We start from the raw sequence: 53,019 nt of genomic DNA on the forward strand, positions 1-53,019 counted from the left end.
GCCGGCGCCCTTGCCGATCAGCGTGTCGTCGAAGTACCACTCGATCTCGTCGCCCATTTCCTCGACGACGTTCTGCACGACTTGGCCGACCGTGGCCGTACCGGCACCGGGACGCTGATACTGAACGACCTGTACGATCGACCCGTACGACAGCTGCAGAAACACGCGCTGCGGGCTGATGATGCGGATCTTGCTCCGCACATTGCCGCCCGACTGGAACATACGCGTCTTCAGCGCGACGATCTGCGCAAGGATCCACAGCGCCATCTCGCCGTTGTCGTAGGTCGACACCGTCGTGTTGCCGTAACTGTCAGGCGGGAGCGTCACGGCGGTAGCCCCGATCGTGTTCAGCAGACCCTCGCCATTTGCCGGGTTGTAGCCGTACAGCAGGCCCGTGCGCATCTGCTGGAAGATGCCCTGACGCTGTGCGAGATCCTGCGCGGCCGGCAGACCGACCGAGTACGCGGCCGCGGCGGCTGTGTCGTGGTGGTCCCACTGCGCGCGCGTGCGGATCAGATACGTGGCCGTCGAATAGTACGTGGCGGTCAGCGTCGCCGACGGCAGCATGTTCGGCGCACCCTGCGATGCCTGCGTTTCAGTGCGCAGATCGAGCGCGTTGATGTAGACGAAGAGATCTTCGCTGCCGATCTTAACGCGCGGCTTGCCGCCCGGAAGCGCATTGAACGCGCCGGAGGCCTGCGCATAGGTGACGATCAGCTCGGGCTCCGAGAAGCTCGGCGCGACCTTTGCCTGTGCAGGAAAATAGTTGGCCATGTCGGAGGCTCCTTAGATCTGAATGATAGCGGCCGGACCCTGGGTCCAGGTGAGCGCACCGGTCCCCGAGTTGTAGCTGACGATCTTGCTGTTGGTATTGACGGACAGCACCTTGCACGCGAGTGCGCCGGCGCCCGAGCTGTATGCGACCAGTTTCTGGTTCGTGAAGTCCCACGAGACCTGCTGGTTGATCGCGCCCGTATCGAGGTTGCCAGCCAGCGTCGCGTCGCACTGCACCGCGATGCGCGCGTTCGAGCCGAGGCGGTAGAACATCGCCGTCATGCCCGCCGTCAGTTGCGGCACGTTGTTGCCCGGCGTCAGGATCGCGTTGTACGACCGGTTGATGACGGTGAAGCCCGTCACGCCGGCGTTGTTCGCGGCGATCACCAGCGAGTTGCCGAGGCCGTTCTGGTTCGGCGCGGCGACGTTCTCGGTGACGGCCATGCCGCCCCATACCGGCCCCGTGACGGACGCGGCAATGATCGCGCTCGCGAGCCACATGTTCGACGACGGATCGTCCATGACAGCGCCCTGGACATAGCCTTCCGTATCGGTACGGAAAGTGCCAGTCGGCGCGCTCGTCACCATCGGGTTGAACGAAATCGACATGGCTTATGCCCCCTTGGCTTGGCGGTTGAGCTTGCAGACGACGCCCGGTGCCTTAAAGTGCTGCATCCAGGCATCGATGTCACCGGTGAAGCGGGTGATCTGGCGCCCCGCTTCGTCACGCGAGACGATCGGGATAAGGCGGCCGGCAGGAGCCGATGCCGGATTGCGCGCGGCGACCTGAGCATCGGCGTAGATCTTGTCTTCGACCACCTTGAATGCGGCGCCGTCGAGCGAGTCGAGTTTGATGCCCTTCATGTCCGGGCTGTGCGCAGCCAGCTTCGAGGCGAGGCGCTTGCGGTATTCGATGGGGCTTTCGCCATGCAACGGCGCGGTCGCACTCTGCCCGAACATCTGCATGACCGAGTCGGCGCGCATCTGGGCCGAAGCCAATGCGTCGCGATCCTCGATCGACAGCGGCTTCGTCAGCGTCGACAGCGTGCCGTCCATGCGCTGAATCTGGGCGCGCAGCTCGGCATTCTCGCGGGCGAGGCGCTGCGAGTCGGCGCGCGCGGCGGAATCCGCGCGCTCTTTCTCTTCCTCGTCCTTCTTCTCGGTCGAGTTGGCCCGTTCTTCGTCGCGGTGCTCCGCCTCACCTGCCTTGATGGCAGCGGCGAGCTCGCCCTCGGCCTTCTTTTCGAGGGCCATTTCCTTCTCGCCCTCGCGCTCGGCCGCGACTTCGGCCGAATCCGCCGTGAGGGCTTCGCCGGCATCTCATCCCCGCCCTTGTTTTCGATGGCGTCCATGCGCGAGCAGACGCTATCCATGCGCTTCATCAGCGCATCGGCCCATGCCGGGACCTGTTCTTCCATACCATCCATTTCAGGATCTCCTGTGTTGACTCCGCTGGGCTCGCCGCCTTTGTCCCACACGCCCTCTTCGCAGATTGCGAGGTGGTCGAGATAGGACGGCTTGCCTTCAATGAGGACCGATTTACCGTCGACCTCGACGGCTTCGGCTGAGCCCGCGTCGCGGAAGATCACCGCGGGACTGGTCGACGCGTGCGACGTGCACATCAGTGCCGCCGCGTCCACGTCGAATATCTTGGCGATGCCCCAAACCTCATCGCCCTTGATGTACGGGAGCACGATCGTGCCGATTGCTCGTGCGCGATATTCCTCGGTGCTGAGAATCGATTTCTCGGGATGCTCGAAGATGACCGGCAGCCGTAGCAGCGCTCCCGGAATTCCTCGGTCAAGAAGTTCTCGGGCGGCCGATACACGAACTCGTCATGCTCGGTGCGATAGCTAGTGCCGGTGCCGGTGATGCGCAGGTCGAACAGCCAGACGTTTTCGTACTGTTGCGGGCTGCTCAGTTCGCCATCGCGAATCGCCTTGGCGACGTCAAGCTCGGTTGTGCCGCTTTCGGCGGAATCCGCGCGCTTATCGGCGTTCACGAATTCCTCGCCCGACCGATTTCGGAATGCCGAGCGTGCTGTGGCCGTGGGCCGCGCTCTCCATGGCACGGTGCTGCTTCTCGCTCACAGTCGGCATTTCAGGGTTTCCGGATTCGGGTTTCTTCGAGTGCCCGCCGACCTTTCTCGGTCAGCATCTCGGGCGGCAGATCGCGCAGGTTGTTCACGTACACGCCATAGCAGCGGCAGAAAGGCTCCTCGGCCGGCTGCGTGATCTCGTCGAGGTAGCCGTCGCCCTTTGTGATCAGCCCCTGCTGAGCGCCCACGAGCCGCGCACGACGTAGAAGCGCTTGTCGCGCTCCTTGTGGTCGGGCCGATAGTCGTACCCGGCCTGCCGCCAGTGCGAGCGCCACATCATCGCGATGGCCTGCGTCTGCTCGGCGATGACCGCGTTGATCGACGATACGAGCTTGTGCCCCTGGTCGATCGAGACGCGGCGTTCCTCGTAGCGCAATTGCCGGATCGGCTTCGCAATGCTCTCGCGCACGTCGGCCTTCTCGACCGCGCGCGAAGCCGCCGGTGGGCACCGATGGATACCCAGCCGGCGAGCGCTGCAGCGATTGCTCGACCGCGCGCTCGCGGTTCAGCTTGATCAGATCGACGCTCGCGCGCACGCGCTTGTCCAGCTCGGGGCGCAGCGACGGCGCAATCCGTTCGATCGTGAAGCGCGGCACGCCGGGGTGATACCGCAGCGCACCCGTCTTCGACAGCGTGCGGTGGAACACCGCGTCCATCGCGCTCTGCATCCGGTTGCGCATCTCGGCGTCCGTCCGGCAGATCGGTCATCGCGGCGAGGCGCAGCCGGCGCAGCCATTCCTGCAGCCGGGCCGGATCGTCATAGCCGTGCTCAGTGATGTCGCGAATGGCCTCGGTCAGCACGTCGTGAAACGTGCGGTTGATTGCGGGGCGGACGCTCATCGGCTACTCGTGCGACGATTCAACGATCGGATGCGGCTCGGCAGCGGCTGCGGTGGCTCGTACGATTTCAGCGCTTCGAGATCGATCTCGAGCGGCGCGGAGAACATCAGCTTGCGCTCGTTCATCACCTCGGCCAGCCAGCCGATCGCCATCGCCTTGTTCTCCGGGTCCAGCTCGGGGAGCATCACCTCGACGCACGCGATCGCGGCCTTCGTGATCACGTCGTCGGTCTTGATTTTCTCGCTGTCCGGCTCTACCAGCAGGTTCGGCCACGTCGCCGTGAAGGCGTTCTTCCACTCCATGAACGCCGTCGCATACGGCATGTTGCCGTACAGGCTCGGGTGCTTCCGCTGCATCGACGCGTAGAACTCGGGACTCCACGCGCGGCGCATCACGATCGGGTCGAGGAAGTCGTATGCCGGCCCCATCTCGATCCGCACGCGGTCGATGAAGCGCGCGATCAGCTTCGCGTCCTCGGTGCCCTCGCCGAACCCTTCGGTCAGCGTATCCTGCGCAAGCATCACGGCCGGCATCTTCGCCGACGTCGCGATGTTCTTGATCACGTTCATGCGCGCGAACTCGGCGGCGTCGCGGATGTTCTTCAGGTCGATCGACTCGATGCTTTCCTCGAGGCCGATCGACATCACGTTGCCCGTCTTCGCGCCTTTCAGCATGCGGCGCTTCAAGCTGCCCCAGGCGAGCGCAACCTTGTCGAGCACCGCGCCCGGCGACTTCATCTTGTAGACCAGCAGCCCCGACTTCTCGATGATCGCGTTGTCCGTGATCATCGCCTGCACGTACGACTTCAGCGGGTATAGCGCGCGCTGGTAGACCGAGCGACCCACGAAGCCGAACGCGCTGTTCGTCCACTCGATGTAGATCGGCGCCTCGTTCAGCGCGATCACCGCGCGCGACGGATGGTAGTCGTGGTTCGCGACCCGCAGAAACTGCGGCTTCTGGAAGTCCGGCGCGTTCGGGTTCTGATTCAGCACCAGCGAGCCAGCCGTGTTCAGCGGGTCGAGGATGTTGAAGTACAGGTCGAGTTCGTGCAGGCGCTCGATCGGCAGCGGTTCGTCCGTCGGGACATCGCGCGCGCCGACGATCAGCGACGCAATCCCGTAGACGCGCTTGAGCGTCATGAAGCTCTTGATGATCTCGTCCGCGCCGACGCCGCCCAGCTTCTTCCATTCCTTCTTGAACGCCTGCACGAGGTCATCCTCGGGCGCGCCGGGGATCGTGATCTCACGCTCCTGCGACAGCGCTTCCTCGTAAGGCGCCTCAGCCATCTTCGCGCCCAACGGGTGATAGCTGTAGATGACCTTGCACATCTCATACGACGGCGGCGAGCCAGGCTGCAGATCGTCAGCGCCAAGCAGGCGCATGAGCTCGGCGGACATGGCCGTGCCGACGTTCAAGCTCGCCTGCGAGCTGTCGTCCGCGTCGCCGTAGTAACCGCCCATTCAATAGCCCTCAGAATCGCCGAGGCTGATCGCCACGCCGTAACAGAAAGTGTCCAAAAGGTCCTGATGGTGCGGCGTCTTCGTCCCGAGACGGAAGCCGCATACCTGCGAAATCAGGTGATTCCGCGTCTGGCCCTTGTAGTTCGTGACCTTGTCGTGCGCGTAGCGGCTGATCTTCACCTCGCCGCGGTGCACGTAGCCGCTGACCGATAGCGCGCGCCCTTCCTTGCCGAGGTCAACCAGCTTTTCCTCGATCGGATGGAACGGCAGGCTGCGCCGTCTGGCCTGCTGCAGCAGCACGATGCCGCTCGCCTTGTCTTCGATCCAGCCGCCGAGACTGCCCTGGCGGGCGCCGACCTGCGCGGCCAGTTCCTCGCACCGTTGCGCTACCGTCGGCAGCCACGATTCGAGCAACGCACCCTCGATCTGCAGCACGTCCCAATCAAGGATCGTCAGCGGCGTGCCGGTGATGATGTTGCGCGCGAAGTACGTGACGGCCGTTCCGTCGTGCTCTAGGCCGTCCTTCAGCGCCGTGTCGACCACCGCGAACACCTGATCGCAGCGCGCCGGGTAATCGACCGGCTCGCCATCAACAAGCAGCGAGTCCTCGCTGAAGAAGGCGGCGCCGTTCCAGTCGACGAAGTCGGCGAGATACTCCTGCTGGTAGACCAGCGCGGGGTATTCGTCTTTCAGCTTCGCGACCGCTTCCGGATCGAGCATTGGATTCGATGCCGTCGGCGCGTGAAACTCGCGCCAGCCGAGCGTCTTGTCGGTGCACGCCTCGTAGAAAAAGTTCTCCGGGTCGATGCCCTTCGGCGTGCCCGCCATGATGGCGTGGCCTTTCCGGTCTAGCAGCGTCGGCGCGATCGCCTGTTCCCAGATCGAGCGCAGCCCCTTCGGGACGAGCGAGCCCTCGTCGATGATCACGCGGTCATAGAAGCGCGAGCGGCCCGCGTCCTCGTCCTGCAGCGTCCAGAACTCGATGCAACCACCCGAGTTCAGCTCGATAACCTGGTCGATCTTCGACTTCGAGTAGACGACCGGCTGCACCGTGCGCAGGATGCGCTTGTACGTCGGCAGGTTCAGCTTGTACGTCGGGCCGAACCAGCCAACTTTCAGTCCGTTGTACGACCATTTCGAGGCGCAGCGCTCGAGCAGTGTCGTCTTGCCGAAGCGGCGGCCGCAACGGATCACGACGCGCCGGCTCTCGTTGAAGGCGCGGCCGATCTCGGCCTGTTTCGCGTGGAGCTCCTGCAGCTTTACTGACTGCTTCATACGTCCGGGTTCGGATCATCGAGGCCGGGGCCGCCACCTTCTCCGCCTTCGGCTGGAGGCGCATTGCGCCAGAGGTCCGATCGGCGGTTCTTCAGCCAGAAGATAATCGCTGACGTATCCGGCGGGTAATGCTCGATGTATTCCTCGCGGATCACCGTGCCCTGGTACATGAAAAGCTTCACGGCCGGATGGCTGTAGCCGGTCGCGCGCTGAAACAACTTGTCCGCAACCTCGGCGTCCGCCAGTTCCTTCCCCGCTTTTAGGGACTCAAGAAACTCGGGATGAGCGGTCTTCCAATTGTTGATTGTCTGCTCGGTCACGCCGAAGAAATCGGCGAGTTCCTTGTCGATCGCACCTAGCCGGCAAAGCTTGCGCGCCTGCTCGGCGTACTCCGACCGATACGAACTGGGGCGACCGCCAGCCTTCGCAGGCGTATCAGCCCCGCGTTTGGCTGGCTTGTCCATAGTCATCAGTTAAGGTGCCCGCGCCTGCCGTTTTCGCGGCAGCGAGGACTGCCACCGGAACGACGCATCACGGACTGCGGCGGTTATCGCCGTGATCCGACGCACACTCACCGCTTACTACGTCGGGCGGTCCAGCATTGCGCCAGAAGGGGAAAAGAAAAAGCCCGCTCGAGGCGGGCGAATCCACGCTTGGAGACGCGGAGGAGACGTTGGTGAGAGCGGCCGGTGCTGATCTCCGGTAAGGGAATGCGGTGCCTTCTTCTCCCGATATTCGTTACTTCCACCCCTCGGGATCGGCCATGTTCCGGGGTCGCCTCAGCTAGGCGCATTCGCTCTCACGGCTGGCGACGGCAACCGTATGCGCGTCTAAGGCATTCAGCCCGTACACCGGGATTCGAACCCTGTCATCGCCATGCGTGAGAGGACCGGTTACGCCGGTCAGGCGGCGACACGCTAATTTTCTCCGCCCGTCACCGCAGTTAAGGATGCGGCTCCTTCTTTCACGGCTGCCGACTGCCTGTGCAGTCCCAAGGCTGGCCAGCTTTCCCGCCGCGTGTCGCAACAGGCTTGGCTTGCAGTATCAGCGCTCAATCGGCATGCGTGAAAGCGCCCGTCTGTCCGGGCTGCCAGGCCTGGGAGAGCCGACTTGCTCATTTTAGCGAGTGAAACGAAAAAGCCCCGCGCGGCTTTCACCGGCGGGGCTTACGAATCTTGCGGGCGCGACTCTCCACGCCTCGCCACAGATAATAGTCGATCCTGATTCAGTTTACAAGCCCCTCCGCAATCAATTTCGGCCGAAGCATCTGTTTCGCCTCCACGTAGTCGGATTCCTGCGCATCGGGATAGCGCGGGTTGTGCCATACCTTCGCCCCGACTTCCATGTTCTTCATCGCCACATTGACTGCGATCCGGTGCTTGATGCCAAGCTTGTGGATCAGCGGCTCGACGCGTTCGCCGATGGTCTTGCGGATCTGGTAGTCGACGAGATCGTTCAGGTCCGAGTGATCCATGAACTGGCGGCTGATCCGAAAATCCCGGCAGGTCGAATCCGATCCGGAATACGATCGCACCTCAGTAAAACCATTCGACCATCGATACCAGTGATATAGGATTTCGTCTATCTCGTCATATTGCGGAATCGCGACGGTGGCGGCTGTTTTGAATGATTCGGTAGCGTTCATCGGGTTTCCGTTGTTTGGCTGTTGGAGATTTTTCGAAGCTCGGCGCGGTAGAACGCCTTCATCTCGATGATTTCGGGAATGGTCAGCTTCAATGGCGCGTGCGGGCCTTCCAATCGCTCGACGGCCTCAAGGCCGATCTTCTGGACGAGGCCGGCGCGATAGGCGATCAGGTTGCCGGACAGGTGAACGTTGCACGGCCCGCACTGCTTGTTCACGTTGAGCGGATCGAACCGGACGGACGGGTTGGAACCAACCGATCGATAGTGGCCGGCATCCCACTGCCCTTTCCAACTGGCCGGGCGGCCGCAGGATATGCAGGGCAAATCAGCATCGCGTGCACGAATCCATCGGTTGAATACGGCCTGCAACTCCCGCAAATGTGTGCCGCGAGTCTTCGCCTTATCGAGCGCCTCACGCAATGATTTGCGCTCTGCGCGTTGAGCTCGAGCTAGCTTCCGCGCCTTCTCCTTCTCAGTCAGGGCGACGGCGCAGGCCGTCGAACAAACCTTCTGAAGCGATCGAGCCGGCGTGAAAACGACGCCGCACTCCCGGCATTTCTTCGGCTTGAGGGTCGCGCGCATCAGCACAATTCGGCCCTCGTCTCGGATGCAGAAAGTTGCGCAGCCATCTGTGCGAACGGATTCGATTGCTTCCGGACTCGCACCGCGACAGGCTTCGGCGCGTCCATGCGCGTGCCCAGTGCCCAGATGGCTTTCGGTCGACGCGTGGTCGGGATCCAGCGAACAATGTGCAACTCGCCCCGATGCCGAGCAATCGTCTTCAGGACGGTGCTTTTGTGTGTTTCCAACACGTCGCACAATTCATAAATCGACAGTCCCCCTGACTGCTGCAGGGCGATGCGCATACGCGGCCACAGGAGATTCTCGCGCGTCTCAATGCCAATATGGCCTACAGGGCGATGCAGTTTCCATCGACCAATTGCGCGACGGATAGCATCACTGCTGACGCCAGTTGCGGTCGCAATATCGCGCAACGGAACGCCCAATTCATACATCCGAGTAACGAGCGCTTTTTCGTTGGAGCGCCAGAAATGCGGGCTCATGCGACTACCTCATTTGCATCTTCACGCCGCTCCGTATCTGGCATGTATCCGCTGACGTGCGTCGGCCCGATGACGCCGCCGACCGGCTCACGATCCGCCGGCACCCCGCGGCCGAGCGCGGACGTCTGCTCGATCAGGAATCGCTCGAGCCGCAGCAGCCAGCCGTAGGCGTTCTTGTCGGCATCGGCCCGGAAAGCCAGATCATGGCCGTTCGGGTGCCCGCGCAGCTCCTGCCGGCTCAGCCGAATCGCTTCCTCATCTCGGCCACGCAGCGCAATCGTGAGCCGGCAGATCGTCGAAAATCGCTCGCGCAGCGCCAGCGTGATCGCCGCGTTCGCGCTTGGCGGCTGCTCGTGATGGCAGAAACACCACCACTGGCCGCCGCTGCCGAGAGTGCCGAGCAGCGGGCACCCATATGCGGAGCACATGCCCCAAGCCTGTCCGGAATCGTTCATGCCGCAACCTCCCGCGCCCGCTGGCGCATTACGCTTTCGCACTTCTCGAGCAACCACGCATGGTCGCGGCCCGGCGGGCAGACAACGCCCAGCTCGGACGCCTTGCGCTCGATGCCGGCCGGCGTGCGCTTCCACGAGTTGTCCTCGCGCTTCTGCTGCGCGGGTTTCGGGTTCAGCAGGTCCGCGATGATCCCGGCGAGATAATTCGGACCGACAGGCTTCTCAAGCCCACGAGACGCCACGACCGACAAAGCCGCGTCGAGAATCTCGTTCGTCACGCGGACGTCGTCGCCCCATGCAGCGATGTTCGGGTTCACGCTGTTCGCGCCGATTACTCCACGTTGCCGCAGGTAGACCGCGATCTCGACAGCTCTCGAAACCGAAGAAGCGCTGTTCGGCGTAGGCGCGCCTACCTCCGGTTGAAGCTGTGACGACGCTTCTAGGGGGTTATATGGAGTCTGGCTTATGGCTTCTGGAGTCTGGTTAGCCGTTGCGTCACGCGTGACAGGTTGTGTGACAGGACGTGATTCATATGTCTCATTGTCACGCCCTGTCACGCGTGACAGGATCGCTTGAAGCTGTTCGGTACTCGTGTCGTACGGCGGGACGATGTCGTGCTTTCGCAGCTCGTCGAACAGCTTGCGACGACGGTCACGATGGCGCCGCTGGCGATCGCGTTCGTTCTCGCGCTTGGCGTCGCGGTCGATCTCACCCTCTGCTGCATCAGCGATCTCGCGCTCGCAACGCTGCTGGATCCACGTGCCATCGACCAGCTCAAAGAATTCGCCGAGGACAACCTTCAGTGCGGCGACTTCATCGCGAGCGCGCGCGCCAATGAGGCGTGCAGCCTGGTCGTCAGGAATGCCGGACTCGCGCGTGTAGTAGACGTCGAGCAGGCGCGTATAGACGCCATGCTCGAGCAACGACAGATGCGCCGTGTCCTTCAGGTAGTCGCCGATGTGGCGCTTGTAGAAATTCACCGCGCCTCCTACTTGCGCATGAGCCAAACGAACAGCCCAGCGAGGATCACGGAAAGCGCGATCCAGGCGCTAAGGGCATACAGGAGCGTGCTCATGCCGTCACCTCGTCTTCGATGTCGTCGGTGATGGGGAGGCCTGACACAGGGCGAAGATATGCGTCTGGGAATGCGCGCTCTGCTATCTGGTCGTCACCCCATTTCAATCGATCCCCCCGAATGACCCAGCAAACTCCCCATCCCTCCAAGTCGGCCGCGATTCGCTTGCCTTCTCGGGTGACGAAGATTTCCCCATTCACTGCGAGTCGGACTACTTCCACGATCTTGCCGACACCTTTCCCGCACCGCGTACGAGTCACGATCGCGATATCACCCGGTTTGCAGTTCATGCCCGCCCTTCCTTGACGCGCTGCTGCTGCCGCGTCTCGAGATACTTGAACGCCATGCTCTCCAGCGCCGTCAGTTCGTGCGCGTCGACGACCATGGAATCGACCGGAACGACCTGCAGGCCGGCGGCGGCCAGAAGCAGCGCCCACCGGTTCAAGTCGTCCAGCGCGCGGCTGATGGTGCTAGCCGACACGCCCATGCAATCGGCCACATGCGCCTGCGTAACACGTGCAACCGCGCGCAAGATCTCGGATTCATTGCGTGCACCGAGCATGCGTGTGTTTTCGATCTCGGACGCCGAAACTGTTTCCACGGTACTCATGCGGGCACCTCGGATTTTTCGGCGCGAAAGCGCGGCGGCGTCCGGAGATACGCCCAATCGACTGCGGTGTTGAGGGTTTCGCACTTGACCTTGCCACCTGAGAACTTCTCGATCTCGGGGCAATGTTCCGGAGCGAAATTGCCTCGGCGAATGAAGTCGTAGATGGCGCCGCGCGACAGTCCGAGATGCACGGCCAAGGCGCTTGCGCCGCCGGCAGCTTTGACAGCATCACGAAGTTCCATCTGCCGCGCCGCGGAGAGGGTTTCTCCATCCATGGCGATTTACTCCAATTTGTGAAGGGTTGCTACACATGATAGGCGAAGCAACGCTACACACGCAAGTGTTAAGTTTCACTTCACTATGAATATGGGCTCGATCATCCGTCAGAAGCGCAAAGCGCTCGGTCTGACGCTTCAGGAAGTTGGCGATGTTTTCGGCATCACGCGTAGCGCAGTTGCTTCGTGGGAGCGCGGGGATACGCGGCCGGATCAGGACAAGCTGACGGCGCTCGCGCGCCTTCTCAAAACGTCTACGACATACCTGTTGACTGGCGACCAGCAGCATGACAGGCCGGGGCTTTATCTGCCGGCGCTGTCGAAAATGCAAGACGAACAAAATGACCTCGATCTATTCGACGTCAATGTCGTAGCGGGCCCGGATATTAAGGGGAAGCTTCCATTGATTTCGTGGGTGCAGGCGGGGAACTGGACAGAGGTTGTCGACAACTTTCAGCCGGGCGATGCAGAGGATTGGATCCCGTGCCCTTTCCGGCATGGACCGAACGCGTTCGTCCTGAAAGTCGTCGGTGAAAGCAATTACGATCCGACCGGACCGAAATCGTACTCGTCTGGCGACTACATCGCCGTGGACCCGAGTCGCGAACCGATCAACCGCAGCATGGTCGTGGTGCGCGTCGATCATGAAGACCGCGCCACGTTCAAGCAGCTGCTGATCGAGGAAGACGGTACGATGCTACTGAAGGCGCTGAATCCGAGCTGGCCCAATCGAGTATTTGAGATGCCGCCGGGTTCCCGCATCGTCGGCGTCGTCATCGGCAAATGGATACCGGAATGAAGCTGATCGTCGGAATGACCGTACTTCTATGCTCGCTCGGCGCGCACGCGGCGCCGACGCTCCCGGATGACTGCAAGGCTCCGCGGATGGATGCAATGGAGCGCTCGGCGATTCCGCAGCTTCTTGATCTCGAGCCTGGCACCGCGCAGATCAGGGCCATCCATACGATCGGCGGATCCGGCGCCTATGAATATCAGCCCGGCCTTTGGCGAATCGACTGCTGGATCGATGTGACATGGTCCAATGGCACTGTTGATCGCGACTTCAAGTTCAGCGCCTGGACCGACCGATACGGCGGCTACAAAGGAGCCTACGGGCCGCCGCGCTAATCCACCTTCAACAACGAATCCCGCCCAGAGCGGGATTTTTTTCGATCAGAAAGTGTAGCGACACTTGACATGATGCGAAGTATCTCTATACTTGACGTTGTGTAGCGACGCTTCACATGCGTCAACCGCCCAGGCGGCCCGCTCTTTAACAACCGAAGGTATGCAGGAGCCTCCCTCACGGGACTAGCCCTGCCGGCCGCATCCATGGCCGAAACGTGACGCAGACGAACCGCGCTAGGCCGCTGTACTGGCTACCGGTCGACGGCTGCCGAAGGTCACGAAGGGATGAATTCCCCGCCGGGTCGACCCGGAGCTGGCTCGGCCAGGTGTAGCCGCGGCGCCGGCGGGGAAACGCAACACCACCGCCTTGATGAGCGGACATGCAACCCCGCGTATCCGCCCATCAGTGCAGTCAGTACCGCCGGTCATGTCTCCCGGCAAACCTGTTAGGAGTGCATATGCTCAATCCTCACGTAACAGAGCGTGCCGCCGAGTTCTGGACCGATCGGCAGCAACGCGAATATGACGATGCTGCCGAAGCCGAAGAAGCTGCCTTCCTGCGCGCATCGGAAGAAGTCGAGTTCGACGACGTGATCGAAGCGATTTACGACCTGCCGGAGTCCTTCCGCAACAGGGTTTTCACGGCCTACCTCGACAAATCGGACCGCAAGCATTTCGTCTACCTGCTCGAGCTGCTGTTCGACGATGCGTTCGCTGCGGCAGCCGAGGGTATTGCGAAACGCAAGGGGTACTGACATGACGACCGCGATTATTGGTTTCGCGCTCGGGATTTTTGCCGCCGCCCTTCTGATGATTGCGGCATGCGATGTGTCGCGCAACCGTCATGGGAAACACTGACCAGCCCAGATAACGACAGGATACGACGATGACAACCGACACGAATACCACCGCCCCGCGCTTTACCGTCACGCTCGCCGCGCTTCGCAAAGCTGGCGCGTGCTACGACGGCTACAACAAGCTCGTTCGCTCGCTCCAGGGGCAGCCTTTCACCGATGAGGATGAGGGCCGCGCAAGCTATATCCGCTTCCGGCATGACGCTGAAATCCCCCTGCTCGACATCCTCAAGAGCAACGGCCTCGATGACGCGCTGTGGTCGCTTCGCTGCGTATCCGGCGCTGATCGCGATATTCGGCTGTTCGCCGTCTGGTGCGCACGGCAGGTCGAGCACCTGATGGAAGATCAGCGCAGCAAGGATGCATTGAACGTTGCGGAACGCTTCGCTAATGGTGAGGCCACTGAGGAAGAGCGGGTCGCCGCATGGGCCGCCGCAGGGAACGTCGCACGGGACGCCGCATGGGACGCCGCACGGGCCGCCGCAGGGGCCGCATGGGACGCCGCATGGGTCGCCGCATGGGTCGCCGCAGGGGCCGCACGGGAGGCCGCATGGGCCGCCGCACGGGCCGTCGCAGGGGGCGCCGCACTGGACGCCGCAGGGGCCGCACAAACAGAAATGTTCAAGCGTATGTGCCTTGGCACTGCACCGTGGCAACAAGGAAAGGTTGCTGCCTGACCAACCGCGCCCGCTACGGCGGTCAATCACACCACACCGAGGGATCACATGAACAAGATCAACGACGGGGGACCGGCGTTCGGACAAGTCGTCGAACTGCGATGCGTGCGCGTCGAAATGGACGGAAGCACCGAATGGGAGCCCGAAGCAATGGTTCACGGCGGCCTGACCGTCCGCGACTACTTCGCGGCGAAGGCGTTGACCGGACTGCTTGCTGAGCCGGTCAGCGAAGGCGTTTCGCCGAGTTCGATTCATTGCACGCCGGGTTTTGACGCCGAAGGCGCGCAGCCCGGCGATCGAATAGCCGCCGCCGCATACGCGCTCGCCGACGCCATGCTGCGCGCGCGAGGTGAAGCATGAACGAGATCACCACCATGCCCGAGCTCGAAGCCTGCGGATGGTTCGTGCGCACGAAGCGCACCGACGTCGATGCGGCTGGCTGGCTCGTCGCCGACTGCTCGGCGGCAAATGACCGCGGCTCTATGCTCGCGACGCTGTTCGCCGCATCGCCCAACATGGCCGAGATCCTCGAAATCATCGCCGCCGACGCTGATGCCGGGGCGATCATGCTCACCTCCGGTGTTCGTCTTGCGATCGACGCCGCGCTGATCAAGGCCGGCCGGAAGAAGGCGCCGGAGCCGGTGCGGCACGTGACGATTGCGGGGGTGCGTGATGAGTGATCGCGAACTGCTCGAACTGGCGGCGAAGGCGGCCGGTATGGACTATCTCGTGTGGACTTCGGGACCGTCGCCAATCGTTCCTGCACCGCAGAGAATCGGCGGACGCATGGCATGGAATCCAATTCACAACGATGGTGACGCATTTCGGCTCGCGGCACAGTTGAATCTCGACATTCGATTCTCTTGGTACGACGACACAACCGCCGTGTTTGTCGGCGGAACTTGGGATGACGCGCCAGAAGCGGTGCACGCGCTATTTGAGCGAGACGTCCTCGCATCCACGCGCCGCGCCATCGTTCTCGCAGCAGCGGAAATCGCCAAGGCACGGGAGGCATGATGCGCGCCCCTCTCAACAGCCCAACACCTGTATTGCGTGGTTACAACCGATCGGTTGTATCGCGCGACTGGTTCCCGCTCGCGGTGATCGGCGCACTGTACCTGATCGCGTGCGGCGTCGCGCCGGCCTATGAACTTCTCGCAGGGATTGCACGATGAACCCGATCACCTACCTGTGCGGCGCGCTCGACCGGCTGTTCGAACGCAATCCGATCTGCGCGATGGCGCTGATGATCGTCCTCGCCTTCGTCTGCATGATCGCGATCGCGTATCTCAACCAGGACAGCGCGTCCGTCACCACTATCAACGCGAGGTATGCGTGATGGGCGAGATCGCTGAATCGATGCTCGACGGCTCGTGCTGCCAGGTGTGCGGCGAGTGGCTCGGCGAGGCCGTTGGCTATGCCGTCACCTGCGCCGCGTGCGGCGACGGCGAGCCGTTGATGTCGGACGGCCAGCAGCGCCGCGCGCGCAACCGCGAACAGTCGAATCTGCTGCTGCGCGAGAACGGCTACGAGTTCGACGAACGCAACGGCGCGGCGCACCTGATCGTGCGCACCGCGCGCGGCACGATCGATTTCTGGCCCGGCACCGGCAAATGGATCACGCGGTTCGAGATCGACGGCCTTAAGGTCGAGGATCGCGGCGTGTTCAACCTGATGAAGTTCGCGGCGCACGCGGGCGCCGCGGTCGATTCGCCGCTCGAAATCCAGTGGAAGCCGCATATGACCGCGCTCGCGCTGCTCGCGTACCGCAACGCGGGATTCATCGTGACCGGTGCGCCGGCTGATTCGCAGGGAGGTGACACATGCTGATCGAACACCTCGACATCGACGAATACCACGCGCGCGGCGAGATTTCGAAGTCGCAGCTCGACACGATCAACGTGTCGCCCGCGCACTTCTGGGCGCTGCATCGCGATCCGCAACGGCCCGCGCCGACCACGCGCGGCGGCCAGCTCGAAGGCCAGCTCGCGCACTGCGCGATCCTTGAGCCCGATGAGTTCGACAAGCGTTACGTGCTCGGCCCAACGCTGAACCGCAACACGAAGGCATGGAAGGAGTTCGTCGACGAGAACGCCGGCCGCATCGCGATCCAGCAGGACCAGTACGACACCGCGTGGCGCCAGTCGGACGCCGTGCGCGCGCTGCCGGAGATACGCGAGGCGTTGTCGCGTGGCCGCGCCGAAGTGTCGGCGTTCTGGACCGACGAGGAAACCGGCGTCGAGTGCCGATGCCGACCTGACTGGGTACACGACTGCGGCGACGCCGGCGTGATCCTGCTCGACCTCAAGACGTACAGCATCGCGAGCCCTGGTGAGTTTCGCCGGCAGGTCGCAAGAAAACGCTACGACGTGCAGGCCGCGCTCTACAGCGATGGCTATGCGAAGGCATCAGGCCGCCCCGTGCTCGGCTTCGTGTTCGTTGCTGTCGAGACGGAATACCCGTTCGCCGCGAACGCGTTAATGCTCGACGAAGAAAGCCTCGAATCTGGGCGCACGAAGTATCGCAAGAACCTGCGCACGTACGCCGAGTGCATGCGCACCAACACGTGGCCTGGGTATTCGACGGGCATTGACATCATCCGCCTGCCGCAATGGGCACTCATCACCGAGGAATAAAAACCATGGGTCAAACCACCAACATCGCCAAACTCAAGCAGACCTCCAAGATGGTCGCGCGCGATGCCGGTATCGGCAGCGTGAAGCAGTTCTTCGAGTCGCAAAAGGCAACGCTCGCCGCGGTGCTGCCGAGCCACGTCAGCCCGGATCGCATGCTGAAGATCGCGCTCGGCGCGCTGCGCACGACGCCGAAGCTGATGGAGTGCACGGTCGAATCACTGATGGGCGCTGTCGTGCAGTGCTCGCAGCTCGGCCTCGAACCGAATACGCCGCTCGGCCACGCCTACCTGATCCCGTTCGAAAAGAAAAAGAAGGTAGGCGGTGAATGGGTGACGGAAAAGGTCGAGACGCAGATCGTCATCGGCTACAAGGGCCTCATCGATCTCGCGCGCCGTTCCGGCCAGGTCGTCAGTATCGCCGCGCATGCAGTGTACGAGCACGACCACTTCGACTACGCGTTCGGCCTCAACGAAAAGCTGGAGCACAAGCCGGCCATGTCCGCGCGCGGCCGCGTGATCGCTTTCTATGCCGTCGCGAAGCTGGTCGGCGGCGGCCATGCGTTCGAAGTGATGAGCGCCGAGCAGGTCAACGAGATTCGCGATGCCAGCCAGAACTACAAGTTCGCGCGCGACAAGGAAAAGACGGTCTGGGGCCAGCACTACGAGGAGATGGGCCGCAAGACCGTGCTGCGCCGCCTGTTCAAGTACCTCCCGGTGAGCATCGAGCTTGCGAGCGCGGCTGCACTCGATGATGTCGGCGCATCCGGCCGCTCGCAAGCTCTCGACACCGTGCTCGATGGCGACTACATCACGCCGACCGACGACGAGCCGGACGACGACGGCGAGATCGATCCGCCGTCCGGCCTGACAGATCAGCGCCAGCAGCAACGCGACATGACCCTGCCGTCCTATGACGACCTGCTCAGCCAGATCCGAAACGCGAAGGACGAGGAAGTGCTCGCCCTCGTGCTGGACAGCGCTCGTGATCTCCCGCAGACCGAGTACGTGAAGCTTGAGCAGGCGTATCAGGATCGCCGCGAAGTGCTGCTCAATGCGTAACGGGGCACCGCGCGGCACCCGTCGCGCGCCATTGAGGCTTTATCTGTAGAGGAAGCGATGGACCTTCGTTTTGGATCGGTGTGCAGCGGTATCGAAGCGGCGAGCTGCGCCTGGCATCCGCTCGGATGGAAAACGGAGTTCGTCAGCGAGATCGAGCCGTTCCCGAGTGCGGTCCTCGCGCACCACTACCCGACCGTGCCGAACCTCGGCGACATGACCAAATTTAAGGAATGGCCCGATGCAGCTATCGATCTTCTCGTCGGCGGAACTCCCTGCCAAAGCTTCAGCGTCGCCGGACTCCGAAAGGGACTGGCTGATCCGCGTGGCAACCTCATGCTCACCTATCTTGCCATTGCTGAACGCTACGCTCCCCGCTGGCTGGTATGGGAAAACGTCCCCGGCGTCCTGTCGTCGAACCGCGGCCGGGACTTTGGAACCTTCCTCGGAGGGCTGGCAGAACTCGGGTATGGGTTCGCCTACCGGGTTCTTGACGCTCAGTTCTTTGGAATTCCCCAGCGACGCCGCCGTGTGTTCGTTGTCGGACATCTTGGAGACTGGCGACGTGCCGCAGCGGTACTTTTTGAGCGCGAAAGCCTGCTCGGGCATCCTGCGCCGCGCCGGGAACCGAGGCAAGGAGTTGCCCCGACCCTTAGCGCACGCACTAAAGGCGGTGGCGGACTCGGAACCGACTTCGAGTGCGATGGCGGCTTGATAGCTCACGCCCTTCGCGGCGAAGGTTTTGACGCGAGCGAGGATGGAACCGGGCGAGGTACGCCGCTTATTCCGGTGCCGTATGCGATCCAGGCTGGCGCGCTGCGCGAGAACGTCGAGTGTGGACCGGATGGTATCGGCGTTCAGGAGCGAATCGCCTACACGCTGGAGGCGCGCGCCGAGGTCCAAGCGATTGCCTTCGACTGCAAGGCTTCCGGACAGAACGGATTCGGTGTAGGCGAGATTGCGTCGACGATGCGCAGCATGGGGCACGCGAATTCGCATCAGAACGGCGGCGGTCATCTGGCCGTGGCTGTGAACATTCGCGGGCGCGAAGGCGGCGGAACGGCCGAACTCTCGGGAGATATTGCAACCGCGCTTCGCGCGAGTCAGGGCGGAGGCGACAAGCTTCATGCACTCACCGGTTCGGCTGTTCGCCGTCTGACGCCGCGGGAATGCGAGCGCCTACAAGGATTCCCTGACGACTACACGCTCATCAACGTTCGCGGCAAGCCCGCCGCAGACGGCCCGCGCTACAAGGCGCTCGGCAACAGCATGGCGGTTCCTGTCATGCACTGGATCGGCAAGCGTATTGAGCTCGTCGAATCGCTCACCAACTGAGGAAACCACCATGAACGACCAACCATCCAACCGCATTGATGCGTCCTACAGCGACGCCGAGAAGGCCGAGGACATGCGCATGATGCGAATCGTGCTGGACGACTACACGCGCAACGGCATCGCCACGATGACCGATTCGGAAAAGGTCACGTACCTGTCGGCATCCCTGCTTTGCGCCTACCAACTGATTCGAAGCGTGGCCGGCGACGAGTGGGTCAGGGGTTGGCTCGAAGCCGCTTTGTACGACGTGAAGAACAACCCGTGCGCGGTCGAAATCCGCAAGCCATCCTGACTCGAGGCCCACCATGACGACCAAAAACGACACCAACTCGACTCCCGAAGTGCGCGTCACGTGGAGTAAGGATAACGAGTACTTCTCATGCGATGACCTCTGCGAACTGCTCGATATGCACGATGAACTCACGGTCGGCGATGTTGTGTACTACGGCGACGTTGCACCGATTCCGACCAAGCACCTGTGCGACGCAGACGACATTATCGACATGATCGGCGAGCGGGCGTATGACGAAGTCGGGGAAGCTGCCGACGGCTATCCGGACATCGCGCCGGAAGCCAAGGCCGAGTTGGACGCACTGATTGCTGGCTGGATCGAGAAACATGCGAAGCCGACGTTCTACAGCGTCATCAACGTGCGCGAGCACACGATCACGGCGGCAGACATGGAGGGCCGGGAATGAACACCACCGACAAGAGCCGCGCTGATGTGCTGACCGAGGCCCAGCGGAAAGCGCTGGAAACCGCCGTGAATGTGCTCAACATCAACTGGGAACACGAGACGGCAAACGAATTGTGGGAAGCGTTCACTGCCCCCGTTTCGCAGCCCGCAGCAGAGCCGATCGACGCGCCGAGCGTCAACGAGACCATCACGTACAGCGGTGACTCGCTCACGCTGTCGGGAGCGCAGTTACTTGAAGCACTCGACTTCATTGCGCCGGATCGCGATGCCGATCAGCTCGAAAGCGAAGTGACGATCCAGTACGGCGAAGGCCACACCGGCAAGGGGATGTATTGCTGGTGCACCGAATATCCGGAAGAAGGCGCGATCTTCATCGACGGATCGACAGCGATCCCGACCGAAGCTGCACCCGCACCCTCGCCGGCGGACGAGCGGGCGGCGTTCGAATCGCTGAAAGGAGCATGGCAATCGATGCCGCCGTTCGATGTGTTCTGCGCAGGATGGCAAGCAGCGCGCGCCTCCTCTGCCAACGAGACGGGGGCGGAAGGGGCGCCTGTCGCATGGATGAGCATCGACGATCCGCGCGACTGCATCTCCGACGCGAAGAAGCGCGACATGATCGAGCATGCCGGCGCACCAGGCGCGCGACTGGCTGAGAAATATTCGATCGCGCTCGGCGTGATCACCCCCGCGCAGGCGGCCGAACCGTGCGCTTGGCTGGTCGAATGGACGCCCAATGTTTCCGACAAGGTATGGGCTCAATCATTCGTGAACGAACTTGATGCGATCAACAAACAGCGTCAGGTCGGCGGCCGGATCATTGCTTGCGCGCCCATCAACGCACTTTCTCATGCACCCGCGCAGGCGGCGGAACCGATGCCGGCCCCGGCCGGATGGAAGCTTGTGCCTGTCGCACCGACTTTTGAGATGTGCCGCGCCATGGAGGAAGCGATCGATGCGGGATGGAAAGATTCCATCGTATGGGCGAGAGGAATCGCAGCCGCCCCGCAGCCTCCCGCGCAGGCAGACGCTCAATCGGATAAGGGGTAAGGCATGAACAAAGTCACCATCACCGTTTCGGGTCGCGTTGGCGTGGGTAAGTCTGCCCTCTGCGGCGAAATCGAAATCATGTGCCGCGCGCTCGGCCTGCAAGTCGAATGGACTGGCGGCCAAGAAGAAAAGAACCTGACGCAGGCTGATTGGACTGAGGCACTTGAAATGTATCGGCCCGAGGTCGTCATCGTCGAGCAGATCGAACGAGTTGAACCCGTCACTGAGACGCATGGAGCGCAGGCATCCGCTTGGGAGGGTCTGACGCACGCGCAGCGCGAAGCAATTGAATATGCCGCACGCTGGTTGGAAGAAAACGTCAGTAACCGATACGCATATACAGCCGTAAAGCAATTGCGCACCCTTCTCGCCGCCCGCGCAGGAGAAGCATCATGAAAGAGCCGATTCTGTCGCGCGAGGAAGTCAAAGCGCTGTACTCCAAGCACATCGCCAATCCATACGATCTTCTGCCGCGTCATGTGGAGGCGTTCGTCGCTGACTACGAAGCCGCCGTTCTGGAGAGGGTTTGCGGGAAGCCGATCTATCAGGTATGGATCGAGGAAACAAGCTCGTACGCCGATGTAACGGCTGAGTATTACGCCGAACGCTTACCGAGCAATCGCCGCATCGTCTACGCCATTAACCGGAGCAAATCATGACCCGCTACTGCTCAGTCTGTTGTTGCAAGCGCTGGTTCACTGATGCTGGTGATTGTGTGGTGTGCATCGGTTTGTTCAACGACGCTTAAGGGGCCGATCATGAAGATCACCGATGACATGCTGACGGAGTGGTTTCCAGCCGATGTGAAGCCGGTTCATATCGGCGTCTACCCGGCGTGCATGGAGGTCGTCACGGATCGGTTTGGCACGTCTCATATCGAATATGGATTTGCTCGATGGGACGGTCAACGATGGGGCTTGATGCAATCAGATATTAAGTCTGCTGAGCAGAGCGTTTTCCTCGCCGCATCGCAGGCCAAGTCTTGGCGCGGGCTCAAGGAGAAGCACTATGGATGAGCGCGAGATGTTCGAATCCCACTTCGGCATTCCTGTGGAACAGCGTCGCAGCCCATCTGCAGGGGGTTATGCGCAACGCGAATATCAGATGATGTGGGCCGGTTGGCAAGCCGCCCGCCGCACCACTCCCGACAGGGACGCCATCATCGAGGAATGCGCGAAGGTGTGCGAAATGGAGCGAGAAGCGCTTCGTAAGAATGAAGCAGTTTGGGATGCCAATCCGAACTTGCGGCCTGACGAAGATTACGTTTCAGAGTGGGAGGCGTCTGCATGTCGGGGCGAGGAATATGCCGCTGCCATCCGCACCCTCAAGACCGCCCCCACTAGCGATCAGGGAGAGAAGTCGTGATCAGAAAAATCTTCGAGATCGTCGGGGCGATCTACATCATTCTGGCCGTGCTCAGTTCGATTGATGTCATCGATTTCCACAACTGCATTTCCAATGCTGGCAAATGTCGCGTCAGCGTTGAAAAGGAAGCGAAATGATCGACACCGACAAGATGAAAGCGCTGGCCCTGAAAGTCGGCGGCGTTGAATGGTATGAGGGCGGAGATTCCGTTTGCCTTCCCGATGGGGACACTATCGCGTGCTGCCAGTCGAGCATCGGGCATATGCCGGAGCCGATTCATTACGACGATATGGTCGAGTATCTGGTATCCGTCAGTCCTGCAAAAATCCTCAAACTCATTGACGCTTTTGAAGCCGCAGAACGTGAGAGAGAACAACTCCGAGCCGAGCTGGAAGCCGCTGCTGCGTTCGTTCAAGACGTGTCGAAGCAGAAGCCCGAGAGGCCGGATTACTGGAGTTCATGCAGCCAGTGCGAGCACAACATCGATCGCGCGCAGGACTTGCTTGAAAAGCAGGCCGCCCTCTCCCAACGCCAGGAGGAATCGTGAGCGAACTGAAGCCTTGTCCGTTTTGCGGCGGCTCTGTATCTCTTGAGCGCGCGCGTAGCACCACAGACTTTATCCACGGGACGCGTCAATGGTGGGGCGTAGTTTGCCGGAACACAATCAATCTCGGCGGCACATGCGCTATCGAGCAGCGCCCTAGTGCATCGCCGGAAGCGGCTATCGAACGTTGGAACCGCCGCGCCCCTGCTAGTGAGGGAGAACAGAAATGACCAGCCGCCGCATCAACGGCACCGCCGTCTACGAAGTCCTGCTCACCGGAACACACACAGCCAGTCAGATCGCGACGAAGCTTGGGACGTCGACCGCGTTCGTCCAGTGCTTCCTCGACACGCTGTTCTACGCCGGTCGCATCCGGATCGATCGGCGCGTGCGCACGGACACGGCGTACGAGGTGACGCCGGCTGCGATGCCGCGCGCGCCACTCGACATGCCGGCCGCCGGGCCGCGTCTCGCACCCAACCTGCAATCCACGCTCGCCGGCTACGATCGCGAGATCAGCCGCCGCGTCGAGCTCGCCATGACCACGAGGGGAAAATGAATACCGTCTTCATCCTGATGGCGCAGTACGGCGCAACGGCCGTTATTCCTGTCGAGTGTGTCTGCCGGGACTATTTTTCGCATCTGACCGTTCCGCAGTTCGTCCGAAAGGTCAACGCCGGCGAGATAGCCCTCCCGCTCGTGCGCATGGAAGGTTCGCTGAAATCAGCCAAGGGCGTGCACGTCGACGACCTTGCAAAGTGGATCGACGCCCGGCGGGCCGCAGCCGTCAAAGAGTGCGATCAACTCTGCGGTCAATGCTGACCGGTCCTACGCGAGTGCTACACGGCATTCCGCATCCCCCTGCGCAGCCTTGCTAGCCAAGGCTGCCGCTTCTTTACCCGGTCCAGTCGAGCATGGGCGCGACGGAAACGCGGCGGGGAGGAAGCGAAGACGAAGCGGACATGGAATCGGGGCAACAGGCGGCGCGGGAACAACCGGGCATTTTACCGCAACCGGCGCACGCCTTGCCGGCGCCGCTAACGCGCGCTCGCGTCGCCGAGTTCCGCGTCGACCGCGCGCCGCGCTTCGTCGAGCACGCGTTCGATCACGCGCCGCTCGGTCAGCAGAATCCCGTCGACCTTGACGAGCCGCCAGTCGATGCGCACCTCGCCGCGCTCCAGCACGCGATAGTGGACATGCTCGCCGTCCCACACCTGCTCGGTCTTCACCTCGATCTCGAAGCCGCGATAAGGCTCGCTGTAGTCGCCGAGATCGCTGCCTGTCGGTTCCATCGCACGCTCCGTCGTGCACGGCGCGACGCCGCCGGCGCGGCCCGCGCCGTCAGGTCAGTCGTATTTGTCCGACAAAACGGATTTGCCGTCGGCGGTCAGGTCGACGCGGCCCGCCGCGGCCTGATAGATCAGCCCCTCGTTCAGCAACGCGTAGACGACGTCGTCGAACGCAGCGGGCACTGGCCGGCTTTCGCCGAACCGGTCGATCCACTTCAGCGCCTCGATGGCTTCGGGAGAAAGAATGGGCGTCATGCGCGGCCTCCGGCATCGATGTCGCTCCATCCTAGCACTTCGCCCGGACGTCGAACACCGGCCGATCGGCCGACGAAACGCACCCCTCGAGTGCACCGCACGGCGCCAGGCGGCATCGCCGCCCGACGCGTGCCGCCGCTCACAGCCGCGCGATCGATACCTCGGTCGATTTCACGAGCGCGACGACTTCGGCGCCCACCTTCAGTTCGAGTTCGTCGACCGAACGCGTCGTGATGACGGACGTGACGATGCCGAACGGCGTCTCCACGTCGACCTCGGACACGACGGGGCCGCGAATGATCTCCTTCACCTTGCCTTTGAACTGGTTGCGCACGTTGATTGCAGTAATGCTCATCGGGTTGATCGCTCCGAAAAAAAGTCGGGAAACGGGCGCCGGTGCCGCCCGCGGATTAAACGGCCCAGCGGATCCGTGCGACGGATCGCCCGCCGCTCGCGTGGACGTTCGCGTCGCCGTCGCGCACCTCCTCCGTGCGCCCGCCGAGCACGCGCTGCAGCACGCGGTCCTCGAGCGCGGCGAACGCCGCCGACGCCCGCGCGCGCGGCCGCTCGAGCGGCACGGGCTGGTCGAGCGCGACACGCCCCTGCTCGATCAGCAGGATGCGGTCGCCGAGCGCGACGGCTTCCTGCACGTCGTGCGTGACCAGCAGCGCGGTGAACCGATGCTCGCGCCACAGCCGCTCGATCAGCGCATGCATCTCGATGCGCGTCAGCGCGTCGAGCGCGCCGAGCGGCTCGTCCAGCAGCAGCAACTCCGGACGATGCACGAGCGCACGCGCAAGCGCGACGCGCTGACGCTGGCCACCCGACAGCTGCGCGGGCCAGTCGTCCGCGCGCTCGAGCAGGCCGACTTCGGCGAGCACCGCACGCGCGTCGTCGCGCGCGCGGCGGCCGAGGCCGAGCATCACGTTCTGCAGCACGGTCTTCCACGGCAGCAGCCGCGCGTCCTGATACATGATTCGCGTATCGAGCGCGCCGCCGGCGGCACCGCGCGTCGCGAGCGTGCCGTCGCTCGGCTGCTCGAGGCCGGCGACGAGCCGCAGCAGCGTCGATTTCCCGCAGCCGCTGCGCCCGACGATCGCGACGAAGCTGCCGCGCGCGATCCGCAGATCGACGTCGTCGAGCACCGTGCGCGTGCCGAAACGCTTGCTGACGCCGCTCAGCGTCACCGCATCGTCGGACGCCGCATCGCCGGCGCGGCGCCGCGCAAGCGGCACAACGGCTGCGCCGCCGTCGCGCTCCACGATCGCCGCGTCGCGCGCTGCGTCGTCCTCGACGCGCGTCTGCGCGAGTTCGGCCTCGAGATCGGCGCCGGCCAGCGGCCCGTAGACGGCCGCCGAAGTGGTCGCATTCATGCCTTCGCTCCTGATTGATAGGCGGGGTGCCAGCGCAGCGTCACGCGCTCGAGCCATTTCGCCAGCACGTCGGCCAGCTTGCCGAGCACCGCGTACAGCAGGATGCCCACCACCACGACGTCGGTTTGCAGGAATTCGCGTGCGTTCATCGTCATGTAGCCGATGCCCGACTGCGCGGAGATCGTTTCCGCGACGATCAGCATCACCCACATCAGCCCGAGCGCAAAACGCACGCCGACGAGGATCGACGGCAGCGCGCCCGGCAAAATCACGTGCCGGTAGAGCGCGAAGCCGCGCACGCCGTAGCTCTTCGCCATCTCGATCAGGCTCGCGTCGACCGAGCGGATGCCGTGATACGTATTGATGTAGACGGGAAAGAACACGCCCAGCGCGACGAGGAACAGCTTCGCCTTCTCGTCGATCCCGAACCACAGGATCACGAGCGGAATCATCGCGAGCGCCGGAATATTGCGGATCATCTGGATCGTCGAGTCGAGCGCGACCTCCGCGGCCTTCGACAGTCCGGTCGCCAGCCCGAGCGCAAGGCCGACGCCGCCGCCGACCGCAAAGCCGAGCAGCGCACGCCATGTGCTGACCTTGACGTTCGCCCACATCTCGCCCGATGTCACGAGCGACCACGCGGCCCGCACGACCGCGACGGGCTCCGGCAGCACGCGCGTGGACAGCCAGCCCGTGCGCGTACCGATCTCCCACGCGACCAGCAGCGCGAGCGGCACGAGCCACGGCGCGATACCGCGCCACGCACGGGCGGCGGCGCCGCCGGTCGTCGACGTTGTCGTCGTCATTGCAGCCTCCATTCGCTCAGCTCTGGCTCGTCTTCGGCAGATAGCTGTTGCCGACGATCTCGCCGAACGGCCCCGACAGCGGTCCGGTCGGACGCTGCGCCTGCTTGCCCTTGATCAGCGGGAACACGAGTTCCGCGAAACGGTACGACTCTTCGAGATGCGGATAGCCGGACAGGATGAACGTATCGATCCCGAGCGCCGCGTATTCGCGCATGCGCTCCGCGACCTGCTCCGGATTGCCGACGAGCGCCGTGCCCGCCCCGCCGCGCACGAGGCCGACACCGGCCCACAGGTTCGGATACACCTCGAGCGTCTCGCGGCCGCCGCGCTTGCCGCCGTGCAGCGCGGCCATCCGGCGCTGCCCTTCGGAGTCCATGTTCGCGAAGGCCTGCTGCGCGCGCGCGATCGTGTCGTCGTCGAGACGGCTGATCAGCCGGTCGGCGTCGCGCCACGCTTCGTCCTCGGTTTCGCGCACGATCACGTGCAGACGAATGCCGAACTTGATCTCGCGCCCGCGCGCCTGCGCTCGCGCGCGGATATCGGCGATCTTCTTCGCGACGGCCTCGGGCGGTTCGCCCCAGGTCAGATAGGTGTCGATGTGGTCGGCCGCGATCGCATGCGCGGCCGGCGACGAACCGCCGAACCACAGCGGCGGATGCGGACGCTGCACCGGCGGATACAGCGCCTTGCCGCCCTTCGAGCGCAGATGCTTGCCGATATAGTCGAAGCCGTCGTTGTCGTGCGATGCGGCGAGCAGCCCGCGCCAGATGTGCAGAAAGTCGTCGGTGATCTCGTAGCGCGTATCGTGATCGGCGAACAGCCCGTCGCCTTCGAGCTCGGCCGCATCGCCGCCCGTCACGACGTTGATCAGCAGACGGCCGCCGGACAGCCGGTCGAACGTCGCGGCCATCCGCGCGGACAGCCCCGGCGACGCAATGCCGGGCCGCACGGCGACCAGGAACTTCAGCCGCCGCGTTGCCGGAATCAGGCTCGACGCGACGACCCACGCGTCCTCGCACGAGCGACCGGTCGGCAGCAGCACGCCTTCGTAGCCAAGCGTGTCGGCCGCGACGGCAACCTGCCGGAAGTAGTCGTAGTCCGCGGCGCGTGCGCCTTCGGCCGTGCCGAGGTAGCGGCTGTCGCCGTGCGTGGGAATAAACCAGAACACATTCATCTGCTGCTCCTGCGTGACTGTCCTTGCCAGAATTGAGATAAAACGTCGCCCTGCTCGCGGCGCGCGTCGGCGCCGCATGCATGGTGTGCGTTCGAATCGGGATGGTTCGCCGGTCGGGCCGTGCGGCGGGCGAATGCGCGGATGCACGGCGGCTTCTGGGAAATCAGTCTAGGGACCGAGGCGCGGCTTTGGAACGATTTTTTTGAGCTTAGGTTTTCCGCTTTCGTGATTAGCGCGACGCTGCAGCGAATATGCGCCGGCCCGGCCCTATAATGACGCCCTGTCCGAACAACCGCGCGCATCCGGCTTCGCCGCACGCGCATGCAGCACACACTACCGACCGATGCAGAAAGTCATCCTGCCCTTCCTCTCCGGCTTCCTGGCCGCCCTGTTCTTCCGCGAAGCGACGCTGGCGCTGCTGCATACGGCCGATCTGATCGCCGCGGCCGGCTTCTCGACGCAGCCGTTCGCGCCGCTCGGTATTCCTGAATTTGTCGCCAACGCGCTGATCAGCGCGTGTATCGCGATCCCGATGGCGTGGCTGCTGCGCGTGTCGCCGGAGCGCGAGGCGCCGTGGATCGGCGCGCTGCTGTTCGGCGGAATCGTGCTGACCGCCGCGCGCGTGTTCGCGATCGATCCGCTGCGCGGCCTCTGGCCGTCCGGCAACATGATGCCGGTGCTCGCGGCCGGCTTCGCGGCCAATGCGATCTGGGGCTTCGGCGCGCTCGTGTTCATGCGCGCGTTCATGTCGGACGACGCCGGCGAAGACTGATCGGCAACGCACGGCCGCGCGCGTTCGAGCGCCCGTCGGCCACCAATCGCCGATCGCCGATCGCCGAACAACGTACCGCGCGTTCCAACGCCCACCAACGAAAAGGCCGCCTGCATCGACAGGCGGCCTTTTCATTTCGATGCGCCGCTTCGCGCGGCACCGCGCATTCAGTCCTTCAGATGACGCAGCGGATGCGTGTCGGGCGTCCACGGGCTGTCGAACATCGCGAGCACGTCCGCGCGATCGACGTCGGCGATCGACTTGAACCGCCATGCCGGCCGGTGATCCTTGTCGACGATCAGTGCACGCACGCCCTCGATCACGTCGCCGCGCGCGAACGTCGAGCGCGTGAGATCGAGATCGCGTCGCAGGCATTCGGCCATCGTCGCGCCGCGCGCGCGGTCGACGACTTCGAGCGACACGGCCATCGACAGCGGCGACAGCTCGCTGCGCATCGCATGCGTCGCCTTCTCGACCCAGCCGTCGACGGCCGCGCAGTCCTGCTCCGCCTCGAGCGACGCGACGATCGCGCCGATGTCGGGCTGCGCGAAATGCCGATCGATGCCGGCGCGCGCGTCGGCGAGCGCCGAGGTATCCGGCGTCGGTACGACCTTGTGCGCGGCCGCCGCATCGGCGACGCACGCGACCGCCTGCGCCCCGTCGTCGAAGCGCGTGCCCTTCAGCGCGTCGATCAGCGCCGGCAACGCCGCGTCGGGCAGGTAGACGTCGGCAAGCTGCGCGGCCAGCGCGCCGGCCGCGTCGAGCGTCGCGCCCGTCACCGCGAGGTAGCGGCCGATCATGCCCGGCGTACGGGCCAGGAACCAGCTCATCCCGACGTCCGGGAACAGTCCGATGCGGGTTTCGGGCATCGCCATCTTCGTCGAATCGGTGACGACGCGCAGGCCGCCCGTATGCCGCGCGGCCTGCGAGATACCCATCCCGCCGCCCATCACGACACCGTGCATCAGCGCGATGTACGGCTTCGGATAGGTGAAGATCGCGTGGTTGAGCGTGTATTCCTCGATGAAGAACGCGTCGACCGCGTCGCGGTCGCCGCGCTGCCATGCTTCATGGAAGAACCGTACGTCGCCGCCCGCGCAGAACGCGCGCGGATGCGGGCTGTGCACGACGACCGCGACGACGTCCGGATCGTCGCGCCACGCATCGAGCGCCTGCTGCATCGTGCGGATCATCGCGACGGACAGCGCGTTCAGCGCCTTCGGCCGGTTCAGTTCGAGAAAGCCGATGCGGTTCGCGACATACGCACGCACGTCGGGCTGGGCGGATTCGGGAGAAACGGAAGCGGTGTCGGTCATGAGCGTCTATCTATCGGGCAATCGTGCGCACGTTCAGTGCGCCTGCATCTTCGAGAACAGGTTCAGCACCACGACGCCCGAGATGATCAGACCGAGGCCGATCACCGCCGGCAGGTCGGGCACCTGACGGTACAGCAGCATCGCGACGAGCGTGATCAGCACGATGCCCGCGCCCGACCACACCGCATAGATGATGCCGACCGGCATCGTGCGCAATGTCAGCGACAGGCAGTAGAACGCGACGCCGTAACCGGCGACGACGAGCGCAGACGGCCAGAAGCGCGTGAAGCCGTCCGCCGCGCGCAGCGCCGACGTGCCGATCACTTCCGCGACGATCGCGATCGCGAGCCAGGCGTATCCGGGCAGCTGCATCGTTCAGCTCCTCGCGAGCGCCAGCACGCCGTAGTCCTGACCGAGCTCCGCGCACAGCGTTTCGACGACGAATTCATGATCGAGCCGTTGCGGCAGTCCCGACACCGTGACCGAGCCGATCACGCCGGCACCCGCGACGGTCAGCGGAAACGCGCCGCCGTGCGGCGCGTATTCGGCGAGCGGCAGGCCGTGCTTGTCGGCGAGCGTCGTGCCGGCCTGCTGCATGCGCAGCCCGATCGCATAAGAACTGCGGCGGAAATGCGCGACGACGTTGCGCTTGCGGCGCACCCAGTCGGCGTTGTCCGGCGTGGCGCCGGGCAGCGCCGAGAAGAACAGCGGGTGCCCGAATGTGACGATGTCGATCGCGACCGCGTGCCCGCGCGACGCGGCGAGCGCATGCATGCGGTTGCCGAGCGCCCACGCGCGCGCCGGATCGAAGTGGGGAAACACGAGCGCTTGTTCCTGCGCGCCGATCGATTGCAGATCGTGAGCGATGTCCATGAATCCGTCGATGCTGTAATGAGAATCGCAACGGCGCCGCGGCGATCGCGGCCCCGCTGCCGGAGTGACGACACAAACCGCTCGATTCTAGCGCACGCGTCGCGCGTCCCGACCCCGGCCGCCTTTCGAACGCGATTCTCACAAAGTGCTTGCACGCGCTCGGGTTACTCCTTATAATTCAATCTTTCGACGGACGCGGGGTGGAGCAGTCTGGCAGCTCGTCGGGCTCATAACCCGAAGGTCGTAGGTTCAAATCCTACCCCCGCAACCAAGCGTCCCGATTTCCGCAGAAAGCCCGGCCCCGCGCCGGGCTTTTTGTTTTCCGTGCGGTTTCGGTCCGTCGCGCGCGCACCGCCGCGCGCCCGATGCGCGCGTTCGAGAATGCGCCGCCCCGGTGATACACTCGCAATCACCTCGTCCCTTCCATTCGACATGAAATTCTGCTCCGTCTGCGGCCACGAAGTCATCGCGCGCATCCCTCAGGGCGACAACCGCGAGCGCTTCGTCTGCGATCACTGCGGCACGATCCATTATCAGAATCCGCGCAACGTCGTCGGCACGGTGCCGGTATGGGGCGAACAGGTGCTGCTGTGCCGCCGTGCGATCGAACCGCGCTACGGATTCTGGACGCTGCCCGCGGGCTTCATGGAGATGGGCGAAACGACCGCCGAGGCGGCCGCGCGCGAAACGCTCGAGGAAGCCGGCGCGCGCGTCGAGGTGCAGAACCTGTTCACGCTGCTGAACGTGCCGCACGTGCACCAGGTGCATCTGTTCTATCTGGCGCGGCTCGTCGATCCGGAATTCGAGGCCGGCGAGGAAAGCCTCGAGGTCAAGCTGTTCGACGAAGCCGACATCCCGTGGGACGAGATCGCGTTCCCGACGGTCAGCCAGACGCTGCGCTTCTTCTTCGCCGATCGCGCGACCGGCGACTACGGCGTACACACCGGCGACATCTTCCGCTCGCTGCGCAACGGCTGAATCGGCCCATGGTTCCCTGGCTCGGCCCGGACGATCCGTTTCCGCCCGTCGAACGCGCGCTCGGACCTGCGACCGGCGCGCCGGGCCTGCTTGCCGCGAGCGCCGATCTGCTGCCGTCGCGGCTCATCGACGCGTATCTGCGCGGCATTTTCCCGTGGTATTCGGACGGCCAGCCCGTGCTGTGGTGGAGCCCCGACCCGCGGATGATCCTCGTGCCGGACGAGTTCAAGGTATCGCCGTCGCTGAAGAAGACGCTCAAGCGCGTGCTGCGCGATCCCGCATGGGAAGTGCGCGTCGATCACGACTTCCGCGGCGTGATGCGTGCGTGCGCGCAGGCGCCGCGCCGCGGGCAGCGCGGCACGTGGATCACGGCCGAGATCATCGACGCGTACACGTCGCTTTATCGCTCCGGCAATGCGCACAGCATCGAGACCTGGCACGACGGACGGCGCGTCGGCGGGCTGTACGGCGTCGCGTTCGGGCAGATGTTCTTCGGCGAGTCGATGTATGCGGACGTCACCGACGCCTCGAAGATCGCGCTGGCCGCGCTCGTCGCCCACCTTCGCGAGCACGGGCTGGAGATGATAGACTGCCAGCAGAATACGTCGCATCTAGCGTCGCTCGGCGGCCGCGAGATCGCACGCAAGGCCTTTGTCGCTCACGTGCGCCGCGCGGTGGCCGAACCGCCGATTCCGTGGCAGTTCGACAAGCGCGTGCTCGCCGCGCTGACGGGCCGCACCGAGCCGGCGGCCCCTTCCGGGATCGAGCGCTAGCGCGGCACTCCATCCCTGCATCGAGAGCTGCCCATGACTCACCCGACTGAGCTGCCGCTTTCACCGCTTTCGGCGCTGCAATTCTATGCAACGGCGCCCTATCCGTGCAGCTATCTGGACGGCCGTATCGCGCGCTCGCAAGTCGCGACGCCGAGCCATCTGATCAACTCCGACATCTACACCGAGCTCGTGAAGGCCGGCTTTCGCCGCTCGGGTGTGTTCACCTATCGGCCGTACTGCGACGGCTGCCGCGCCTGCGTGCCGGTTCGCGTGCCGGTCGCCGCGTTCGCGCCGTCGCGCACGCAGCGCCGGATGTGGAAGCGGCATCGCGCGCTCGTCGCGACCGTATCGCCGCTGCACTACGACGAAGATCACTACGCGCTCTACATGCGCTATCAGTCGGCGCGCCACGCGGGCGGCGGCATGGACCGCGACAGCCGCGACCAGTACGAGCAGTTCCTGCTGCAAAGCCGGATCAATTCGCGTCTCGTCGAATTCCGCGATCCCGATGCGCCGGACGGCGAGCCCGGCAAGCTGCGGATGGTGAGCATGATCGACATCCTCGGCGACGGGCTCTCGTCGGTCTACACGTTCTTCGAGCCCGACGATCCGCATACGAGCTACGGCACGTACAACATCCTCTGGCAGATCGAACAGGCGAAGAGCCTCGGCCTGCCGTACGTCTATCTCGGCTACTGGATCCGCGAAAGCCCGAAGATGGCGTACAAGGCCAACTTCCATCCGCTCGAAGGACTCATCGACGGCCGCTGGAAGGTGCTCGACCCGGCGCGCGTCGATCTGCCGCCCGTCGACGCCGCACTCGCGCGCGCGCCGCTGCCCGGCGGTCACACCGGCTCGGTGTGAGCGGTACGCGGCGCCGCCGCTTGCGCACGGGACAGCGCGCAAAGATCGCGGCGCGCGAGCACGCCGGACCAAAGCCCGCCTCTGCCGCACAACTCCCGGTAAAATAGCGGGTTGTCATTCATTCCGGCTGTCCGCCCAATTCCCGTGTTCAGTTCCCTCTATCCGCTGGCCCGCGCATCCCTGTTCAAGATGGATGCGGAAGACGCTCACCACCTCACGCTGCGCGCGCTCGGCGCCGCCGGCCGCACGGGCCTCGCCTGCGCGCTGTCGGCGCGCGTGCCCGACGCGCCGCGTACGGTGATGGGCCTCACGTTCCGCAACCCGGTCGGCCTGGCGGCCGGTCTCGACAAGGACGGCGCGGCCATCGACGGCCTCGCGGCACTCGGTTTCGGCTTCATCGAGGTCGGCACGGTCACGCCGCGCGCGCAGCCCGGCAATCCGCGCCCGCGGATGTTCCGCCTGCCGCAGGCCGAGGCGCTGATCAACCGGATGGGCTTCAACAACCACGGCGTCGACCAGTTCGTGAAGAACGTGCAGGCCGCGCGCTATCGCGGCATCCTCGGCCTGAACATCGGCAAGAATGCCGACACGCCGATCGAGCGCGCCGCCGACGACTATCTGTACTGCCTCGAGCGCGTCTACCCGTTCGCGAGCTACGTGACGATCAACATTTCGTCGCCGAACACGAAGAACCTGCGCCAGCTGCAGGGCGCGGGCGAACTCGACGCGCTGCTCGCTGCACTGAAGGACAAGCAGCAGCGTCTGGCCGACCTGCACGGCAAGCTCGTGCCGCTCGCGCTGAAGATCGCGCCCGATCTCGACGACGAACAGGTCAAGGCGATCGCCGATACGCTGCTGCGCCACAAGATCGAAGCGGTGATCGCGACCAACACGACGTTGTCGCGCGCCGCCGTGCAAGGCCTGCCGCACGCGGACGAAGCGGGCGGGCTGTCGGGCCGCCCGGTGTTCGATGCGTCGAACGAGGTGATTCGCAAGCTGCACGCGGAAGTCGGCAGCGCGGTGCCGATCATCGGCGTCGGCGGCATTTTCTCGGGCGATGATGCGCGCGCGAAGCTCGCGGCCGGCGCATCGCTCGTCCAGCTCTATACCGGCTTCATCTATCGTGGCCCGGCGCTCGTGGCCGAATGCGTGAAGGCGATCGCGCGCGAGCGTGCCGCGTAATATAGGCATAAACAAACGATATTTAGACGTCGATTGTATTTTTGCTATGATCGACGCCATTGTCAGATCATGAGCCCCGCCGGGGCAAGGAAGCTCACACGATGAAATTTGCGCTGCTGAAGAAGCTGCTGGTTGCCGGTCTGATCGGCACGTCGTTCGCCGCCGCGACCGCGCATGCGGCCGACCTCCTCGACCAGGTCAAACAACGCGGCACGCTGCGGATCGGCCTCGAGGGCACGTTCCCGCCGTTCAATTCGAAGAACCCGCAAGGCGAGCTCGTCGGCTTCGACGTCGACATCGCGAAGGCCGTCGCCGCGAAGCTCGGCGTGAAGCCGGAATTCGTGACGACCGAATGGAGCGGCATCATCGCCGGCCTGCAGGCCGGCAAGTTCGACGTGATCGTCAACCAGGTCGGCATCACCGACAAGCGCAAGGAAACGCTCGACTTCTCGCCGGCTTATACGTATTCGTCCGCGCAGCTGATCCAGCGCAAGGACGACACGCGCCAGTTCAAGTCGCTCGAAGACCTGAAGGGCAAGAAGCTCGGCGTCGCGCTCGGCACGAACTACATGGACATGGCGAAGTCGGTGCCGGGCATCGACGTGAAGACGTATCCGGGCGCGCCCGAGTATCTGCGCGACCTCGCGGCCGGCCGTCTCGACGCGGCACTCAACGACCGCCTGATGCTCGCATACCTGACGAAGAATTCGCAGCTGCCGCTGCGCCCGGGCGCGAACGTCGGCTCGGCGAATCCGTCGGGCATTCCGTTCAAGAAGGGCAACCCGAAGTTCCAGAAGGCGATCGACGACGCGATGACGCAGCTCGAAGCCGACGGCACGTTCACGAAGATCTCGGACAAGTGGTTCGGCATCGACGTGACGAAGCCGCTGAAGTAAGCGCCCTCCGGCCTCCGCGCGCCGCCTGACGGCGGACCGACAAGGGCGGCATCTGCAACGATGCCGCCCTTTGTTTTATTCGTCCGGTTTATGATTGCGCTTTCGCGCACGCATCCGTTCCGTACTCCATGTCGACCACGTCCCTGCTCGTCCAATCGCTGCCGGTGCTCGCCCAGGGCGCCGTTCTGACCGTCAAGTTCGCCGTGCTGTCGATGGTGTTCGGCCTGCTCGGCGCCGTCGTGCTGGCGATGATGGGCATCCGGCAAGGCGAACCGCTGGAAGGCTTCGAGCGCATCTGGGTCAATGCGCTCGCGTGGCTCGCGCGCGCCTACGTCAGCCTGATGCGCGGCACGCCGCTGCTCGTGCAAATCTTCGTGATCTACTACGGCCTGCCGAGCCTCGGCATCTCGCTCGATCCGACGCCGGCCGGCGTGATCGCGCTGTCCGCGAACGTCGCCGCGTACATGTCCGAAAGCATGCGCGGCGCAATCAACGGGATTGCGCGCGGCCAGTGGCTCGCCGCGTACAGTCTCGGGCTGTCGTGGGGGCAGACGCTGCGCTACGTGATCGGCCCGCAGGCCCTGCGCATCGCGGTGCCGAGCCTGTCGAACAGCCTGATCAGCCTGATCAAGGACACCTCGCTCGTGTCCGTCATCACCGTGACCGAGCTGCTGCGCAGCGCGCAGGAAATGATCGCCGCGACCTATCAGCCGCTGCCGCTCTATCTCGCTGCGGCGGCCATCTACTGGGTGCTATGCCAGATCCTCGAGTGGGTGCAGCGCTGGTACGAGAAGCGCCTGTCGCTGCCGGCACGGCACTGACCGCGGCCGCGCGGCACGCGCTGCGCCGCGCGCCGCACCGTCACTCGTTCGGATAACGGACACCGAGCGCGGCGCGTGCCGCGTCGGTCATCGCGATCATCTGCCGCGAATGCGCATGCGTGACGATCGGGCTTTCGATCTCGCCGGCACGCAGCAATTCGCAGAAGTGCCCGGTTTCATAGTTGAGCCCGCCGCCTTCGAACGGCGCATCGAGTTCGACCGTGCGGCCGTCTGCATAGCGAATCGTCGCGCGCGCCGGATTCCACCATTTCTCGTGGATCGTCACGTGGCCGCCGGCCGCCGCGATCAGCGCATCGCCGCGCCCCATCACGTCGCGCCCGCAGAACAGCTGCGCGATGCCGCCGTTCGCGTGGCGGCTGTTCAGGCTTGCGAACACGTCGACGCCGGTCGGGCCGAGACGGCCGAGCGTCTGCACGTCGACGGGTGCCCCGAGCCAGTCGACGGCCAGAAAGGCTTCGTAGATCCCGATATCGAGCAGCGCGCCGCCCGCACGATCCAGCCGGTACACCGAATGCTCGGCCGGCACCGTCGACGATGCGCACCCTGCCCGCACGAGCCGGATCTCGCCGATCGGATCGGCGTTCAGATGTGCGCGCAACCGGCGGTAGAGCGGAAAGAACGGCGGCTTCATCGCTTCCATGAACAGCCGCCCGGCGGCGTGTGCGGCGCGCAGCACGGCATCGAGCTGCACCGCGTTCAGCGTCGCGGGCTTTTCGCAGAGCACGGCCTTGCCGGCCGCGAGCGCGGCGAGTGCGTACTCCGCGTGGCTGTCATGTAGCGTCGCGATGTAGACGGCATCGATGTCGGACGCGAGCAGCGCGTCGACGCTGGCCGCGGGCGTACCGCCGCAGGCCGCGCAGAACGCGGCGGCCGCGTCCGCGCGGCGTGCCCATACGCCGGCAAGCGCGGCGCCCGGTACGTGCGCGAGGCTTTGGGCGAAGCGGCGCGCGATGCCGCCCGCGCCGATGATGCCGAAGCGCACCGGGCGCTGGTCGAGGTCGTTCATCCGGATTTTCCGTGTCGGTCGTGGAGCAACGGCCGGCACGACGCCGGCAGGCCGTCATGATAAACGGCGGGCCGGCATCCGGATCGGCAACGCGCTCACGCGCGCACGGGCACTTCGACCGAGAAGTCGCGCGAGATCTCGTCCGCGCTGAAATCGATGAGCGCGAGCGCGGCGGCTTCCGCCTCGCGCGGATCGCGCCGCTCGATCGCGTCGACGACGCGCGCATGCGCCTGCACCGCGACCTCATGCGCGCCTTCCTTCTGCACGACGCGCGGATTGACGAGCCGCACCGCGCCGCGCACGATCGCCGCCATCTGCTGGAAGAACTGGTTGCCGCTCGCCTGCACGATCCGCGTATGCAGCAGTTCGTCCGCCGTGTCGTAGCCGGGATCGCCGGGCTCCAGCACCTTGAACGCTTCGAACGCCTCACGGATGCCGGCGATGTCGGTCGCGGTCGCACGCACGGCCGCCTGCGCGGTGGCGCGCGGCTCGATCAGCATGCGGAACTCGATGACGTCGCGCATGAACTGCGGATCGGGTTTCGCCCGGAACCGCCAGCTGACGACGTCTTCGTCGATCATGCGCCAGTCGCGCATCGGACGCACGCGCGTGCCGACTTTCGGACGCACGTCGAGCATGTCGCGCGCCAGCAACATCGACAATGCTTCGCGCATCACCGTGCGGCTCACGTCGAACTCTTTCGATAGCACGTCCTGCGGCGGCAGGATGCCGCCATACTTGTCCTCGACGATACCCGTGACAAGTCCATCCATCACTTTGGCGACCAGTGACCGGTCTTTGCCCTGCTCCATGACACCTCCCCGTGCGTCGATTTGCGAAAACCTGCTCCGCAGTTCCGCCGGCCCTGGTTACGACTGTTCTTATGATCTATAAGTTGATGAGTTCGACGCCATTCCGCTATCTGGTAAACACCTGACAGGGTTATCCCTCTTTTTGACGCGGAGATTTATACGGCCTCAAAAAAAGCCCGGGAAGCGCGCTGCGCCTGCCGGGCCATGATTTTTTCAAGATTTAAACATGCAATCCATTACGGCTATGTGCGCGTTCTGACCGATTGCACGCCGACGTTTTTCAATGCGCCGGATAAACGATCGTCTCGACGCCGTGTTCCGTGCCGAGCAGGCACAGATTCGCGCCGCGCGCGGCGAACAGCCCGACCGTCACGACGCCCGGCCACGCATTGACCTGCGCCTCGAAACCGCGCGGATCGGCGATCTGCAGCCCCTTCACGTCGAGGATTTCGTTGCCGTTGTCGGTGATGTACGGCGCGCCGTCCTTCGTCACGCGCAGCATCGGCACGCCGCCGAGCGCCGTCACGCGCCGGCCGATCGCGGTGCGCGCCATCGGCACGACTTCGATCGGCAGCGGGAACGCGCCGAGTACCGGCACACGCTTGCTCGCGTCGGCGATGCAGACGAAGGTGTCGGCGACCGACGCGACGATCTTCTCGCGCGTCAGCGCACCGCCGCCGCCCTTGATCATCGCGCCGCTCGCGTCGATCTCGTCGGCGCCGTCGACGTACACCTGCAGCGACTCCACTTCGTTCAGGTCGAACACGGCGATGCCGTGCGACTTCAGGCGCTCGGTCGTCGCGACGGAGCTCGATACGGCGCCGCGATAGCGCGATTTGACGGCCGCGAGCGCGTCGATGAAGCAGTTCGCCGTCGAGCCGGTGCCGACGCCGATCACCGCGCCCTCCGGCACGTTCTGGATCACGTAATCGGCGGCGGCCTGGCCGACCAGGCGTTTGAGTTCGTCTTGAGTCATGGGATGGATGATGCTGCAGGATTGCGGAAAAACCGCCAGTTTACCGGACTCGCGCAAGCGGCCGCCCGTTTTCGGCGCGCCGGTCGCTCACTGCGGATCGACGTCGGACCGCGCGCCATCCATCGGCGGCTGGCCCGGGAAATACTTGTCGAGCAGCGCCTGCGCGATCGCGTCCGTCTCGGCATCTGCATCGCCCGCATAGTCGGACGGGCGAAAGTGCATCTGGAACGCCGAAAACACGCGGCGCGTGCGCGTGTCGAGCACGCCGTCGATCGGCACGTCGTAGCCGTAGCGCGCGAGCTTCGCCTGCAGCTCGCGCACGTCGACGGGCGCATGCGGGTCGCGGCCCGCGAGCCGCGCGGCGACCGTCGCGTCGTCGGGCCACGCGCCGACGCCGGCTTGTGCGAGCGCGCGCCACGGAAACAGCGGGCCCGGATCGATCTTGCGTTGCGGTGCGATGTCGCTGTGCCCGACCACGCGCGTCGGTGCGATGCCGTAACGCGCGACGATGTCCTTCGACAGCCGGATCAGCGCATCGACCTGTTCCGGCGGATACGGCTGCCATGTGCGCTGCTGCGGATCGAGCGGGCCGCGATTCACGTTCTCGATGCCGATCGATGCCGCGTTCAGTTCGGTCGTCTGCTGCCATGCGCTGACGCCCGCATGCCAGGCGCGCTGGGCTTCGGGCACGAGCTGATAGACGACCGGCTGCCCGCGCTCGCTGCGCGGATGAGCCGGCACCACGTAGTGCACGCTGACCGTATCGCCCGTCAACGTGCGCAGCGATTTCGCCTCGTCGCTTTCGGTGTAGTGCATCACGAGAAAGCGGATCCGCGAATCGGCGCCGCGCGCGTGCAGGCTCGTATCGGCATAGTAGCTGCCGCGTTCGACCAGCGACGGCGACGCGCACGCGGCAAGCAGGCACAAGGCGGCGCACGACGCGCCGACGCGAAACGATGTCATCGAATGAGAACCGGAAGAAAACGCGCGCCGCTGCGCTTGCGGGCGCGCGATGCGCATCGTGCTGCGCGCTCGCGGCGCGGCAGACGCGGGCGATGCCTCGTGCGGCGCGGCAGACGCGTCAGCCTTTCGCCCGCCGCTGCCGAACCGCTTCGTACAGGCATACGCCGCTCGCCACCGACACGTTCAGACTTTCGACGCTGCCCGCCATCGGAATGCTCATCACTTCGTCGCACGTGTCGCGCGTGAGCCGGCGCATGCCCTCGCCTTCGGCGCCCATCACGATCGCGACCGGGCCGTCGAGCTTCGTGTCGTACAGCGTCGCCGACGCTTCGTCCGACGTGCCGATGATCCACACGCCGGCTTCCTTCAGCTCGCGCAACGCACGCGCCAGGTTCGTGACCGTGATGTACGGCACGGTGTCGGCGGCGCCGCTCGCGACCTTCGCAGCCGTTGCGTTCAGGCCGACCGCACGGTCGCGCGGCGCGATCACCGCGTGCGCGCCGGCCGCATCGGCGACGCGCAGGCACGCGCCGAGGTTGTGCGGATCGGTGACGCCGTCGAGCACCAGCAACAGCGCCGGCCCTTGAATGCCGTCGAGCAGCTCGGACAGGTTTTGCGCGAGCGGGAGGTCTTCGACGCGCGCGACGACCCCCTGGTGACGCTCGGTATGCGCGAGCCCCCACAGACGCGTCTCGTCGGCTGCGATCAGCCGCACGCCCGCTTCCTTCGCGGCGTGCAGGAAGTCCTGCATGCGGCGATCGCGACGCGTCTGGTCGTACAGCACCTCCACCACCGTCGCTGCATCGTGCCGCAAGCGTGCGGTCACCGCATGAAAACCGTAAAGAACCTTCAGACGTGACATGACTGGAACAACCTTCGATCAAACGTGCGGCCGCACGACGCGCGCAGCCGCGATCCATGGAAAAGGAAAGCGCCGCGTGGCCGGCACGTGACCGGCGACGCGGCGTCTTTCGATACGGCGGAGCGCATTGCGCCCCGCACGCTCAGTGTTTCTTGCGGGCGCGCACCTTCTTCGCGGGGGCCTTCGCCGCCGTGCCGCCCTTCTTCTTAGCGGCTGCGCGCGCCGCGCGCGCTTCCTTCACCGCGGCGCTCGGCGCACTCGCGGCCTTCTTGTGATGCGGCGCCGATTCTTCCGCGGACGGCAGCGCGCGCACGCGCGGGCCGCCGCGCTCGGCGCCCGGTGTCGGCGCAACGACCGGACGCGGCGCCTTCACCGGCGTGTCGCGCACGAGCCGGAAGTCGATCTTGCGCGCGTCGAGATCGACGCGGCTCACCTGCACGCGCACGCGGTCCGACAGCCGATAGCGGATGCCCGTGCGTTCGCCGCGCAGCTCGTTCTTGATCTCGTCGTACTGGAAGTAGTCGGAACCGAGTTCCGTCACGTGCACGAGCCCTTCGATGAACAGCGTGTCGAGCTGCACGAAGATGCCGAACGACGTGACGCCGTTCACCATGCCGCCGTACTCCTCGCCGAGCTTGTCGCGCATGAAATAGCACTTCAGCCAGGCTTCGACGTCGCGCGACGCCTCGTCCGCGCGGCGCTCGTTCGCCGAGCAGTGCAGGCCGAGCTCTTCCCAGATCGCGGTGTTGCTGCGCGAGCGGTTGCGCGCTTCGTCGTCCGCCTGCTGCATCGCGCGGGCGCGCGGCGACAGCGCGGTGTTCAGCTCGAACCCTTCCGGTGCCTTCGGCACGTACTTCTTGCCCGACAGGATCGCGTAGATCGCGCGGTGCGTGAGCAGGTCCGGATAGCGGCGAATCGGGCTCGTGAAGTGCGCGTAGGCGTCGTACGCGAGACCGAAGTGACCGATGTTGTCGGGGCTGTAGACGGCCTGCTGCATCGAGCGCAGGAGCATCGGCTGCAGCATCTGCGCGTCGGGCCGGTCGCGGATCTGCGCCATCAGCGCCGCGTAGTCGCTCGCGTGCGGCGTCTCGCCGCCGCCGAGCGTCAGGCCCATCCCGCGCAGGAACGCACGCAGGTTCTCGAGCTTCTCCGGCGTCGGCCCTGCATGCACGCGGTACAGGCCCGGATGCTTGTTGCGCTTCAGGAAGTCGGCCGCGCAGACGTTCGCGGCCAGCATGCATTCCTCGATCAGCTTGTGCGCGTCGTTGCGCTGGCGCGGGACGATCTGCTCGATCTTGCCCTGCGCGTTGCAGACGATGTATGTCTCGGTCGTGTCGAAGTCGATCGCGCCGCGCTTCTGGCGCGCCGCGAACAGCGCCTTGTACACGCCGTACAGGTTCTGCAGGTGCGGCAGCAGCTCCGCGCGACGCGCGGCTTCCGGCCCCTTCGTGTTGGCGAGCACCGCCGCGACTTCCGTATACGTGAGACGCGCGGCCGAGTGGATCACGGCCGGATAGAACTGATACGCCTTGATCTCGCCGCGCGCCGTGATCACGATGTCGCATGCAAGCACGCAGCGGTCGACCTGCGGGTTCAGCGAGCAGAGGCCGTTCGACAATTTCTCCGGCAGCATCGGAATCACGCGGCGCGGGAAATACACCGACGTGCTGCGCTCCAGTGCGTCCGCGTCGAGCCCGCTGCCCGGCTGGACGTAGTGCGACACGTCGGCGATCGCGACGATGAGCCGAAAGCCGTCGCCGCGGCCGACCTTCGTCGGCTCGCAGTAGACGGCATCGTCGAAGTCGCGCGCGTCTTCGCCATCGATCGTCACGAGCGGCACGTCGCGCAGGTCGACGCGGAACCGCAGATCGGCCGGGCGCACCTTGTCGGGCAGCGCGGCGGCCTCGTCGAGCGCCGCCGGGCTGAATTCGTGCGGCACGCCGTACTTGCGCACCGCGATTTCGATTTCCATGCCCGGATCGTCGATGTCGCCGAGCACCTCGACGACGCGGCCGAGCGGCTGCGAATGACGGCTCGGAAAATCGGTCAGCTCGACGACGACCACCTGCCCGACCTTCGCCTTCTTCACGTTCTGCGTGATCAGGATGTCGTGGCCGATGCGCTTGTCTTCGGGCGCGACGATCAGCGCGCCGTTCTCGTTGAGCAGACGGCCGATCACGCGCTTGTTCGCGCGCTCGGTGACCTCGACCACATGCCCTTCGGGCCGGCCGCGGCGGTCGTAGCCGACGATCCGCGCGAGCACGCGATCGTTGTGCATCACCTTCTGCATTTCGCCGTTCGGCAGGAACAGGTCGTCCTGGCCGTCGTCGCGAATGACGAAGCCGTAGCCGTCGCGATGGCCCTGCACGCGGCCGGCCACGAAATTGGACGGATGGGTCAGCTGGTAATGGCCACGCTTGTCGAGCCGGATCTGGCCGTCGCGCTCCATTGCGGCGACGCGCCGGAAGAACCCTTCACGCTCCTGGCGCTTGATCGACAGCGCTTCCGCGATGTCGTTGGCGGCCAGCGGCGCGTCGCTCGTACGCAGCACGCCGAGAATCTCTTCACGGCTCGGAATGGGGTACGGATATTTGCTCAAGGGTTTGTCGATGATTGTTCTCGTTGCGTTGACAGATGGTGCACGGCATCAACATAGAAGTGTCCGTCAGACAGTTCTATAGTGACGGCGGCGGCTCATTCTATCACCCGGCCGTGTCGCAAAATGACGCCGAGTCGCGCCGCCGCACGCGGCGGCGTGCCGCCCTGCGGCGCATCGCAAAAAAATGTTGACACGAATAATTGGGGCGCTATAATTTCGCTTCTTTGCAGCAAGCAGCTACTGCAAACGTGCCCAGGTGGCGGAATTGGTAGACGCACTAGGTTCAGGTCCTAGCGGTGGCAACACCGTGGAGGTTCGAGTCCTCTCCTGGGCACCATCTGTTTTAAAAGGGTCGGCTCTCAGCCGGCCTTTTTTCATTTTGAGCCCAGGAAGCAAAGCGCCTGCGCGCTTTGCGCGAGGACTCGAAGGGCTGCGCTTGCAAGCGCAGCCGGGGGGCGCGCTCGTGTGACCGGGTCCTCTCCTGGGCACCGTCAGCTGTTCCTGCGCAACCCGGCGAAGCTCGGAAAACCCCGTAAGATCAATACATTATTGGTTTTTTCGTTGGCGCGGAGAGCTGCCGACAGCATCTGTGACTTTCGGACATGGGCCGAAGCCCGCGACCGTGAGGTTCAATCGAATCCCGGCTGGCCCCTACTCCCCGCCCGGCAGTAAGACGAGCAGCCGCCCGCACGTGGTGGCGCTTGACGTCGTTGTCGGCGTCGTTCGCCACACTGCCCCCTCGTCCCGGCGGACGATGCGGTCGGATACAAATCGGGCTCTAGCCGAACACCCGCTAGAACGCTACGTTATTGCGCCCCTTCAGCTGAAGCATCTGGCGAGCCTCATCCGGCGTCGCGATCTCCACGCCCAGCTCGGTGAGAATTCGGCGAATCTTCGCGACCTGTTCCGCATTCGACGTCGCGAGCCTACCGCGCTCGAGGAACAGGCTGTCTTCCAGGCCGACACGGACGTTCGCGCCCATCAACGCGCCCATCGTCGTAAACGGCATCTGCTGCTTGCCCGCCGCGAATAGCGACCAGACGTAGTCTTGGCCAAACAGCCGGTCGGCCGTTTGCTTCATCAGGAAGATGTTCTCCGGATCGGCGCCGATACCGCCCATGACGCCGAACACCGACTGAACGAGGAACGGCGGCTTCACCATGCCGATGTCGACGAAGTAAGCCAGGTTGTACAGGTGGCCGATGTCGTAGCACTCGAACTCGAACTTCGTACCGTGCGTTTTTCCCAGCGTTTCCAGGATGTATTTGATGTCGCGGAAGGTGTTGCGGAAAATGCCGTCCTCAGTGGCTTTCAGGTAGGGCACTTCCCATTCGTGTTTCCACTCGCGCGGTTTTTCCGCCATTCTGAACATCGCGAAGTTCAACGAGCCGGTATTCAGCGACGCCATTTCGGGCGACGCGCGCAGCGCGCCTTGCAGCCGATCCTCGAGCGTCATCGTGACGCTGCCGCCCGTGGTGATGTTGATCACGGCATCGGTCCGTTCCGCGATGCGCGGCAGGAATCGCATATAGACGTCGGCAGACGGCGACGGGCTGCCATCCGCCGGATTGCGCGCATGCAGATGAATGATGGCGGCCCCCGCCTCGGCAGCCGCGATGCTCTGTTCGGCGATTTCGTCGGGCGTGCACGGAAGATACGGTGACATCGACGGCGTGTGGACGGCGCCCGTGATGGCGCAGCTGATGATGGTCTTCTTGCTCATGAAATGCCTCGTGGGGCAGTGGACGGAAAACTGGATCGATGGGCCTGCGTGTCGATCACATGTCTAAACACGCGAGAGCGGGAAGATCGCGCACGTGCGCGGCGAGCAGGTCGTCGAAGCGCGCCAGATGACTGAAGTCGTTGACGCCGCGCCGCGCTTGCGCCTCGGCAACGAGCGCGACGATCCTGTCGTTGAACGGCGTCGGCACACCTCGCTCACGGCCCTTCTCGCAGATCAGCCCGTTGATGTAGCCGATTTCGGTATCGCGCCGTTTTTCGAGGTCCTGCAACATGCTGGCTTTCAGCTTCGCGTGCGCCCCCCAGATCTCGCGATAGAGCGGCATCTTCGAAGGAATGTCGGCGGCGCTCGCCAGTTCGAAACATTCGAAATTCTTGCCCTGCATCTCGGCGAGGCGTACGCCGTGCGCATGCGCGACCTTGATGCACTCGTCGGCGACGAAGGCGAGACACGCCATCGCACGGGAATCGTCGAGCACGTCGCCGAACGTACAGCCGAGCGCCGCCGACATGCCGCTGAACGTCGCGTTCATCAGGAGTTTCGAAAACCGGATGCCCATCAGGTCGGCGCGGATCTCGGTCGTGCCGACGCACTCGAGATACGCCTGAACGACTTTCAGGCGCGGACGGATCACGCCGTCGATCTCGCCGATCTCGAACGCAAACTTCTGCACTGCCTCATAGCTCGAGGTGAGCGACGACACACCGGGTTTCAGCCACGTCGCGCCGAAGCCCACGGCACCGCCCACCGTCCTTTCCGCGCCGACGAGCGCCGCCACCGCATGCTCCGGTATGCCGTTCTGCAAGGTGCAGACGATGCTGTCGGCATGCAGGTGCGGTAGTAACGTCGTCAGAATCGCCTGATTGACCGTCTGCTTCGTCAACAGGAACACGAGGTCGTAGCGCCCTGTCAGTTGATCGGGCGTCAAGGCGCGAACCGGAACATTCAGCTCCAAGGCGCCGGTGATCGTCGCGCCGCACGCGTTGAGCGCGTCGACGTGTTCCTGGTAACTGTCGACCAGATCGATCTGTTTGCCGGCCCGCGTCATCAGCGCCCCGATAATCGTCCCGAGTGAACCCGCACCTACCATGGCTGCCCGCATACCTGTATCTCCGCAATGACTGTGTTCAAGCGACGTGACCTTCACAGCCCGGCCGGCAACACGAGAAACGCAATGCTCGCGAGCACGATGGCATAGATGAAAATCACGAAGGTGTAAGGAAGGATGTCCTGGAAGCGGACTCTAAAAGCCGTAATGAACGGCAGCGCCCAGAATGGCTGGATCAGGTTCGCAAGCTGACCGCCCGTGCTGTACGCGTTGATGACGTGGGCAACGGGAATACCGAGCTTCTGGCCGGCCGCAATGATGTACGGCGCCTCGATCGCAAACTTGGAGCCGCCCGAGGGCACGAAAAAGTCCATGATGGTCGTGTAGATCACGACGATCCACGCGTAGGTGCGCGGCGTCGAAATCGACAGGAACCAGTGCGTGATGACTTCAGACAGTCCGGAATGGACGATCAGCCCGAAAATGCCGGCATACAGCGGAAACTGAATAATCACGCCGGAGGTCGTGCCGACACCCTGCTTCACCGACGCGACGAAGCTGCGTGCCGACCCATGCAGCACCATGCCGATCCCGAACAGCGCAAAATTGATCACGTTCAGATCGATCTTGCCGACGCCGTGCGTGGCCACGAAATTCGCAATCCAGAACAAAATGCCGACGCCGACGATCGAGAGCGGAAGCCGCGAACGCTCCCACCTCTCGGCCGGACGCAGATCGCTCCGTCTCGTGTTGTCGGCCGGTGGCGCCTGCGCAAACTCTTGGTAAATTTCGTCGGTGATGTCGACGGCGCTTTCCTTCCTGGGCGTCAGCCACACGAAGATGAACGGGATTGTCAGCAGTTCGAACAGCACGAACACGAGAAGAAAAGGCGACAAGGCCGTCTGTGTCAGCGGGATCAGGCCGCCTATGGACTTCTCGAGAAAATTGCCCGCCGTGGCAGCCAGCAACGGCGCCGACTGCGACGGACCGTTCGCCATGAGCATCATCATTGCGTAGGCCGACGCGACCAGGACCGGATAATGGAGGCCGATACCGCGTTTGCGGACCGCAATCTCCTTGCCCATGATGATCGCGACCATGAGGCCGGCGGCCCAGTGCAGCCACGCGACGATGCCGACGATCAGGCAGAACATGATCAACGTCGACCGTGTGGTCCGCGGGATGCCGACGATGCGGATCAGCGTCGATTTCACCGGCTTCGAGTCGGCCACGACAAAGCCCGTGATCATCATCACGGTCAGCTGCATCGCGAACGTCAGCAAGACCCAGAAGCCCTTCGCATAGTCGTCGAGCAGTTCCATCGGCCCGTGCGGCGTCAATCCGAGCGCGAGCAGGAATACGACGACCGTCAACGCGACGACGAACACCATCGAATCGGGAACCCAGTTCAGGCTCCATTCCGTGAACCGCTCGGACAGGCTTCGCTTGCCGGACGCGTCCCTGGGGCCGTGCGGCGCACGGCCGATCTCCTCATTTCCGAACTGAGCCATGTGTCTCCTTCCATTCCTTTTTGACGCATCGCCCGCCTCTCGGGCGACGTGCTTGTGCCGAAAATGGTAGTCAGATATTCTCGGTTGAGAAACGTCCATTCCGGTCATTGCGGAGTCATTTGCGGACGACTTGAGGACAACATGGACACCATGCTTCCGCTACCCAACGAGCGCCTCTACGCGCCCTACAAGATCGGTGCGATCGTTCGTGTGCTCGAAGAACAAGGCATTGCGCCGGAGGCGTCCCTGAAAGGCAGCGGGGTGACGATCGACGATCTCGGCAATGCCTTTGCGCGGACATCGGTAAGCCAGTATCTGATCGTCTGCGAAAACGCGATGGCGCTGTCGCGCACGCCTTCGATCGCCTTCGAGGTCGGGGCGCGCCTGCACCTCTCGGCGTACGGGATCTACGGATATGCGCTGATGTCATGCACCTCGCTACGCGAGTACTTTCGCCTCGCGGTCAAATACCGGCGCCTGACCACACCGTCCGTCGCAATCGAGTTCGTGGAAAAACCTGACGCCGTGTCCTGCAGGTTTCCCGATATCTTCGTCGCGAACCCGCCGCCCCGCTTGCGGCAGTTCCTGATCGAGCAACAGGCAAGCGTGACCGTCACGCACGTACAAGAGGCTGCCGGCGGTCGTTGTCCGCCGCTGGAAGCGCGCTTCTCCTATTCGGCGCCTGCCCACGCCGACATCTATCCGACCTATCTCGGTTGCCCCTGCTACTTCGACCAGCCGGAATGCGAGCTCGTCTACGACAACACCATGCTCGACCGGACCCCTCAAATGGCCCATACGCTCACGTCCGTCCTGGTACAGGAGATGTGCGATAAGTTGCTCGGGCAGGCCATGGAGGGCAACGGACTTTCGCGGAACGTCTACCGGGTCCTGATGAGCAAGCCCGGCGAGTTCCCGAGCGCGGATGAGGTTGCACGCATGCTGAACATGACGGGCCGAACGTTGCGGCGGCGGCTGCAGGACGAAGGCACGTCGTTCCAGGCAATCGTCGACGACGTGCGGTGTTCGCTGGCACGCGAGTATCTGAAGGACACGCGCATGAACACGAGCGATATTGCGATGCTCCTCGGCTTCAGCGACGGCGCAAATTTCCGCCGCGCGCTGAAACGATGGACCGGCAAAACCGTGAATGACCTGCGCCGATGACGGCTTGCAGCGATGCGGTGGAGTCGTGAGGTTCGACGCTGCCGTCCGGCGCGCGAAAGCGGACTTCGAATTTGTGTGCGGGTTCTCGAGCGACCAGAACCCATGCGCGTTAAGGCGTGCCTCGCGAAAGGGTCCGTCGAAGGATTCGCTCTTCGCGCTGTCGGTCTGCCGCGACGCAAGCAACCGATACCGCGCGTTCCGAACTCGTTTGCTACACCATCGGCAACTGCCGCACCGGCTTGCCGGTGAGTTGCGCAACGGCATGTGCGACAGCCGGCGCGATCGGAGGCACGGCAATTTCACCGACTCCGGTCGGTTCTGCCACGCTCGGCACGAGGTGCGTTTCGATCACCGGCGTCTCGGCCATTTTCAGCACCGGGTAATCGGGGAAGTTGGCCTGCACGACCCGTCCGTCCTTGATCTGAATCTGGTTGTACAGCGCCGCGCTCAAGCCGAAGATGATCGCGCTTTCGATTTGCTGCGTGACGATGCCCGGATTGACGACCATTCCGCAGTCCACCGCGCAAACGACGCGATGCACGCGCGGCCTGCCCGCCTCGAGCGACACTTCCGCGACCTGTGCCACCACCGATCCGAACGAATTGTGCAGCGCCAATCCGCGCGCACGCGGCGCACCGTCGGCTGCCGGCGCAAGCGGCCGGCCCCAGTCGGCCGCTTGCGCCACGATGTCGAGCACCTTCAGCTCGCGTGGATGCGCCTTGAGCAGATCGCGCCGCATCGCCAGCGGATCGATCCTCGCCGCAGCTGCCACGTCGTTCAGAAAGCCTTCGAGGAAGAATGCCGTATAGGAGTGGCCGACGCTGCGCCAGAAGCCGATCGGCACCGGCAAGTCGACCACCCGATGCGCAATGTGTTCGTGCTCGATCTCGTATGGCAGGTCGAACAAACCTTCCGCCGTGTAGCGATCAATACCGGGCGACGGCATGCCGAACAGGCGCTCCAGTTCGCCGGCCAGGATCGACTGGCCGACACTGCGCGACGCGATGGCCGTCACCCTGCCGTTCTCGACACGCGCCTTCAGCCGCGCGATGGCTTGCGGGCGATAGAAGTCGTGTCGGATGTCGCCTTCGCGCGACCAGATCACCTGCACAGGGCGCCCCTCGGTGTGGACAGCGATCGTCACGGCCTGAGCCACAAAGTCCGATTCGAGCCGCCGCCCGAAGCCGCCGCCGATCAGCGGAATATTGATATGTACCTGATCGCGGCTCACGCCTGCCGCACGAGCCGCGACCAGTTGGGCCAGCGTGGCCACCTGCGTCGGCGCCCAAAGCTGCACGCGATCCTTGGTCACCTGCGCCGTGCAGTTGATTGGCTCCATGGCGGCATGCGCAAGATACGGCGCGCTGTATTCGGCCTCCACGATGGTCGCACCCTGCGCCTTCTCGAAGGCCTTCAGACCATGGCCCGTGGAGCGATAGGTAAAGCCGTCCTTGTCGCTGTTCAGCGCAGCGACGAGTTGCTCACGGATGCCAGCCGAATCGAGCGTGGCATTCGGTCCGTTGTCCCATACGGGCTCGAGCGCCGCGAGTGCTTGTCGTGCCTGCCAGTAATGATCGGCCACCACGGCGACGCCCGGCGCGCCGCCCGTCGAGCCATCGAACGGCACGACATGCCGCACGCCGGGCATGGCAAGCGCCGCTTTCGACTGGAACGTCTTGAGCTTGCCGCCGAATACAGGACACATGACCACGGCCGCGTACACCATGCCGGGCGGCCTCGCGTCGATCGCAAAACGGGCGCTGCCGTCCGTCTTGCCGGCGATGTCGTTGCGTGGCGCAGGCTTGCCGACCAACCGGTATTGCGCAGCCGGCTTGAGCGTGACATTGGATGGCGGCGCAATCTCGCGCGCCTTTCGCGCAACGGCGCTGAACGGCATCTGCTTACCGTCGGGGCCAATCAGTTGGCCTTCGCGCACCGTGATCTGCGTCGGCTGCACGCCCCATTCGCGCGCGGCCGCTTCCACCAGCGCAGCGCGCGCCGTCGCGGCGGCCTCGCGCACGGGCTGCCAGCCGTCGGCCATGCTGCTGCTGCCGCCGGTGACGATCAGGCCGATCTCGCGTGCGCCCTTGGCCATGATCCAGTGCAGTGCGCGCGCCCAGACCCTGGCTGCGTCGTCCGGATGCAACGGCAGCGCGCTATCGCCCATGGCGACGACGTTACCGTAGAGACGCTCGATCGGCGACGACTCGATACTCACGCGCTCAAGCGGAATATCGAGCTCCTCGGCGGCCAACATCGACAGCGCCGTGTGGATGCCCTGCCCCATCTCGACACGCGGCATGGCAAGGATCACATTGCCTTCCGGCGTGATCTTGATCCAGCCATTCAGCGCGATCTGACCTGACACTGCGGGAAACGCGTCAGGACCGCCCAGCCGGCTGCGCGGCGGCATCACGCCCCAGCCGACCACAAGCGCACCGCCGACGCCAAGCGCGCCTAGCAGAAACCGGCGCCGCCCGCGCCGCACATTGGTCGCGTCGACACTCACGCGCGGCCCTCCCGCAGCGCCTTCGCCGCACGCTTGATGGCCATGCGCACGCGCGGGTACGTCCCGCAGCGACACAGGTTGGTGATGGCCGCGTCGATATCGGCGTCGGTCGGGTCCGGTTGCCTTGCCAACAGGTCTGCCGCCGCCATCAGCATGCCCGACTGGCAATAGCCGCATTGCGGTACCTGTTCGTCGATCCAGGCCTGCTGCAACGCATGGCGCTTGCCCGGCGATTCGGCCAGCCCTTCGATCGTGGTGATGCGCTTGCCGGCAACCGCTGCCACCGGGAGGACGCAAGATCGCACCGCCGCACCGTCCAGATGCACGGTACACGCGCCGCACGCTGCAACGCCGCAGCCGAACTTCGTCCCCGTCAGGTTCAAGTGGTCGCGTAGCACCCACAGCAACGGCGTGGACGGGTCGCAATCGATGTTCATCGCTTGGCGGTTGACGTCAAGATTCATGTATTGCTTCCTTGCCTCATATCGCAATGGCTCAGCCGACTACCGGCACCTTAAGGTTGAACCAAAGTTGAATGTCAAGCGCCCGGATGCGAATAGTCTTGGATGTCCGGGATGCCGACCATGTCGGCGGTCACGAGCAAACGGCCGAGCAGATTGCGGCTCGCACAATCGGTGCGGTGCGTCGCGTTCGCGGTGCAATCCGGTGTCGCCCGGCTTGCCGCCGACCGCTGCCATCAACGACACGAGATCGCGCGCATCGGTATCCCCCTGAGCAGGATTGCAATGTTTCGAAAAAGCGAACGTTCGGCTATTGATTAATTCGCTGTATTGGGCGTGCAGTTCCGGCTACGCTTCTCAAGCCATGGAATCCGTGCTCGCCGGCCCCGATGCGCGCCCTTGCTCGCATGGCGCTCCAGGGCGCCGCGTGCGCACGTAAAGCGATCGCTCGGCAAGCGCCGATCCGACACCGGGCGCACGTATCATCCGCATGGCTCGCTTCCGATCATTCGAGGAGACCACGATGACTGAACCGGCTCGTTCCGGCGCCGAGTTTCGATGCGCCGCCCCTTTACCCGATGTCGATCCGCCCGCGTTCGAGATGCCTCGGGGCGCCGTCGATACGCATGCGCACGTGATTTCGACCAGCCCCGACTATCCGATGGTCGCACAACGCAGTTACACACCGCCGGAGGCGTCGGAACAGCAATACCTCGCGATGCTCGACGCGGTCGGCTGCACCTATGGCGTGCTGGTTCAGGTCAGCGTGCACGGCACCGACAACCGCTACATGCTGCAGGCGCTGCGCCGTCATCCGCAGCGTCTGCGCGGCATCGCCGTCGTGCCGCCCGAAATCAGCGACCGGGAACTCGAGGCCATGCACGAGGCTGGCGTGCGCGGGCTGCGCATCAACGTGCTGTTCGGCGGCGGCATCGGCTTCGCCGCGATGGAGACGCTGGCGCACCGCATCAAGAATCTGGGCTGGCACATGCAGTTCCTGATGGACGTGAAGACGCTGCCTGAACTGATGCCGCGCATGGCGAGGCTGCCGATCACCGGC

General features: G+C 64.3%; 70 protein-coding genes, 2 tRNA genes and 1 pseudogene (1 of these 73 only partly in view). 37 read left to right on the forward strand and 36 right to left on the reverse strand.

What is annotated here, in order from left to right:
- From BCR55_RS00005 to BCR55_RS00075, 16 genes are all read right to left on the reverse strand, one after another.
- On the reverse strand, positions 1–774 hold a 774-nt coding region (locus BCR55_RS00005), incomplete at its 3' end, for a DUF2184 domain-containing protein (RefSeq protein WP_065493977.1).
- A gap of 12 nt (positions 775–786) precedes the next feature.
- Positions 787–1,383, reverse strand: a complete 597-nt coding sequence (locus tag BCR55_RS00010) for a hypothetical protein (protein ID WP_006403348.1) — start codon at positions 1,381–1,383, stop codon at positions 787–789.
- Between the two features lie 3 nt (positions 1,384–1,386).
- The gene (locus BCR55_RS33295; RefSeq protein ID WP_254661809.1) at positions 1,387–2,028 is read right to left on the reverse strand and encodes a hypothetical protein; all 642 of its coding nucleotides are present in this window, start codon (positions 2,026–2,028) and stop codon (positions 1,387–1,389) included.
- A gap of 367 nt (positions 2,029–2,395) precedes the next feature.
- The gene (locus BCR55_RS33300) at positions 2,396–2,776 is read right to left on the reverse strand and encodes a hypothetical protein (protein WP_254661810.1); all 381 of its coding nucleotides are present in this window, start codon (positions 2,774–2,776) and stop codon (positions 2,396–2,398) included.
- Between the two features lie 98 nt (positions 2,777–2,874).
- Positions 2,875–3,552 carry a hypothetical protein gene (locus BCR55_RS00020; protein WP_254661811.1) on the reverse strand — a complete coding sequence of 226 codons (678 nt, stop codon included), beginning with the start codon at positions 3,550–3,552 and terminating at the stop codon, positions 2,875–2,877.
- Between the two features lie 156 nt (positions 3,553–3,708).
- Positions 3,709–5,172, reverse strand: coding sequence for an anti-CBASS protein Acb1 family protein (locus tag BCR55_RS00025; RefSeq protein WP_065493978.1), 1,464 nt, complete (start codon positions 5,170–5,172; stop codon positions 3,709–3,711).
- Positions 5,173–6,447, reverse strand: a complete 1,275-nt coding sequence (locus BCR55_RS00030) for a hypothetical protein (RefSeq protein WP_065493979.1) — start codon at positions 6,445–6,447, stop codon at positions 5,173–5,175.
- On the reverse strand, positions 6,444–6,911 hold the full coding sequence (locus tag BCR55_RS00035) for a terminase (RefSeq protein ID WP_065494880.1): 468 nt from the start codon (positions 6,909–6,911) through the stop codon (positions 6,444–6,446). Before BCR55_RS00035 ends, BCR55_RS00030 begins: the two co-directional genes overlap by 4 nt.
- A 761-nt stretch (positions 6,912–7,672) precedes the next feature.
- Positions 7,673–8,092 (reverse strand): hypothetical protein, encoded by a 420-nt coding sequence (locus BCR55_RS00040; protein ID WP_065493980.1) that lies wholly within the window; start codon positions 8,090–8,092, stop codon positions 7,673–7,675.
- Positions 8,089–8,673, reverse strand: a complete 585-nt coding sequence (locus BCR55_RS00045) for a recombination protein NinG (RefSeq protein ID WP_254661812.1) — start codon at positions 8,671–8,673, stop codon at positions 8,089–8,091. The genes BCR55_RS00040 and BCR55_RS00045 overlap by 4 nt, the downstream gene beginning before the upstream one ends.
- On the reverse strand, positions 8,673–9,155 hold the full coding sequence (locus BCR55_RS32075) for a hypothetical protein (RefSeq protein WP_139094002.1): 483 nt from the start codon (positions 9,153–9,155) through the stop codon (positions 8,673–8,675). Before BCR55_RS32075 ends, BCR55_RS00045 begins: the two co-directional genes overlap by 1 nt.
- Positions 9,152–9,610 carry a hypothetical protein gene (locus BCR55_RS00055; protein ID WP_139094003.1) on the reverse strand — a complete coding sequence of 153 codons (459 nt, stop codon included), beginning with the start codon at positions 9,608–9,610 and terminating at the stop codon, positions 9,152–9,154. Before BCR55_RS00055 ends, BCR55_RS32075 begins: the two co-directional genes overlap by 4 nt.
- Positions 9,607–10,590, reverse strand: coding sequence for a YdaU family protein (locus BCR55_RS33305; protein WP_254661813.1), 984 nt, complete (start codon positions 10,588–10,590; stop codon positions 9,607–9,609). Before BCR55_RS33305 ends, BCR55_RS00055 begins: the two co-directional genes overlap by 4 nt.
- A 91-nt stretch (positions 10,591–10,681) precedes the next feature.
- The gene (locus tag BCR55_RS32080; RefSeq protein ID WP_139094004.1) at positions 10,682–10,975 is read right to left on the reverse strand and encodes a hypothetical protein; all 294 of its coding nucleotides are present in this window, start codon (positions 10,973–10,975) and stop codon (positions 10,682–10,684) included.
- Entirely contained in the window at positions 10,972–11,295 is a 324-nt protein-coding gene (locus BCR55_RS00070) for a helix-turn-helix domain-containing protein (RefSeq protein WP_065493985.1), read from the reverse strand. The genes BCR55_RS32080 and BCR55_RS00070 overlap by 4 nt, the downstream gene beginning before the upstream one ends.
- Positions 11,292–11,570: a YdaS family helix-turn-helix protein gene (locus BCR55_RS00075; RefSeq protein ID WP_249181112.1), complete on the reverse strand. Its 279-nt coding sequence runs from the start codon at positions 11,568–11,570 to the stop codon at positions 11,292–11,294. Before BCR55_RS00075 ends, BCR55_RS00070 begins: the two co-directional genes overlap by 4 nt.
- Before the next feature lie 91 nt (positions 11,571–11,661).
- Between BCR55_RS00075 and BCR55_RS00080 the strand changes: the two genes are divergently transcribed.
- The 25 genes and pseudogenes from BCR55_RS00080 to BCR55_RS00175 all read left to right on the forward strand — a co-directional run bounded on the left by BCR55_RS00080 (position 11,662) and on the right by BCR55_RS00175 (position 23,733).
- Complete coding sequence (locus tag BCR55_RS00080; RefSeq protein ID WP_212169358.1) at positions 11,662–12,369, forward strand: LexA family transcriptional regulator; 708 nt, start codon at positions 11,662–11,664, stop codon at positions 12,367–12,369.
- Positions 12,366–12,698 carry a hypothetical protein gene (locus tag BCR55_RS00085; RefSeq protein WP_065493987.1) on the forward strand — a complete coding sequence of 111 codons (333 nt, stop codon included), beginning with the start codon at positions 12,366–12,368 and terminating at the stop codon, positions 12,696–12,698. Before BCR55_RS00080 ends, BCR55_RS00085 begins: the two co-directional genes overlap by 4 nt.
- 458 nt (positions 12,699–13,156) lie before the next feature.
- The gene (locus BCR55_RS00090) at positions 13,157–13,453 is read left to right on the forward strand and encodes a hypothetical protein (RefSeq protein ID WP_006403333.1); all 297 of its coding nucleotides are present in this window, start codon (positions 13,157–13,159) and stop codon (positions 13,451–13,453) included.
- 131 nt (positions 13,454–13,584) lie between these two features.
- Positions 13,585–14,229, forward strand: a complete 645-nt coding sequence (locus BCR55_RS00095; RefSeq protein WP_065493988.1) for a hypothetical protein — start codon at positions 13,585–13,587, stop codon at positions 14,227–14,229.
- A 48-nt stretch (positions 14,230–14,277) separates the two neighbouring features.
- Entirely contained in the window at positions 14,278–14,589 is a 312-nt protein-coding gene (locus BCR55_RS00100) for a hypothetical protein (RefSeq protein WP_065493989.1), read from the forward strand.
- Positions 14,586–14,909 carry a hypothetical protein gene (locus BCR55_RS00105; RefSeq protein ID WP_065493990.1) on the forward strand — a complete coding sequence of 108 codons (324 nt, stop codon included), beginning with the start codon at positions 14,586–14,588 and terminating at the stop codon, positions 14,907–14,909. The genes BCR55_RS00100 and BCR55_RS00105 overlap by 4 nt, the downstream gene beginning before the upstream one ends.
- On the forward strand, positions 14,902–15,246 hold the full coding sequence (locus BCR55_RS32085) for a hypothetical protein (RefSeq protein WP_139094005.1): 345 nt from the start codon (positions 14,902–14,904) through the stop codon (positions 15,244–15,246). Before BCR55_RS00105 ends, BCR55_RS32085 begins: the two co-directional genes overlap by 8 nt.
- Positions 15,246–15,404, forward strand: a complete 159-nt coding sequence (locus BCR55_RS33240) for a hypothetical protein (RefSeq protein ID WP_217491747.1) — start codon at positions 15,246–15,248, stop codon at positions 15,402–15,404. Before BCR55_RS32085 ends, BCR55_RS33240 begins: the two co-directional genes overlap by 1 nt.
- Entirely contained in the window at positions 15,401–15,568 is a 168-nt protein-coding gene (locus BCR55_RS32910; RefSeq protein ID WP_175403804.1) for a hypothetical protein, read from the forward strand. The genes BCR55_RS33240 and BCR55_RS32910 overlap by 4 nt, the downstream gene beginning before the upstream one ends.
- Positions 15,568–16,059, forward strand: a complete 492-nt coding sequence (locus tag BCR55_RS00110; protein WP_065493991.1) for a hypothetical protein — start codon at positions 15,568–15,570, stop codon at positions 16,057–16,059. The genes BCR55_RS32910 and BCR55_RS00110 overlap by 1 nt, the downstream gene beginning before the upstream one ends.
- Entirely contained in the window at positions 16,053–16,865 is an 813-nt protein-coding gene (locus tag BCR55_RS00115) for a PD-(D/E)XK nuclease-like domain-containing protein (RefSeq protein WP_065493992.1), read from the forward strand. The genes BCR55_RS00110 and BCR55_RS00115 overlap by 7 nt, the downstream gene beginning before the upstream one ends.
- Before the next feature lie 5 nt (positions 16,866–16,870).
- Entirely contained in the window at positions 16,871–17,923 is a 1,053-nt protein-coding gene (locus BCR55_RS00120) for a recombinase RecT (RefSeq protein WP_065493993.1), read from the forward strand.
- A gap of 57 nt (positions 17,924–17,980) precedes the next feature.
- A complete protein-coding gene (locus BCR55_RS00125; RefSeq protein WP_065493994.1) occupies positions 17,981–19,255 on the forward strand; it encodes a DNA cytosine methyltransferase in 1,275 nt (424 codons plus the stop codon).
- Positions 19,256–19,265: 10 nt separating this feature from the next.
- Positions 19,266–19,547 carry a hypothetical protein gene (locus BCR55_RS00130; protein WP_065493995.1) on the forward strand — a complete coding sequence of 94 codons (282 nt, stop codon included), beginning with the start codon at positions 19,266–19,268 and terminating at the stop codon, positions 19,545–19,547.
- A 13-nt stretch (positions 19,548–19,560) separates the two neighbouring features.
- On the forward strand, positions 19,561–19,953 hold the full coding sequence (locus tag BCR55_RS00135; RefSeq protein WP_065493996.1) for a hypothetical protein: 393 nt from the start codon (positions 19,561–19,563) through the stop codon (positions 19,951–19,953).
- An 866-nt stretch (positions 19,954–20,819) separates the two neighbouring features.
- Positions 20,820–20,990, forward strand: a pseudogene (locus tag BCR55_RS33845) (XRE family transcriptional regulator); the annotation flags it as partial.
- Between the two features lie 15 nt (positions 20,991–21,005).
- On the forward strand, positions 21,006–21,398 hold the full coding sequence (locus BCR55_RS00145; protein WP_065493997.1) for a hypothetical protein: 393 nt from the start codon (positions 21,006–21,008) through the stop codon (positions 21,396–21,398).
- A complete protein-coding gene (locus BCR55_RS00150) occupies positions 21,395–21,661 on the forward strand; it encodes a hypothetical protein (RefSeq protein ID WP_060098636.1) in 267 nt (88 codons plus the stop codon). The genes BCR55_RS00145 and BCR55_RS00150 overlap by 4 nt, the downstream gene beginning before the upstream one ends.
- 99 nt (positions 21,662–21,760) lie before the next feature.
- On the forward strand, positions 21,761–22,018 hold the full coding sequence (locus tag BCR55_RS00155; protein ID WP_060098638.1) for a hypothetical protein: 258 nt from the start codon (positions 21,761–21,763) through the stop codon (positions 22,016–22,018).
- Positions 22,011–22,367: a hypothetical protein gene (locus tag BCR55_RS00160; protein ID WP_065493998.1), complete on the forward strand. Its 357-nt coding sequence runs from the start codon at positions 22,011–22,013 to the stop codon at positions 22,365–22,367. Before BCR55_RS00155 ends, BCR55_RS00160 begins: the two co-directional genes overlap by 8 nt.
- Positions 22,364–22,504, forward strand: a complete 141-nt coding sequence (locus BCR55_RS32915) for a hypothetical protein (protein WP_175403805.1) — start codon at positions 22,364–22,366, stop codon at positions 22,502–22,504. The genes BCR55_RS00160 and BCR55_RS32915 overlap by 4 nt, the downstream gene beginning before the upstream one ends.
- The gene (locus tag BCR55_RS33315; RefSeq protein WP_254661814.1) at positions 22,501–22,914 is read left to right on the forward strand and encodes a hypothetical protein; all 414 of its coding nucleotides are present in this window, start codon (positions 22,501–22,503) and stop codon (positions 22,912–22,914) included. The genes BCR55_RS32915 and BCR55_RS33315 overlap by 4 nt, the downstream gene beginning before the upstream one ends.
- A complete protein-coding gene (locus BCR55_RS33850; protein WP_175403806.1) occupies positions 22,911–23,141 on the forward strand; it encodes a Lar family restriction alleviation protein in 231 nt (76 codons plus the stop codon). Before BCR55_RS33315 ends, BCR55_RS33850 begins: the two co-directional genes overlap by 4 nt.
- Positions 23,138–23,470: a DNA-binding protein gene (locus tag BCR55_RS00170; protein WP_065493999.1), complete on the forward strand. Its 333-nt coding sequence runs from the start codon at positions 23,138–23,140 to the stop codon at positions 23,468–23,470. Before BCR55_RS33850 ends, BCR55_RS00170 begins: the two co-directional genes overlap by 4 nt.
- The gene (locus tag BCR55_RS00175; RefSeq protein ID WP_065494000.1) at positions 23,467–23,733 is read left to right on the forward strand and encodes a pyocin activator PrtN family protein; all 267 of its coding nucleotides are present in this window, start codon (positions 23,467–23,469) and stop codon (positions 23,731–23,733) included. Before BCR55_RS00170 ends, BCR55_RS00175 begins: the two co-directional genes overlap by 4 nt.
- Before the next feature lie 215 nt (positions 23,734–23,948).
- On the opposite strand, the gene BCR55_RS00180 is transcribed toward BCR55_RS00175, so the two are convergent.
- The 6 genes from BCR55_RS00180 to ssuD form a co-directional block, all read right to left on the reverse strand.
- Entirely contained in the window at positions 23,949–24,203 is a 255-nt protein-coding gene (locus BCR55_RS00180) for a hypothetical protein (RefSeq protein ID WP_006400182.1), read from the reverse strand.
- A gap of 54 nt (positions 24,204–24,257) precedes the next feature.
- The gene (locus BCR55_RS00185) at positions 24,258–24,455 is read right to left on the reverse strand and encodes a hypothetical protein (RefSeq protein ID WP_006400183.1); all 198 of its coding nucleotides are present in this window, start codon (positions 24,453–24,455) and stop codon (positions 24,258–24,260) included.
- Positions 24,456–24,594: 139 nt separating this feature from the next.
- Entirely contained in the window at positions 24,595–24,810 is a 216-nt protein-coding gene (locus BCR55_RS00190) for a molybdopterin-binding protein (RefSeq protein ID WP_006400187.1), read from the reverse strand.
- A 55-nt stretch (positions 24,811–24,865) separates the two neighbouring features.
- Positions 24,866–25,828, reverse strand: coding sequence for an ATP-binding cassette domain-containing protein (locus tag BCR55_RS00195; RefSeq protein WP_006400190.1), 963 nt, complete (start codon positions 25,826–25,828; stop codon positions 24,866–24,868).
- Positions 25,825–26,634: an aliphatic sulfonate ABC transporter permease SsuC gene (gene ssuC, locus BCR55_RS00200; protein ID WP_006400191.1), complete on the reverse strand. Its 810-nt coding sequence runs from the start codon at positions 26,632–26,634 to the stop codon at positions 25,825–25,827. The genes BCR55_RS00195 and ssuC overlap by 4 nt, the downstream gene beginning before the upstream one ends.
- A gap of 16 nt (positions 26,635–26,650) precedes the next feature.
- Positions 26,651–27,808: an FMNH2-dependent alkanesulfonate monooxygenase gene (gene ssuD / locus BCR55_RS00205; RefSeq protein ID WP_006411728.1), complete on the reverse strand. Its 1,158-nt coding sequence runs from the start codon at positions 27,806–27,808 to the stop codon at positions 26,651–26,653.
- Positions 27,809–28,151: 343 nt separating this feature from the next.
- Here ssuD and BCR55_RS00210 point away from each other — a divergent pair, with 343 nt between their 5' ends.
- Positions 28,152–28,580, forward strand: a complete 429-nt coding sequence (locus BCR55_RS00210; protein WP_006400193.1) for a hypothetical protein — start codon at positions 28,152–28,154, stop codon at positions 28,578–28,580.
- 167 nt (positions 28,581–28,747) lie between these two features.
- Here the strand turns inward: BCR55_RS00210 and BCR55_RS00215 are convergent, their stop codons facing one another.
- Genes BCR55_RS00215 through BCR55_RS00225 form a run of 3 tightly spaced genes read right to left on the reverse strand, consistent with a single transcriptional unit; the run spans position 28,748 to position 30,769 of the window.
- On the reverse strand, positions 28,748–29,896 hold the full coding sequence (locus tag BCR55_RS00215) for an enoyl-CoA hydratase/isomerase family protein (RefSeq protein ID WP_065494001.1): 1,149 nt from the start codon (positions 29,894–29,896) through the stop codon (positions 28,748–28,750).
- Between the two features lie 33 nt (positions 29,897–29,929).
- Positions 29,930–30,262: a multidrug efflux SMR transporter gene (locus tag BCR55_RS00220; RefSeq protein ID WP_370445547.1), complete on the reverse strand. Its 333-nt coding sequence runs from the start codon at positions 30,260–30,262 to the stop codon at positions 29,930–29,932.
- A gap of 9 nt (positions 30,263–30,271) precedes the next feature.
- A complete protein-coding gene (locus tag BCR55_RS00225) occupies positions 30,272–30,769 on the reverse strand; it encodes a heme-degrading domain-containing protein (RefSeq protein ID WP_006400196.1) in 498 nt (165 codons plus the stop codon).
- 194 nt (positions 30,770–30,963) lie between these two features.
- Between BCR55_RS00225 and BCR55_RS00230 the strand changes: the two genes are divergently transcribed.
- The 7 genes from BCR55_RS00230 to BCR55_RS00260 all read left to right on the forward strand — a co-directional run bounded on the left by BCR55_RS00230 (position 30,964) and on the right by BCR55_RS00260 (position 36,283).
- Positions 30,964–31,040 (forward strand) — tRNA-Met (locus BCR55_RS00230).
- 161 nt (positions 31,041–31,201) lie between these two features.
- Positions 31,202–31,747, forward strand: a complete 546-nt coding sequence (locus BCR55_RS00235) for an NUDIX hydrolase (RefSeq protein ID WP_006400197.1) — start codon at positions 31,202–31,204, stop codon at positions 31,745–31,747.
- 8 nt (positions 31,748–31,755) lie between these two features.
- Entirely contained in the window at positions 31,756–32,520 is a 765-nt protein-coding gene (gene aat, locus BCR55_RS00240; RefSeq protein ID WP_006400198.1) for a leucyl/phenylalanyl-tRNA--protein transferase, read from the forward strand.
- 33 nt (positions 32,521–32,553) lie between these two features.
- Positions 32,554–33,384, forward strand: coding sequence for an arginyltransferase (locus BCR55_RS00245; RefSeq protein ID WP_006400199.1), 831 nt, complete (start codon positions 32,554–32,556; stop codon positions 33,382–33,384).
- A 144-nt stretch (positions 33,385–33,528) separates the two neighbouring features.
- Entirely contained in the window at positions 33,529–34,566 is a 1,038-nt protein-coding gene (locus BCR55_RS00250) for a quinone-dependent dihydroorotate dehydrogenase (RefSeq protein ID WP_006400200.1), read from the forward strand.
- A 101-nt stretch (positions 34,567–34,667) separates the two neighbouring features.
- On the forward strand, positions 34,668–35,462 hold the full coding sequence (locus tag BCR55_RS00255; protein ID WP_006400201.1) for a cystine ABC transporter substrate-binding protein: 795 nt from the start codon (positions 34,668–34,670) through the stop codon (positions 35,460–35,462).
- A 128-nt stretch (positions 35,463–35,590) separates the two neighbouring features.
- Positions 35,591–36,283 (forward strand): amino acid ABC transporter permease, encoded by a 693-nt coding sequence (locus BCR55_RS00260; RefSeq protein WP_006400202.1) that lies wholly within the window; start codon positions 35,591–35,593, stop codon positions 36,281–36,283.
- Between the two features lie 40 nt (positions 36,284–36,323).
- Here the strand turns inward: BCR55_RS00260 and BCR55_RS00265 are convergent, their stop codons facing one another.
- The 6 genes from BCR55_RS00265 to rnr all read right to left on the reverse strand — a co-directional run bounded on the left by BCR55_RS00265 (position 36,324) and on the right by rnr (position 43,522).
- On the reverse strand, positions 36,324–37,310 hold the full coding sequence (locus tag BCR55_RS00265) for a Gfo/Idh/MocA family protein (RefSeq protein ID WP_065494002.1): 987 nt from the start codon (positions 37,308–37,310) through the stop codon (positions 36,324–36,326).
- A 95-nt stretch (positions 37,311–37,405) separates the two neighbouring features.
- Complete coding sequence (locus BCR55_RS00270) at positions 37,406–38,122, reverse strand: FadR/GntR family transcriptional regulator (protein WP_006400204.1); 717 nt, start codon at positions 38,120–38,122, stop codon at positions 37,406–37,408.
- Between the two features lie 280 nt (positions 38,123–38,402).
- On the reverse strand, positions 38,403–39,098 hold the full coding sequence (gene rpiA, locus BCR55_RS00275) for a ribose-5-phosphate isomerase RpiA (protein WP_065494003.1): 696 nt from the start codon (positions 39,096–39,098) through the stop codon (positions 38,403–38,405).
- A gap of 87 nt (positions 39,099–39,185) precedes the next feature.
- On the reverse strand, positions 39,186–40,061 hold the full coding sequence (locus BCR55_RS00280; protein ID WP_045594347.1) for an N-acetylmuramoyl-L-alanine amidase: 876 nt from the start codon (positions 40,059–40,061) through the stop codon (positions 39,186–39,188).
- A 118-nt stretch (positions 40,062–40,179) separates the two neighbouring features.
- Positions 40,180–40,923 (reverse strand): 23S rRNA (guanosine(2251)-2'-O)-methyltransferase RlmB, encoded by a 744-nt coding sequence (gene rlmB / locus BCR55_RS00285; protein ID WP_006400207.1) that lies wholly within the window; start codon positions 40,921–40,923, stop codon positions 40,180–40,182.
- Between the two features lie 142 nt (positions 40,924–41,065).
- Positions 41,066–43,522, reverse strand: a complete 2,457-nt coding sequence (gene rnr, locus BCR55_RS00290) for a ribonuclease R (RefSeq protein ID WP_006400209.1) — start codon at positions 43,520–43,522, stop codon at positions 41,066–41,068.
- Between the two features lie 250 nt (positions 43,523–43,772).
- Here rnr and BCR55_RS00295 point away from each other — a divergent pair.
- Positions 43,773–43,859 (forward strand) — tRNA-Leu (locus BCR55_RS00295).
- Positions 43,860–44,315: 456 nt separating this feature from the next.
- Here BCR55_RS00295 and BCR55_RS00300 read toward each other — a convergent pair.
- The 3 genes from BCR55_RS00300 to BCR55_RS00310 are packed head-to-tail and all read right to left on the reverse strand — an operon-like array spanning position 44,316 to position 47,930.
- Complete coding sequence (locus BCR55_RS00300; RefSeq protein ID WP_006400249.1) at positions 44,316–45,245, reverse strand: 3-keto-5-aminohexanoate cleavage protein; 930 nt, start codon at positions 45,243–45,245, stop codon at positions 44,316–44,318.
- 55 nt (positions 45,246–45,300) lie between these two features.
- Positions 45,301–46,410, reverse strand: a complete 1,110-nt coding sequence (locus tag BCR55_RS00305; protein WP_006400250.1) for a ketopantoate reductase family protein — start codon at positions 46,408–46,410, stop codon at positions 45,301–45,303.
- Complete coding sequence (locus BCR55_RS00310; protein ID WP_244104629.1) at positions 46,407–47,930, reverse strand: TIGR00366 family protein; 1,524 nt, start codon at positions 47,928–47,930, stop codon at positions 46,407–46,409. The genes BCR55_RS00305 and BCR55_RS00310 overlap by 4 nt, the downstream gene beginning before the upstream one ends.
- 33 nt (positions 47,931–47,963) lie before the next feature.
- On the opposite strand from BCR55_RS00310, the gene BCR55_RS00315 reads away from it, so the two are divergent.
- The gene (locus BCR55_RS00315; RefSeq protein WP_006404901.1) at positions 47,964–48,989 is read left to right on the forward strand and encodes an AraC family transcriptional regulator; all 1,026 of its coding nucleotides are present in this window, start codon (positions 47,964–47,966) and stop codon (positions 48,987–48,989) included.
- A gap of 211 nt (positions 48,990–49,200) precedes the next feature.
- Here BCR55_RS00315 and BCR55_RS00320 read toward each other — a convergent pair whose 3' ends face one another.
- Entirely contained in the window at positions 49,201–51,498 is a 2,298-nt protein-coding gene (locus tag BCR55_RS00320) for a xanthine dehydrogenase family protein molybdopterin-binding subunit (RefSeq protein ID WP_006404902.1), read from the reverse strand.
- Positions 51,495–51,962: a (2Fe-2S)-binding protein gene (locus BCR55_RS00325; protein WP_006400254.1), complete on the reverse strand. Its 468-nt coding sequence runs from the start codon at positions 51,960–51,962 to the stop codon at positions 51,495–51,497. Before BCR55_RS00325 ends, BCR55_RS00320 begins: the two co-directional genes overlap by 4 nt.
- A gap of 111 nt (positions 51,963–52,073) precedes the next feature.
- Between BCR55_RS00325 and BCR55_RS32100 the strand changes: the two genes are divergently transcribed.
- Both BCR55_RS32100 and BCR55_RS00330 read left to right on the forward strand, forming a co-directional pair.
- Positions 52,074–52,280 (forward strand): hypothetical protein, encoded by a 207-nt coding sequence (locus tag BCR55_RS32100; protein WP_139094006.1) that lies wholly within the window; start codon positions 52,074–52,076, stop codon positions 52,278–52,280.
- 202 nt (positions 52,281–52,482) lie between these two features.
- Positions 52,483–53,019 carry the 5' portion of an amidohydrolase gene (locus BCR55_RS00330; protein ID WP_065494005.1) on the forward strand. 366 nt of this gene lie beyond the right edge of the window, so the window shows 537 of its 903 coding nt (coding positions 1–537); the start codon lies at positions 52,483–52,485; its stop codon lies off the right edge, out of view.

Origin of the sequence: Burkholderia sp. CCA53 (assembly GCF_001685525.1) — a bacterium.
In the GTDB taxonomy this organism is placed as follows: Bacteria; Pseudomonadota; Gammaproteobacteria; order Burkholderiales; family Burkholderiaceae; genus Burkholderia; species Burkholderia multivorans.

Bases quoted from the DNA above. Each gene is read 5' to 3' on its own strand.
- BCR55_RS00010 (WP_006403348.1), bottom strand. From the start codon at position 1,383: ATGTCGATTTCGTTCAACCCGATGGTGACGAGCGCGCCGACTGGCACT.
- BCR55_RS33295 (WP_254661809.1), bottom strand. From the start codon at position 2,028: ATGGCCCTCGAAAAGAAGGCCGAGGGCGAGCTCGCCGCTGCCATCAAG.
- BCR55_RS00020 (WP_254661811.1), bottom strand. From the start codon at position 3,552: ATGCGCAACCGGATGCAGAGCGCGATGGACGCGGTGTTCCACCGCACG.
- BCR55_RS00025 (WP_065493978.1), bottom strand. From the start codon at position 5,172: ATGGGCGGTTACTACGGCGACGCGGACGACAGCTCGCAGGCGAGCTTG.
- BCR55_RS00030 (WP_065493979.1), bottom strand. From the start codon at position 6,447: ATGAAGCAGTCAGTAAAGCTGCAGGAGCTCCACGCGAAACAGGCCGAG.
- BCR55_RS00035 (WP_065494880.1), bottom strand. From the start codon at position 6,911: ATGGACAAGCCAGCCAAACGCGGGGCTGATACGCCTGCGAAGGCTGGC.
- BCR55_RS00040 (WP_065493980.1), bottom strand. From the start codon at position 8,092: ATGAACGCTACCGAATCATTCAAAACAGCCGCCACCGTCGCGATTCCG.
- BCR55_RS00045 (WP_254661812.1), bottom strand. From the start codon at position 8,673: ATGCGCGCGACCCTCAAGCCGAAGAAATGCCGGGAGTGCGGCGTCGTT.
- BCR55_RS32075 (WP_139094002.1), bottom strand. From the start codon at position 9,155: ATGAGCCCGCATTTCTGGCGCTCCAACGAAAAAGCGCTCGTTACTCGG.
- BCR55_RS00055 (WP_139094003.1), bottom strand. From the start codon at position 9,610: ATGAACGATTCCGGACAGGCTTGGGGCATGTGCTCCGCATATGGGTGC.
- BCR55_RS32080 (WP_139094004.1), bottom strand. From the start codon at position 10,975: ATGAACTGCAAACCGGGTGATATCGCGATCGTGACTCGTACGCGGTGC.
- BCR55_RS00070 (WP_065493985.1), bottom strand. From the start codon at position 11,295: ATGAGTACCGTGGAAACAGTTTCGGCGTCCGAGATCGAAAACACACGC.
- BCR55_RS00075 (WP_249181112.1), bottom strand. From the start codon at position 11,570: ATGGATGGAGAAACCCTCTCCGCGGCGCGGCAGATGGAACTTCGTGAT.
- BCR55_RS00080 (WP_212169358.1), top strand. From the start codon at position 11,662: ATGGGCTCGATCATCCGTCAGAAGCGCAAAGCGCTCGGTCTGACGCTT.
- BCR55_RS00085 (WP_065493987.1), top strand. From the start codon at position 12,366: ATGAAGCTGATCGTCGGAATGACCGTACTTCTATGCTCGCTCGGCGCG.
- BCR55_RS00090 (WP_006403333.1), top strand. From the start codon at position 13,157: ATGCTCAATCCTCACGTAACAGAGCGTGCCGCCGAGTTCTGGACCGAT.
- BCR55_RS00095 (WP_065493988.1), top strand. From the start codon at position 13,585: ATGACAACCGACACGAATACCACCGCCCCGCGCTTTACCGTCACGCTC.
- BCR55_RS00100 (WP_065493989.1), top strand. From the start codon at position 14,278: ATGAACAAGATCAACGACGGGGGACCGGCGTTCGGACAAGTCGTCGAA.
- BCR55_RS00105 (WP_065493990.1), top strand. From the start codon at position 14,586: ATGAACGAGATCACCACCATGCCCGAGCTCGAAGCCTGCGGATGGTTC.
- BCR55_RS32085 (WP_139094005.1), top strand. From the start codon at position 14,902: ATGAGTGATCGCGAACTGCTCGAACTGGCGGCGAAGGCGGCCGGTATG.
- BCR55_RS33240 (WP_217491747.1), top strand. From the start codon at position 15,246: ATGCGCGCCCCTCTCAACAGCCCAACACCTGTATTGCGTGGTTACAAC.
- BCR55_RS32910 (WP_175403804.1), top strand. From the start codon at position 15,401: ATGAACCCGATCACCTACCTGTGCGGCGCGCTCGACCGGCTGTTCGAA.
- BCR55_RS00110 (WP_065493991.1), top strand. From the start codon at position 15,568: ATGGGCGAGATCGCTGAATCGATGCTCGACGGCTCGTGCTGCCAGGTG.
- BCR55_RS00115 (WP_065493992.1), top strand. From the start codon at position 16,053: ATGCTGATCGAACACCTCGACATCGACGAATACCACGCGCGCGGCGAG.
- BCR55_RS00120 (WP_065493993.1), top strand. From the start codon at position 16,871: ATGGGTCAAACCACCAACATCGCCAAACTCAAGCAGACCTCCAAGATG.
- BCR55_RS00125 (WP_065493994.1), top strand. From the start codon at position 17,981: ATGGACCTTCGTTTTGGATCGGTGTGCAGCGGTATCGAAGCGGCGAGC.
- BCR55_RS00130 (WP_065493995.1), top strand. From the start codon at position 19,266: ATGAACGACCAACCATCCAACCGCATTGATGCGTCCTACAGCGACGCC.
- BCR55_RS00135 (WP_065493996.1), top strand. From the start codon at position 19,561: ATGACGACCAAAAACGACACCAACTCGACTCCCGAAGTGCGCGTCACG.
- BCR55_RS00145 (WP_065493997.1), top strand. From the start codon at position 21,006: ATGAACAAAGTCACCATCACCGTTTCGGGTCGCGTTGGCGTGGGTAAG.
- BCR55_RS00150 (WP_060098636.1), top strand. From the start codon at position 21,395: ATGAAAGAGCCGATTCTGTCGCGCGAGGAAGTCAAAGCGCTGTACTCC.
- BCR55_RS00155 (WP_060098638.1), top strand. From the start codon at position 21,761: ATGAAGATCACCGATGACATGCTGACGGAGTGGTTTCCAGCCGATGTG.
- BCR55_RS00160 (WP_065493998.1), top strand. From the start codon at position 22,011: ATGGATGAGCGCGAGATGTTCGAATCCCACTTCGGCATTCCTGTGGAA.
- BCR55_RS33315 (WP_254661814.1), top strand. From the start codon at position 22,501: ATGATCGACACCGACAAGATGAAAGCGCTGGCCCTGAAAGTCGGCGGC.
- BCR55_RS00170 (WP_065493999.1), top strand. From the start codon at position 23,138: ATGACCAGCCGCCGCATCAACGGCACCGCCGTCTACGAAGTCCTGCTC.
- BCR55_RS00175 (WP_065494000.1), top strand. From the start codon at position 23,467: ATGAATACCGTCTTCATCCTGATGGCGCAGTACGGCGCAACGGCCGTT.
- BCR55_RS00180 (WP_006400182.1), bottom strand. From the start codon at position 24,203: ATGGAACCGACAGGCAGCGATCTCGGCGACTACAGCGAGCCTTATCGC.
- BCR55_RS00185 (WP_006400183.1), bottom strand. From the start codon at position 24,455: ATGACGCCCATTCTTTCTCCCGAAGCCATCGAGGCGCTGAAGTGGATC.
- BCR55_RS00190 (WP_006400187.1), bottom strand. From the start codon at position 24,810: ATGAGCATTACTGCAATCAACGTGCGCAACCAGTTCAAAGGCAAGGTG.
- BCR55_RS00195 (WP_006400190.1), bottom strand. From the start codon at position 25,828: ATGAATGCGACCACTTCGGCGGCCGTCTACGGGCCGCTGGCCGGCGCC.
- ssuC (WP_006400191.1), bottom strand. From the start codon at position 26,634: ATGACGACGACAACGTCGACGACCGGCGGCGCCGCCGCCCGTGCGTGG.
- ssuD (WP_006411728.1), bottom strand. From the start codon at position 27,808: ATGAATGTGTTCTGGTTTATTCCCACGCACGGCGACAGCCGCTACCTC.
- BCR55_RS00210 (WP_006400193.1), top strand. From the start codon at position 28,152: ATGCAGAAAGTCATCCTGCCCTTCCTCTCCGGCTTCCTGGCCGCCCTG.
- BCR55_RS00215 (WP_065494001.1), bottom strand. From the start codon at position 29,896: ATGACCGACACCGCTTCCGTTTCTCCCGAATCCGCCCAGCCCGACGTG.
- BCR55_RS00225 (WP_006400196.1), bottom strand. From the start codon at position 30,769: ATGGACATCGCTCACGATCTGCAATCGATCGGCGCGCAGGAACAAGCG.
- BCR55_RS00235 (WP_006400197.1), top strand. From the start codon at position 31,202: ATGAAATTCTGCTCCGTCTGCGGCCACGAAGTCATCGCGCGCATCCCT.
- aat (WP_006400198.1), top strand. From the start codon at position 31,756: ATGGTTCCCTGGCTCGGCCCGGACGATCCGTTTCCGCCCGTCGAACGC.
- BCR55_RS00245 (WP_006400199.1), top strand. From the start codon at position 32,554: ATGACTCACCCGACTGAGCTGCCGCTTTCACCGCTTTCGGCGCTGCAA.
- BCR55_RS00255 (WP_006400201.1), top strand. From the start codon at position 34,668: ATGAAATTTGCGCTGCTGAAGAAGCTGCTGGTTGCCGGTCTGATCGGC.
- BCR55_RS00260 (WP_006400202.1), top strand. From the start codon at position 35,591: ATGTCGACCACGTCCCTGCTCGTCCAATCGCTGCCGGTGCTCGCCCAG.
- BCR55_RS00265 (WP_065494002.1), bottom strand. From the start codon at position 37,310: ATGAACGACCTCGACCAGCGCCCGGTGCGCTTCGGCATCATCGGCGCG.
- BCR55_RS00270 (WP_006400204.1), bottom strand. From the start codon at position 38,122: ATGGAGCAGGGCAAAGACCGGTCACTGGTCGCCAAAGTGATGGATGGA.
- rpiA (WP_065494003.1), bottom strand. From the start codon at position 39,098: ATGACTCAAGACGAACTCAAACGCCTGGTCGGCCAGGCCGCCGCCGAT.
- BCR55_RS00280 (WP_045594347.1), bottom strand. From the start codon at position 40,061: ATGACATCGTTTCGCGTCGGCGCGTCGTGCGCCGCCTTGTGCCTGCTT.
- rlmB (WP_006400207.1), bottom strand. From the start codon at position 40,923: ATGTCACGTCTGAAGGTTCTTTACGGTTTTCATGCGGTGACCGCACGC.
- BCR55_RS00300 (WP_006400249.1), bottom strand. From the start codon at position 45,245: ATGAGCAAGAAGACCATCATCAGCTGCGCCATCACGGGCGCCGTCCAC.
- BCR55_RS00310 (WP_244104629.1), bottom strand. From the start codon at position 47,930: ATGACCGGAATGGACGTTTCTCAACCGAGAATATCTGACTACCATTTT.
- BCR55_RS00315 (WP_006404901.1), top strand. From the start codon at position 47,964: ATGGACACCATGCTTCCGCTACCCAACGAGCGCCTCTACGCGCCCTAC.
- BCR55_RS00325 (WP_006400254.1), bottom strand. From the start codon at position 51,962: ATGAATCTTGACGTCAACCGCCAAGCGATGAACATCGATTGCGACCCG.
- BCR55_RS32100 (WP_139094006.1), top strand. From the start codon at position 52,074: ATGCCGACCATGTCGGCGGTCACGAGCAAACGGCCGAGCAGATTGCGG.